The sequence below is a fragment of the Lacipirellulaceae bacterium genome (assembly GCA_040218535.1).
Lineage (GTDB): Bacteria > Planctomycetota > Planctomycetia > Pirellulales > Lacipirellulaceae > Adhaeretor.
The window spans coordinates 344799-402469 of record JAVJRG010000010.1 but is presented as its reverse complement, the minus strand read 5'-3'; the positions used below and the strand labels follow the sequence as shown (position 1 = coordinate 402469).

At 54.7% G+C, this 57671-nt stretch carries 35 protein-coding genes and 1 tRNA gene (2 of these 36 cut by a window edge); 13 read left to right on the top strand and 23 right to left on the bottom strand.

What is annotated here, in order from left to right; translation table 11 throughout:
• From RIB44_13640 to RIB44_13625, 4 genes are all read left to right on the top strand, one after another.
• Window positions 1–246, top strand: partial view of a sterol desaturase family protein gene (locus tag RIB44_13640; GenBank protein MEQ8617611.1) — the 3' end only. Its footprint begins 903 nt before the window's first position; only the last 246 of its 1149 coding nucleotides appear in the window; its start codon lies off the left edge, out of view; it ends in the stop codon at window positions 244–246.
• Window positions 247–484: 238 nt separating this feature from the next.
• Entirely contained in the window at window positions 485–1996 is a 1512-nt protein-coding gene (locus RIB44_13635; protein ID MEQ8617610.1) for an alpha-L-fucosidase, read from the top strand.
• Between the two features lie 115 nt (window positions 1997–2111).
• Window positions 2112–3473: a Gfo/Idh/MocA family oxidoreductase gene (locus RIB44_13630; GenBank protein ID MEQ8617609.1), complete on the top strand. Its 1362-nt coding sequence runs from the start codon at window positions 2112–2114 to the stop codon at window positions 3471–3473.
• 53 nt (window positions 3474–3526) lie between these two features.
• On the top strand, window positions 3527–5029 hold the full coding sequence (locus RIB44_13625) for an alpha-L-fucosidase (GenBank protein MEQ8617608.1): 1503 nt from the start codon (window positions 3527–3529) through the stop codon (window positions 5027–5029).
• A 54-nt stretch (window positions 5030–5083) separates the two neighbouring features.
• Here RIB44_13625 and RIB44_13620 read toward each other — a convergent pair whose 3' ends face one another.
• The 7 genes from RIB44_13620 to RIB44_13590 form a co-directional block, all read right to left on the bottom strand.
• Window positions 5084–5542: a hypothetical protein gene (locus RIB44_13620; protein MEQ8617607.1), complete on the bottom strand. Its 459-nt coding sequence runs from the start codon at window positions 5540–5542 to the stop codon at window positions 5084–5086.
• Window positions 5543–5635: 93 nt separating this feature from the next.
• Window positions 5636–6706, bottom strand: a complete 1071-nt coding sequence (locus RIB44_13615; GenBank protein ID MEQ8617606.1) for a DUF1559 domain-containing protein — start codon at window positions 6704–6706, stop codon at window positions 5636–5638.
• Between the two features lie 190 nt (window positions 6707–6896).
• The gene (locus tag RIB44_13610; protein MEQ8617605.1) at window positions 6897–7961 is read right to left on the bottom strand and encodes a PEP-CTERM sorting domain-containing protein; all 1065 of its coding nucleotides are present in this window, start codon (window positions 7959–7961) and stop codon (window positions 6897–6899) included.
• Between the two features lie 78 nt (window positions 7962–8039).
• Window positions 8040–9125, bottom strand: coding sequence for a LamG-like jellyroll fold domain-containing protein (locus RIB44_13605; GenBank protein MEQ8617604.1), 1086 nt, complete (start codon window positions 9123–9125; stop codon window positions 8040–8042).
• A gap of 58 nt (window positions 9126–9183) precedes the next feature.
• Window positions 9184–10263, bottom strand: coding sequence for a LamG-like jellyroll fold domain-containing protein (locus RIB44_13600; GenBank protein ID MEQ8617603.1), 1080 nt, complete (start codon window positions 10261–10263; stop codon window positions 9184–9186).
• 171 nt (window positions 10264–10434) lie between these two features.
• Window positions 10435–11298: a LamG domain-containing protein gene (locus RIB44_13595; protein MEQ8617602.1), complete on the bottom strand. Its 864-nt coding sequence runs from the start codon at window positions 11296–11298 to the stop codon at window positions 10435–10437.
• A gap of 74 nt (window positions 11299–11372) precedes the next feature.
• Window positions 11373–12167, bottom strand: coding sequence for a PEP-CTERM sorting domain-containing protein (locus tag RIB44_13590; protein ID MEQ8617601.1), 795 nt, complete (start codon window positions 12165–12167; stop codon window positions 11373–11375).
• A 707-nt stretch (window positions 12168–12874) separates the two neighbouring features.
• Here RIB44_13590 and RIB44_13585 point away from each other — a divergent pair.
• The 4 genes from RIB44_13585 to RIB44_13570 all read left to right on the top strand — a co-directional run bounded on the left by RIB44_13585 (window position 12875) and on the right by RIB44_13570 (window position 28725).
• Window positions 12875–16294, top strand: coding sequence for a S8 family serine peptidase (locus RIB44_13585; protein ID MEQ8617600.1), 3420 nt, complete (start codon window positions 12875–12877; stop codon window positions 16292–16294).
• A 149-nt stretch (window positions 16295–16443) separates the two neighbouring features.
• On the top strand, window positions 16444–22767 hold the full coding sequence (locus RIB44_13580; protein MEQ8617599.1) for a carbohydrate-binding protein: 6324 nt from the start codon (window positions 16444–16446) through the stop codon (window positions 22765–22767).
• Window positions 22768–22895: 128 nt separating this feature from the next.
• Window positions 22896–26723: a M12 family metallo-peptidase gene (locus RIB44_13575; protein ID MEQ8617598.1), complete on the top strand. Its 3828-nt coding sequence runs from the start codon at window positions 22896–22898 to the stop codon at window positions 26721–26723.
• A 73-nt stretch (window positions 26724–26796) separates the two neighbouring features.
• Window positions 26797–28725 (top strand): glycoside hydrolase family 97 N-terminal domain-containing protein, encoded by a 1929-nt coding sequence (locus RIB44_13570; protein ID MEQ8617597.1) that lies wholly within the window; start codon window positions 26797–26799, stop codon window positions 28723–28725.
• Window positions 28726–28875: 150 nt separating this feature from the next.
• Here RIB44_13570 and RIB44_13565 read toward each other — a convergent pair whose 3' ends face one another.
• The 3 genes from RIB44_13565 to RIB44_13555 form a co-directional block, all read right to left on the bottom strand.
• Window positions 28876–30684, bottom strand: a complete 1809-nt coding sequence (locus RIB44_13565; protein MEQ8617596.1) for a glycoside hydrolase family 97 catalytic domain-containing protein — start codon at window positions 30682–30684, stop codon at window positions 28876–28878.
• Window positions 30685–30988: 304 nt separating this feature from the next.
• A complete protein-coding gene (locus RIB44_13560; protein MEQ8617595.1) occupies window positions 30989–32743 on the bottom strand; it encodes a hypothetical protein in 1755 nt (584 codons plus the stop codon).
• Window positions 32740–33327 (bottom strand): sigma-70 family RNA polymerase sigma factor, encoded by a 588-nt coding sequence (locus RIB44_13555; GenBank protein ID MEQ8617594.1) that lies wholly within the window; start codon window positions 33325–33327, stop codon window positions 32740–32742. The genes RIB44_13560 and RIB44_13555 overlap by 4 nt, the downstream gene beginning before the upstream one ends.
• A 495-nt stretch (window positions 33328–33822) precedes the next feature.
• Between RIB44_13555 and RIB44_13550 the strand changes: the two genes are divergently transcribed.
• Window positions 33823–36084, top strand: coding sequence for a PSD1 and planctomycete cytochrome C domain-containing protein (locus tag RIB44_13550; protein MEQ8617593.1), 2262 nt, complete (start codon window positions 33823–33825; stop codon window positions 36082–36084).
• Between the two features lie 43 nt (window positions 36085–36127).
• Complete coding sequence (locus RIB44_13545; protein ID MEQ8617592.1) at window positions 36128–37591, top strand: DUF1501 domain-containing protein; 1464 nt, start codon at window positions 36128–36130, stop codon at window positions 37589–37591.
• A 109-nt stretch (window positions 37592–37700) separates the two neighbouring features.
• Here RIB44_13545 and RIB44_13540 read toward each other — a convergent pair whose 3' ends face one another.
• The 5 genes from RIB44_13540 to RIB44_13520 all read right to left on the bottom strand — a co-directional run bounded on the left by RIB44_13540 (window position 37701) and on the right by RIB44_13520 (window position 42839).
• Entirely contained in the window at window positions 37701–39011 is a 1311-nt protein-coding gene (locus RIB44_13540; GenBank protein MEQ8617591.1) for a Gfo/Idh/MocA family oxidoreductase, read from the bottom strand.
• Window positions 39012–39151: 140 nt separating this feature from the next.
• Window positions 39152–39224: transfer RNA gene (locus RIB44_13535), tRNA-Glu, on the bottom strand.
• Between the two features lie 63 nt (window positions 39225–39287).
• Window positions 39288–40229, bottom strand: coding sequence for an ABC transporter ATP-binding protein (locus tag RIB44_13530; protein MEQ8617590.1), 942 nt, complete (start codon window positions 40227–40229; stop codon window positions 39288–39290).
• 43 nt (window positions 40230–40272) lie between these two features.
• Window positions 40273–42522 carry a hypothetical protein gene (locus RIB44_13525; GenBank protein ID MEQ8617589.1) on the bottom strand — a complete coding sequence of 750 codons (2250 nt, stop codon included), beginning with the start codon at window positions 42520–42522 and terminating at the stop codon, window positions 40273–40275.
• Window positions 42519–42839 (bottom strand): MazG nucleotide pyrophosphohydrolase domain-containing protein, encoded by a 321-nt coding sequence (locus tag RIB44_13520; GenBank protein ID MEQ8617588.1) that lies wholly within the window; start codon window positions 42837–42839, stop codon window positions 42519–42521. Before RIB44_13520 ends, RIB44_13525 begins: the two co-directional genes overlap by 4 nt.
• 123 nt (window positions 42840–42962) lie before the next feature.
• Here RIB44_13520 and RIB44_13515 point away from each other — a divergent pair, with 123 nt between their 5' ends.
• A complete protein-coding gene (locus RIB44_13515) occupies window positions 42963–43328 on the top strand; it encodes a Rieske (2Fe-2S) protein (GenBank protein ID MEQ8617587.1) in 366 nt (121 codons plus the stop codon).
• Window positions 43329–43373: 45 nt separating this feature from the next.
• Here RIB44_13515 and RIB44_13510 read toward each other — a convergent pair whose 3' ends face one another.
• The 3 genes from RIB44_13510 to RIB44_13500 all read right to left on the bottom strand — a co-directional run bounded on the left by RIB44_13510 (window position 43374) and on the right by RIB44_13500 (window position 46748).
• Entirely contained in the window at window positions 43374–44324 is a 951-nt protein-coding gene (locus RIB44_13510) for a DUF6263 family protein (GenBank protein MEQ8617586.1), read from the bottom strand.
• Window positions 44325–44487: 163 nt separating this feature from the next.
• The gene (locus tag RIB44_13505; protein MEQ8617585.1) at window positions 44488–45177 is read right to left on the bottom strand and encodes a metal-dependent hydrolase; all 690 of its coding nucleotides are present in this window, start codon (window positions 45175–45177) and stop codon (window positions 44488–44490) included.
• A gap of 161 nt (window positions 45178–45338) precedes the next feature.
• Entirely contained in the window at window positions 45339–46748 is a 1410-nt protein-coding gene (locus RIB44_13500) for a glucose-6-phosphate isomerase (protein MEQ8617584.1), read from the bottom strand.
• Window positions 46749–46971: 223 nt separating this feature from the next.
• On the opposite strand from RIB44_13500, the gene RIB44_13495 reads away from it, so the two are divergent.
• Window positions 46972–48192 carry a 2,3-bisphosphoglycerate-independent phosphoglycerate mutase gene (locus RIB44_13495; GenBank protein MEQ8617583.1) on the top strand — a complete coding sequence of 407 codons (1221 nt, stop codon included), beginning with the start codon at window positions 46972–46974 and terminating at the stop codon, window positions 48190–48192.
• Window positions 48193–48228: 36 nt separating this feature from the next.
• On the opposite strand, the gene RIB44_13490 is transcribed toward RIB44_13495, so the two are convergent.
• The 5 genes from RIB44_13490 to RIB44_13470 form a co-directional block, all read right to left on the bottom strand.
• Window positions 48229–49395, bottom strand: coding sequence for a c-type cytochrome domain-containing protein (locus RIB44_13490; GenBank protein MEQ8617582.1), 1167 nt, complete (start codon window positions 49393–49395; stop codon window positions 48229–48231).
• Window positions 49396–49629: 234 nt separating this feature from the next.
• Window positions 49630–50268, bottom strand: coding sequence for a hypothetical protein (locus RIB44_13485; GenBank protein ID MEQ8617581.1), 639 nt, complete (start codon window positions 50266–50268; stop codon window positions 49630–49632).
• 252 nt (window positions 50269–50520) lie between these two features.
• A complete protein-coding gene (locus RIB44_13480; protein ID MEQ8617580.1) occupies window positions 50521–50679 on the bottom strand; it encodes a hypothetical protein in 159 nt (52 codons plus the stop codon).
• Window positions 50680–50812: 133 nt separating this feature from the next.
• Complete coding sequence (locus tag RIB44_13475; GenBank protein MEQ8617579.1) at window positions 50813–52066, bottom strand: radical SAM/SPASM domain-containing protein; 1254 nt, start codon at window positions 52064–52066, stop codon at window positions 50813–50815.
• Between the two features lie 170 nt (window positions 52067–52236).
• Window positions 52237–52668: a hypothetical protein gene (locus RIB44_13470; GenBank protein ID MEQ8617578.1), complete on the bottom strand. Its 432-nt coding sequence runs from the start codon at window positions 52666–52668 to the stop codon at window positions 52237–52239.
• 617 nt (window positions 52669–53285) lie between these two features.
• On the opposite strand from RIB44_13470, the gene RIB44_13465 reads away from it, so the two are divergent.
• On the top strand, window positions 53286–57671 hold the 5' portion of the coding sequence (locus RIB44_13465) for a G8 domain-containing protein (protein ID MEQ8617577.1). The gene runs 336 nt beyond the window's last position; only the first 4386 of its 4722 coding nucleotides appear in the window; its start codon is at window positions 53286–53288; its stop codon lies off the right edge, out of view.

Genomic DNA, 57671 nt, shown 5'->3' with positions numbered 1-57671 from the left:
GTGCTAGCCACGCCCCGTTTTCACCATTGGCACCACGGTATCGAGAAGGAAGCGATCAATATCAACTACGCGGTGCACTTCCCGTTGCTCGATCGCTTGTTCGGTACCTACCACATGCCAGGCGACGAGTGGCCCGAAGGCTACGGCATTGCCGGCCACCCTGTGCCGCTGGGTTACTGGAAGCAGTTTTGGTACCCGTTCAAGCGGGAGAAAAAAGAGGAAGAGTCGATTGAGGTATCCGAGTAGACTATTGCCCTGGCGAGACAGCTTCATAAGTCAAGGCGGAATGCCCCAAATCGAAAGAAGCTTTTTTCAGGTAGCCAAGCGATTCATTCAGAAATACCACAACGAGCAGGTTTTTCTCGTGAGAACACCCGATTATTCGACGTACTCTCGTTAGGTACTTAGGCGATCGCTCTACTTGGCATTTGCCTCGGTTATCATCCACTGAGATCAATAACTTACGTTCATATAAAGGTTCTGAATGTTTTCGAAATCATTACTTAGCAAATCCCGGATTTTAGCTTTGGGCTTTAGTGCTCTTTTCATTCTCGATTCGGCCTCTCCGGCAATCTCACAAGAAGCGAACACGCAGCCCTACGAAGCGAGTTGGGAGTCGCTAGACGCCCGCCCTATCCCTCAGTGGTGGACTGATGCCAAGTTCGGCATCTTCATTCACTGGGGACCTTACTCGGTACCGGCGTTTTCCAAGGTGGGGGCTTACTCCGAGTGGTACTGGGCGACTCTCCGCGAATCGGGGCGTGTGAAGCAGGGGCATAAAGAAACGAAAGCGTTTCACGATGCGATCTACGGTACGGATTTCACCTATCCTGATTTCGTTCCCATGTTTACCTGCGAAATGTTTGATCCCGATCAGTGGGCCGAAACCTTTGAGAAGTCAAGGGCGAAGTACGTCGTGCTGACCTCGAAGCACCACGATGGTTACACCCTATGGCCAAGTGACGAGGCGACGAAAAGCTGGGGCCGTCCCTGGAGCTCGACCAACTCGGGTCCCGAACGCGATTTGCTGGGAGATCTGACTGACAGCGTGCGCAAGACAGACGTGAAGATGGGCATCTATTACTCGCTGTACGAATGGTACAACCCGCTCTACGTTGCGGATCCCGATTTGTATGTCGAGAAGCACATGGTGCCGCAGTTCAAGGATGTTGTTGAGAAGTACTCGCCCGCGGTGATATTCTCCGACGGGGAGTGGGATCACACGGACGAGACTTGGCAGTCGAAGGAGTTGCTCGCGTGGCTCTACAACGATTCGCCTTGCAAGGAGGAAGTCGTCATCAACGACCGCTGGGGCAAGGAACTACGTCACAAACATGGCGGCTACTACACCACAGAGTATGGTGCCGGTCTGCCCAACGCCGAGAACCCGTGGGAGGAAAACCGCGGGATGGCTCACTCATTCGGGTACAGTCGCACTGAGAACCTCGAAGACTATAACTCGACGCAGCAACTCCTCTACATGCTGATCGATATTGTCAGCCGTGGCGGGAACTTTCTCCTCGATATCGGTCCGACTGCCGATGGGCGTATCCCGGTGATCATGCAGGAACGACTGTTGGAAATGGGCGACTGGCTCGAAGTCAACGGCGAAGCGATCTACGGCACCAAAACCTGGACCGAGTCGTGCCAATGGTCCGCAGGAAATCAGCGTGAGATGAAGCATGGCAATTACCGTGTGAAGTACGACGTGATGAAGTTCACCGTCGATCCCGACGAAGGGGATGGCGTGAAGGAAATCTTCTTCACCCGCAAGGGCGATTCGCTCTATTGCATCTGCCCGATCTATCCCCAAGGCAAACTCATCGTGAAGAATGTGAAAGCAGCGGAAGGCTCAAACGTTTCGCTATTGGGCTACGACGGCAAGGTGGAATGGAAGCAGAACGGCGAGAATCTGGAAATCATGGTTCCCGCCCTGACGCCTTCCAACGCTCCTTGCGAATATGCTTGGACGTTCAAGATTGAGAGCGTCAACTGACGCTTGCCGTAGTTTAAGGCCATCCCGACGTGTCGGGACACGGATTGTAATTCGATAAATCCTGGTCCTCTCTGGCTAATACCAATCGATACGCTTTGCAAGAAAGTTCTTTGTTATGCCAAATCGTCGTCAGTTTCTTCAGACCTCTGCCGCCCTCGCCACGCCCTACGTTTTCTCTTCCTCGAAGTCCTTTGCCGATCAAGTAAAAAGCGAAGGCAAGTTTCGTTTGGGTCTGATTGGGGCAGGCCACATGGGCGTCAATCACATGCGGTTCGCGAAGGACATGTGCGAAGTCGTCGCGCTGGCCGACGTTGATGAAGCCCGGCAGCTTCGAGCGCAGGAGAAGCTCAAAGGCTACCAAGTCAGCGACGGTAAAGCGGCTCTTCACAACGACTATCGCCCGATTCTTGATGACAAGACGATCGACGTTGTGTACATTGCCACGCCCGACCACTGGCACGCCAAGGCGGCTATTGAAGCCATGCGTGCCGGCAAAGACGTCTATTGCGAGAAGCCGCTCACACTAACCATTGAAGAAGGACAATTGCTACGGAAAGTGCAACTGGAAACGAAGCGTGTGGTTCAAGTCGGCACGATGCAGCGTAGTTATCGCGATCTCTTTGTGAAGGCAATCGCGCTGGTCCAGCAGGGCAGGCTCGGCAAGCTGACTCGCGTGCAAGCCGCCATCGGTGGCGCGCCAGCTTGCGACCCCTTACCTGCTGTTGAACCACCGGCAGGGTTGGATTGGGATCGCTGGCTCGGACCTGCGCCCCTGGTCGAATACAGGTCCAATGGAATAGGCGAAGTCCCGCGTAGCAACTGCCACGGTAATTTTCGCTGGTGGTATCAGTACTCTGGCGGCAAGCTAACCGACTGGGGAGCGCACCACGTGGACATTGCTCGTTGGGCGCTGGACGTGAATGGGCAGACTGATCACCCGGTCTCGATCGGCGGCACCGCTAAGCATCCGGTGCCTTTTGATGAGAACGGTATGCCGACCGAAGATGATCGATTCAATACGCCCACCGCGTTTAACTTTACTGCGAAGCTACCCAGCGGCACCGAGATCATCATCCGCAACGACACGGACAATGGGGTTTTGCTCGAAGGTGACAAGGGTCGAATCTTTGTGAATCGTGGCAAGTTGGTCGGCGCTCCGGTGGATGCCCTCAAAGACGACCCGCTTCCTGAAGACGCCATTCAACAGGCGTACCGCGGGATGCCGATGCCGTACAATCGCCACCAATTGCACTGGGCCAATTTCTTCCAGTGTATCCGCGAACGAACCGAGCCGATCTCCGACGTCGCCAGCCACATGCGAGCGCTCGACTTGTGTCATCTGGCCGGCGTTTCCGCCCGACTGGGCCGTGAGTTAAAGCTTGATTGGAATTCCACCGACGGAAAAATCCTTGGTGATGAACAAGCCCAGTCGATGCTTAGCCGCGAAAAGCGTGCTGGTTACAAGATCGATGCCTAGCGTCTGTGTCCGGATAGGTAGCAGTGCTCCCACTCCTAGAAGAAAGTTCACTCATGTCGAAGTCGATAAGGCTCATTGCCTTACTCTTTTTCTTTTTGCTTAGCAGTAGTGCCCCGGCCAAAGAGAAGTTCGAACCGACCGTCGAGTCTTTGAGAAAGTATCAGTGCCCTGAGTGGTTTCGTGATGCCAAGTTCGGCATTTACTTGCACTGGGGAGCGTACTCGGTAGCCGAACAGGGCGAGTGGTACGCGCGAAACCTTTATCTCGAGGACCGACCGGAATACGCTCACCATTTGAAAACCTACGGACACCCCTCGGAGTTTGGCTACGCTGACTTTATTCCGCGATGGAAGGCTGAGAGGTTCGATCCAGGCGCACTGGTCGCCTTGTTCAAGCAGTCGGGGGCGAAGTACTTTTCGCCGTGTGCTGTCCACCACGATAACTTTGATCTGTGGGACTCGAAGCATCATCCGTGGAATGCTGTGAAGATGGGACCGCAGAAAGACCTGATCGGCCTGTGGCGAGAGGCAACGCTTGAAGCGGGGTTGCGATTTGGCGTGACGACGCATCTTTCGCGGAGTTACAGTTGGCTCAACACCGCGAACCAAGCGGATTCCCGCGGCGAGTTGAAAGGCGTGCCCTACGATGGTGCCCAAGGTAAGGCGAAAGGACTCTATCCGGCGAACGAAGGGCAATCGACGCATCCCCGGGCACCGCTGAAAGCGCCGAAAGCATGGCGCGAACTTTGGGCGAAGCGGGTGAAGCAACTCGTTGAGGATTACGAGCCGGATCTTCTGTATTTCGACTGTGCTGTCCCATTCCGTGGCGAGGATCGTGGCCATACGGGAATGGACGTGATTGCTCACTTCTACAACCAGCGGCCCGAAGGCGTGATGTGCATCAAGCAGCGGCCCTGGCAAGGTTTGTACGCCGACGGGATCGCGACCCTCGATTACGAACGGGGCAAGGCGGCCAGCATTTTGCCCGAGCCGTGGCAGACCGATGACTCGATTGGCTCGTGGGGTTACAACCCGAAGGTGCCGTACATGGAGCCGGGGATGGTGGTCGACAAGCTCGTGGACATCGTCTCGAAGAACGGCAATCTGCTGCTCAACATCCCGATCAAAGCAGATGGCACACTTGACCAGAAGGCGACCGACCTGCTGATCGAAGTCGGCAAGTGGCTGGAGATCAATGGCGAAGGCATCTACGGCACGCGACCCTGGAACGCCACAATAACTTTTACTGGCGGAGAAGGTCACGGCACGATCCGGCCGCACGACAAGAAGTCGCGACTCACTTCCAAAGACATTCGCTACACAACCAAGGGCGACACGCTGTACGCCTTCGTAATGGCCCCGCCTAAACCTGGCGAGTATGCCGAGCTGACCTTCGTGACTGAGCTCTTCGAGCCCGCCGGCGTGATCAGAAGCGTTGAGCTTCTAGGCCATGAAGGGGATCTCAATTGGGAAGCCCACGGCGACGGGCTGCGGGTTTGGTTTCCTGAGAAGTTGCCCAACGAGTATGCGTTGGGGCTGCGGATCGGGTTTGAATGATGGGCAATGTCACATTGTCGCAGCGTTGGTCCGTAATCCAGACTGGATGGCAAGCTACTTCACTGGGAGATCAAAATTAATCTCTGTTGTTGAATCGTCCACTGTCGCTGTCAACGGAGTCTCGCTTTCGTAGCTGTATTCGATTGGGACGATATATTTAAGCTTCGCAGGTTTTTGAGATGTATTGACACCATCGACAGCGTAACCGTTAATCGTCTCTTGGTTTCGTCCCGAAGAAGCTTCTTGCTTTATTTTGGGCTCTTCAATAGCAGTGATCGTTACTTTGTATGTTCCTGGTGCGATACCATCGCCATGTTCAAAGCTACTTAACTGATAGGTGCCGTCTGATTGGATGCTGCCTCGAGCTGACCTTCCACCGCCACTAGGTAGAAAAACTATCTTGCCGTTCGGTACAACTTTCTCTTCGAATGTGACTTTGCCAGTTACAGGGATTAAGGTACGACCTTCTTTGCAACCAACGATCAGCAGTGGCAGCGCAAGGTAAACAAACATCCGGTAGAAATTTATCGCTCTGTCCAACGAATCAACTCCATTCAGAAACATGACTATGTCGTGAACCCACTCTGGTCACCCAGGGGCAAGCCATCAATAGTCTTGAACAACCTCACCCCGATCTCGCGTTCCTAGGGCTAGATAAGTTGCCGTGTCGATATCATCTGAGATGAACTCCACATGGCCATCGACGAAGTTGAAGTTAGCACCTCCAGCGTGATCGCTTCCAAAAGGAGCGTTGTTCTCAAGCCATCCTTGTTCCCAATTCGATTCGAAGCGGATATCAGAATTTAGCGGTTCGGATACTCCTCTAGTACAACGTCCTGTAGAGTGTCCACTACTAGGGCCATACACAATCTCCGTCATCTCGGCATTGATCGCTGCAGCTCCTCCGAAATACCACGGCGTCGCACCATGAGATGGCTGACGTTGATCTGCGTTCTTTCCGAAGCGGGCAGGATGTGCGCTTTCGCCGATGGCGAACGTACTCGATGTGCCATCGGTCACGCGCGACATATCAAACCCTTGCTCAGCCATCAAGAAGACGCCATCTGAGAAAGTATCGCCTCGATCGCACGACGAGCTGGAGCGGCATCTTGGCTGCCATTCATCTGCTGGGATTCCAGCTGCGAAGAGAAAACTCCCACCATTGCAGGCGTAATAATCTTTACGTTCGGGAACTTCGGTCCATTCTTCCCCGCCTAGACTGGGGCAAATGTAGATTGGCAGTCGCGTTTCGCCTAACCCTAGATCACTAATAACAAACATTGCTTGGGCTCTCGCGCCGCTGGCAATCCTCCGCTGCATTTCTGATTTTAGGCGATCGTCAATTACTCCTGTTTCCAAATAGGGTAGTATGAGCAGGGACCAGCCAATGCCCCGCGCACCGGTTCCGGTGGAAACATGGTCAGGCAGTATTGTTAATGAGCCTGGAGGCAGATTGCCAATAGCCGACTCGTAGTTTAATACGCCAAGCCCCAACTGTTTCAAGTTATTGACGCATTGCGAGCGACGTGCCGCTTCGCGGGCGGCTTGAACTGCGGGCAGAAGCAATCCAACGAGCACGCCGATAATGGCGATCACGACCAAAAGTTCTACGAGTGTGAAGCCACGACTCGTACGACGGTGTTTACCGTGGTGATTGGCGACTGCTGGAATGTGCATTGTTAGCTCGCTCCTTGACCAACGCCTCGCTGACAAGCTTGCCTCTTCTCGTGAAAGGCTGGTCGAAATTTAGATCCTTGATAAGTAATCCTGCCGCTTGGTGACAAAAAAACACCAAGCGGCAGGTTCGTCTACTAATCGTACGTCCTCTGCGAATACTATACACTTGGAATCCGCGGAAAACGCCAAACTACTTGTTGCGGCGAGTCGCACCCAAGCCGATCATGCCGAGTAGGCAAAGTGCGATGGCACTAGGCTCGGGAACAGCACCAACGCTTGCCGTTGACGCACCGCTGCCGTAGTTGGTTTCCCAGTTGGGAATGCCTGCTGGATTCTCACGTTGCAAACGCAGGAATTCAGCCCCGTCGAAGGCGCCACCACCAATTACATCCTCAACCTCGCCATTAATGGTAGCCAAATTAAGAGGCTCTCCCGTTCGAGGGTTAATGTCGGTCTGAGTGATGGTGTAATCGAAGTCAAGATTGCCCGCGTTCAGACCAATCAGGGTGATGTTTCCGATGGAAACCTCATCACCTGGATTCAAGAGACGAGATCCCGTCTGATTCGTCTGGGACAGTGCAGTATCCGAAGGATTCGCATCCTCCCATCCAGCTTCGGCAATGCCTGCAAAGCTAACGTCAAGAGAAGCAGCCGTATCCGAGAAGATCGAATAACCGGTCAAATTGACGGCGGTGTTCGACTCGTTCTCGATGGAGGCATTCCCCGAGCTATCAATGTTCAGCACCAGATTATTATGTTCCTTGTTATCCGGTGTGAAGGTGATTGCGCCTGCATTGATCGTTCCGCCACCGGTGCTAGGCGTGCCGTAGGTGAACGCCAACCCTTCCTCGACGTCGACGAGGAAATCGGCGGAGAGACGTGCCGCCTCATCCCAAGCATTGCCAATCGAGACACCAGCAGCTGTGATCGTTGAGGTGCCAAGGGTTTTCAACTCGCTAAGGTTGCTGTCCGAAAGCGGGTTCGGTGCGGAGCCCGATTCAAACCAACTGGTGTTGTCGAGCTGTCCAGGATTGAATTGATCCTCGAAGCTATTCCACTCAGCAAGGCTCAAGGCGTCCATGGTGGAAGAGATTTGGTAACTGTCGATCTCGACATCGCCGCCGTTAGCAACAAGCCGGATCTCGCCAGTGACGCGATTAACTTCCAGCTCAACCGTCTGGGCAAAGGTTGCCGACGCGCTGAGAGCGAGCATCGCTCCACAGGCAGTCAGCGTTAGTAAATGACGAATATTCATGGTCTTGATGACCCCCTAATAAAAAGTTTGATCTTTGGTGAAGGGTAAATCACCGGCTTGGTGCCGGCCCTATTGGGATTAGGAACGACGCCGCGAGCGACCGAGTCCAAACAGCCCCGCCAAGCCCATGAGCATCAAGGATGAAGGTTCAGGAACGAAGCCGAGAGAAGCAAGTACCGCGGCCGGAGCATTGGCACGCCACTCGGCGAAATCGTCAAGGTTCACGACTCCGTTGGCATCGAGGTCCCCTTCGTCGCGTCCGGAAACGGTTGAGTTCATCGCATCGCGAATCGTGGCGTAGTCGCCTGCGTCCACGGTACCATTACGATCTACGTCACCCGGCAGGAAGTCGGCAACGGCAGAGCCATTCGCCGGCGTCGAGGTCGTGCCATTTCCGAGGCCGTTATTGTAGATCGTCGTGACTTGCCCCGAGGTTAGCGTCACGTTGTAGATCGCAAAGTCATCAAGTGCACCACGAAAATAGCGGTTATTACCGCCGGTGGGATCTTGTCCGATATCAAACATTCCGCCATTGAGAATGCCGAAAGCGTCATTGGACTGGGTACCTTGTGACACTCCATTGATGAATATTTCATGATCACTCGAAATTCCATCCCATGCTAGAACAGCATGGTACCAGCCATCGTTGGGGCCACCGTCTGGTACGATCGTGAAATCAGCCGAAGTATTGGCCCCACCACTTGCTCGACCGTCAATCTTGTTCTGGTCGCGGTAAGCAAGACCCCAGTTTTGGTTCATTCCGCTGTTGTCTTCGACAGACCGCCCCATGAAGAGACCTTTATAGTTGTCTCCTGTCTGAGAGGTTGCAGGTAGGAACCAGCCAGAAATTGAAAAGTTGGTTGCACTGGCAAGGGCTGTGTCTACCGTAACCAAAAAGCTACGCCCCGCCTCCGAAGCACCATCCAAATAAGCCGCTCCACCGATTTGGCCAGGGCCGTAGGTGAGCCCCGCTCCACCGGCGTCTTGCCACGTAGCGTCCGAGACGGCACCACCGGTAGTGTCAGTCGATGAAAGAATCGAATAGTCGTCAATGCCTTCGTCAAAGGTCCAGTGCGCGAGAGGCGTTTGGGCAACAGCGGTTGAAACACCTAGTGCAACAATCGCCAACGATGCAAACGCACGCGTTAGAGAGAAAATTTTCACGGTATATCTCCGAAGAATAGTTATCGAAAAATGAGTAGAAGTGGCTTAGAGGTTCGATCTAACCTCGTCGTCGAGTGACACCCAATCCGATCGTGCTAAGCAAAAGCAAAACAGCCGATGCAGGTTCTGGCACGCTCGAAGAACCGGGCAGGTTCTCAGAGTCGTACTCGGTCTTCCACTCGCGGTAGTCAACGAAATCGACAGCACCATCACCGTTGAGGTCACCCTCGGCGCGGGTTGGAGGAGTACCGCCAAAATCACGGAACAGGTTCGCGCGGATAACTTCGAAGTCGATGAGATCCGTATCCATGTCGAGGTCCGTATCGCCCTTCTTCGGCGGAGTGACCCCGGCGGCATCGATACCGGCCAGGCCGTTCGTGTTAAGTTCCATGACTTCAGCAGCTGTCAGGGCTTGGCCCCAAACGGCGAGATCGTCCATCGTGCCGGTGAATTCGCGGCTACCGCAGCAGGCGTCGTCGCCGATGCGCCAAGTGCCGCTGTCGGTGATGGTGCCGATAGGAGCATCAATGCGCTGTAGCTCCGTACCGTTCAGGAAGAGAGCTCGCTCACCCATGCCGTCGCCTTGATCGGTACCGTCCCAGGTGTAAACAACGTGGTCCCAACGATCTTGGTTGTTGCCCATGATGTTGTCATCCTCGGGACCAGGAGCACCATCCAGACGCCAATCAATGTGACGAGGGCTGTTATTGTTCTCGAGAGCAATACCCCAGTTCTCGCTGCCACCACCAAAGCTGGAGAGCAGGTCACGAACCATGAAGAGGCCGTTATATGTGCTGTTGTTGTTGCTGTCGACGTTCTGGTTGAACCAAAGTGAGATGGTAAGGCCGTCAGCACCGTCCATGAGCGGAAGTTCAACACGGTAATGTTCATTGCCATTGCCGCCGTTTTCGTCATTCGTTTGCGAACCACCATTGATCAGGCCGGTAGCCAGGACGTTGTCGCCAGCAGGACCAAACCAAGTGGCGTCGCCGCCGCCAACTACGTCGTTGGGCGTCGTGGCTCCGACGGAGTCAAAGCGGAAGTGAGCAATATCTGGCACGGGTACCTGTGCCTGGGCTGTGGTTGCGCTGAGGATTAGCAGCGCGGCTGCCGTTCCAAAAAAGCTAGTACGTTTCATATCGAAAATCCTTTGGCCAAATGCCTAAAAACAAAACGTCGAAAGAATTTGAATGTTCGTGAGTGATTCGTTCTCTGCTGCCCGGCTTGGAAAAGCCTAAAAACTAAATTTGAGTGCCGCTTACCCGACCGCAGCACGATGCTACGGTCGGGCGAGTGCGACTTGTCGTTACTACTTACGCTTGCGAACCATGACCAAGCTGGCGGCAAAAGCCAAGCCGGTCAGGGCGAAGGTCGAAGGCTCAGGAGCATTGACCCCAATCGCCTCAGATGCATTCAGGCCAGCAAGACCGCCTGAATAAAGCTTCGCAACTTGCGACGCATTGAGCGGGCGATTGTAGAAGGCAATATCATCCATCGTGCCGGTGAATTCGCGGTTGCCGCAGCAAGTATCGTTGCCGATGTCCCACGAGTTACCGTTGGTGATCGTACCCGTTTGAGCACCTTCGCTGTGGATAAGCACACCATCTTGATAGAGTTGGCGAGCCCCATTTACACCATCCCAGACGAAGACGACATGACGCCATTGATCAGTGGCATTGCCGATAATGTTGTCCGTTTCCGTGCCGGAGGCACCATCAACACGCCAGTCGATATGGCGAGGGGTATTGTTGTTCTCTAAAGCGATACCCCAGTTCTCGCTGCCGCCACCAAAGCTGGAAAGCAGGTTGCGCGTCATGACAAGGCCGTTGTAGGTCGAGTTGTTATTGGTATCGACATTGGTGTTGAACCACATCGAGAGTGCCATGGCGGACGCACCATCAAGGCCGGAGAGGTTCGAGGTGGTGTAATGTTCTTCGCCATTACCACCATTCTCGTCGTTCGTTTGAGAGGCACCAGCACCGATGAAACCACCGACGGCGATATTTGCCCCAGCGTCGCCATTCCAGGTGCCTGTGGCACCGCCGACGGAGTCGGTTGCATTGCCACCGTCGACAAGATCGTCGAAGGCGTAGTGATGAACCAGACCGGCGTTAGCCGAGCTGGCGAAGAGGCAGGCTGCTACACATGCAGCAGCAAAACTGAAAATCTTCATTAGAACCCTCCAAAAAAGTTATGTATTCCTATTCGAATACGATAAGTGAAGAGAAGTAAACTCCATCAAGACGATTAGGAACGACGACGTACCATGCCACCGCTCGCAAGGGCCAAGCCAATCAGAGCGAGCGTTGTTGGTTCAGGGATCGTCTCCACAGTCAGACGCACGTCGTCAATAAGTGAACGAGTGCTGTTCGACCCCGGATTCATCTGCAAGGTGAGATCAATCGTGCTGTAGGCGCCGGTCGAAACGTAAACCTCGGAAACGTCAGTCGAGCCATCACGCGCTGTGCCAGTTCGGGTCTGCGTGGCGTAGGTGATGGTCTGCTCTGAGCCGAGACCCGCGTCTAGAGTTAGTGTGACGGTCGAGTTTGCAGAACCAGTACCACTACCGCTGTCACTGCCTAATAGATAGTTCAAATTGATGATGTCGCCCGCAACACCGCTAAAATTGATCGTATCAGCGATCAAATCGACAATGGTGTTACCGTTGCCGTTGGTAAATGCCTGACCGGAACCGGTGTTGGCAGGTTCGAAGCTGGCAGCGTCGAAACCGAAGTTGCCGTCGAGACCAAAAGCGTTGTTGCCACCACTGTAAGCGAGGCGACGCATGGTCCAACCTTCAATGTCAAGCGTTCCACCCGTGTTTGGCGAACCAATTAGGTAGCGATCACGGGGAATGTTCTCGTTGGGAACTGCAGTGCCGACGCCAGAGACAGAACCGCCCCCCTCATAGTTGAAATCGCCGTTACCGGCGGTGATGCCGCCATCGATCAGGCTGATCGTGACAGCACTGGCATCGGCCATGAAAGCTGTCAGCGCCAGGAGTGCGCAAGCAGTGATAAGAAACTTTCCATGAAACCTCATTAGAACCCTCCGATTAGAATAAGAAAATCAAATGTTGAACAAGTCAAAAGCGAGTATGCAGCAGTGCCTCAGCTTGCTGGGCGCGAATACAGCATGCGGAATCGCTATGGAAAAGTAATTGCAATCGCACCCCTCGCCTGAAGAGCGCAAACCTCAAAAATTTGCTCCGATCCTGCTGATAATACCTAAAAAAAAATGAAAAGCCAGAGAATTGCATATTGTCGTCGGTCTGCCCGGGCTTGCGTGCTTCGGCCAGAAAAGCCGAATTTGAAGCACCGACGACTGATTTGCTTGTTCCTAACACGGAAAGCCACTGCTGGGCAAAGCCAGTAAGCATTGCTCAGTCCGTAGACTTTCCGTGTAGGATTATGTCCACTCTGCTTTGCAGTTAACCGTCAATTATCTGCCGATGACCATGAATCGGCGCAAGCCGCTATCAGATAGACACTTACGAACGGTCGTTTTTTTGAGATTTCGAGTGAGTGATCTTTGACAGCGGCATACCTCGGGCGGGCGGCGCCTAGATTCCGGCCCGATTTTGGGTGAATTGAGCTCCACAAGAACATTATCTATAGATACCTGCGATTCGTCGTAGGAATTCTGGCGTCCAGTCCGGAACCTGAGACGCTACCCCAGTGAATCTGCGGAGCCTCATTTGAAAGCTCCTACCAACAGAATCACACTCCCCTCCGAGATCACTGAACGGCATGGATAACCGACGTCCTCACCGCCCGCTGGCAGGCCAAGTGGGCCCTTTTACTCTCCTCCAACGCTTCCCACTGCTTCGCCGGCTCCAAAGGCGAGGGCAGTCGCGGCCCAGGCGACTAGTCATCTCGGGTGTTGAACATCTGGAAGCTCGCTTGCCGTTGGCGGCTGACTTTCTTTCGTTTGGTATCGCTGATGCTTCGGGGGACGACTCCTCGTTGACGGTCTTCGAGTCCTCGGCAATCACACTCGATTATGATCTCGATGTCGTCAGTGGCGACCTTCTGGGAGTCGATCTCTACGCTCGAGAGGACGATGCGTTCTATAAACTGGGAGAGTTTTCGGGAGCCACCGCCAGTAACGAGCTAATCAATCTCGACGGCTACTCGACATTGGCGGGAACTCAAGAGATTTTCGCCGTTGCTACGACTTCGGATGGGATTTCGACGATTTCGCCTTCGCTGATTCTTGAGGTCCTGCCCGTGGCCACCGTGACGGGTGACTTCCAGGCGGAGACGTTCCTGTTTAGCAACACGCTCTCTCCTGGTTCGATTTACCACGGTGGTGGCGGTACTGATACGCTGTTTTTTGGGTTTGATACCTCGGCTGTGGCCAGTCTCAACGGTGCCGCCGTGGGCTCCCACGTTGCGAACAGCATGGTCACATCACAGGCGATTTATGACGGCACGGCATTCGACTATCTCCGCTTGAACGATGGTCGCGAAATCTACTTCCAAGGAATCGAACGTTTGCAATTTAGTGGGCCGAGCGGCACGACGGTCACGGAGTTGCAAACGCGCACGAACGACCCACGCTTTACTTCGCAATGGGATCTAACGATCGGCGATGTCACCGATGCGTGGCGCTTTACGCGCGGGTCCGATGATGTTTTGCTCGTTTCGCTCGACACAGGCATCACGCAGACCAATCCGGCGAACTATCCGGATCTTTCCTCGAACCGGTTGAGCTTTTTTGGCAATGCCAACGGCTCAGACCACGGTTACCAGGCGGTCTCGGTGATGGCTTCGACCCCCAACGACGGCCAAGGAATCGCAGGACTCAACTGGGAGAGCCCGGTCCTGGTGCTCGACGTCTACGGGCCGGAAAACGTGGGCATCAACACGGCGATCCAGGCGGGGCTCGACCATCTGAATAGCATCTCGGCGACGCGCGTCGTCTACCAAGGTGGCATCCAGGGTGAGTACTGGCTGAACATCCTTGAAGAGTCGCGAGTTGCTAACAATGCGGACAAGGCCTTGTTCGCCATTGCCGCGGGAAATGGCAGCCAAGACATTGCGATCACTTCACACCCGGATGGTCTCTCCGGCGGGATGGCCCGGTTGGAAGGCACCTACGACAACGTGATGGCGATTGGCGCCTTGCAATATAACAGCACGACCGTTCACGGTCAGCGCAACGCCAGCAGCGTTTTTCTGGCAGGCTATTCCAATTTTGGGCCAAACTTGACATTTGCCGTACCGACCAATGTGCCCTCGACGCGACCTGATGGCAGTGCTGGTACCTTTGGGGGTACCTCGGCGGCTAATCCCGTCATGGCGGGTTACGCCTCATTGATTTGGAGTGTGAACCCAGAACTCGAAGCGGGTGAAGTGCGGCAGTTGTTGGCGGATACCGTGACCGATGTCGGAGCGGCAGGACGGGACAACACCTTCGGACACGGCATCCCCAACGTTAGCGCTGCGGTTCGCGAAGCTTGGGCGCACGCCCAACATCACGCGATTGCCACGATCGCGGCGAACCCCTTCGCCGATGTCGAGCCCGAAGAAATCCCAGTCGACCTCAATGCCACCGAGTACCACTACGACCTGGGAACGCTCTCTTCGCCACTGGAAGCAGGGTTCGATCTCCTCACCACCACCAGCTCGCCATTTGCCTCCTGGACTGGTTCGGTCCAAAGCACTGATCGAGATCATGCGAACTCCCTAGAGCGAGACTTTTTTCACAGTTCTCAAGCCGCAAAGCTTGAACATCGCATCTCCAACGGCATTTGGGATGTGACAATCAGCACAGGAGATGCCGATTCCGCCCGCGATAACCTGTCGGTTGCAGCAGAAGGTCTCCTGCAAATCGACGATCTCGACACGGCCCTCGGCGAGTTTGCGGAGCAAACTTTCCGCGTGAGGGTCGAGGATGGGCAACTTTCACTGACCTTCTCCGATTTAGGGGGCGACACCGATGAGTGGGTACTGAATCGGCTGTCTCTCGAGAAGGTTTCTGATCTCCCCGGTTATGCTGGCGACTTCGACACGAACAGCATGGTTGAAGGAGCGGATCTCAATCTATGGGCCGATCAATACGGAACCGACGGGGCTGCCGATGCCAACCTCGATCGTTCCGTTTCTGGCTTCGACTTTCTCGCCTGGCAGCAGACGCTTGGTGCCGGCGTGATCACGCGGACGACGCTGATCGACGGCTCGCTAGGGAACGGCTCGTTTGAGGATCAAACGGATGCCGTAGGCTTGTTGGTCGATCCGCTCAAGCATCGTGTTTATACCAACAACACGGCGACGGCTTCGATTGATGGGTGGACCGCGACCGTCAGCAATGGCATTGGTGGTTGGGATGGCGAGCTGGCTTATGTGGCTTCCGACGGCAACGCTTACGCCTTGGCAAATGACAGTGCCGTGGTCACCTTCACCTCGGACGCATTCACTTCTCACAGTGTCGCCGAAGGAGACTCCGTCAATGTTTCGGTTGATGTCGGTAGCAGTAACGGCGTCGCACACGATTACCAGGCTCAGATCGTTCTCGGAGCGAACACCTACGATCTAGGGACCATCTCCGATGGGACACTTGTCTCTGGCGGAGCGGGTGAGACGCTCAATACCATTAGCTTTAGCCACACGGCCACGGCGGCAGACGCCGGCCACCATCCTCAGTTAATTCTCACCATTGAGAACCAAGGAGGTTCCTCGAAGGCCTACTTAGATAATGTGCATTTTGAAGCCGTAAGCGTGGCTGGGGTTCCTGGGGGCTCCAGTAGTCAATCGAGTTCTGTGGTAGCCGCAAGTACCGCGAATGAGCCGGTCGCCGTTGAAGCCATTGAGTTTCCGGCAGCCCGAGTCGCTTTACCCTTAGAGCAACCCGTTTACTTCGACCAAGGCGTTGCTGGGGAGACATTCTTAGCGGCCCCACGATTCTCAACTTCAGTAAGCCTCACGATGCTTGCTTCGGAGGGGACGCCTGCCGTCGAAATCGCCGCAGAAGACGTTCTTTCAATAGAAAAGGGCTACAAACGATACGAATGGCCACTCCAGCTGCGGTTTTCCGAACAAGAATGGCTCGATTTGGCCCAATCCCGTGGCGAAACGGGGATTTTGACTAGAATGGAAGCACCGCATGAATCCGGCAGTGCCGCGGACGTTTACCAACTGCTGGATGAAGTGTTCGACCTACTCTAACGATCTGTCCGAAAGTCTTGGGGCGCTTTCGAATCAGGCGGGATTAGCAATCTGGGCAGCAATGTCGACCGTACCTTCAGCAAACGATACGGACGGCTGAGATACCGGCGGCAGCCCAACCTACCTCTCACTTTCGGAACAGACGAGAGATGAAATTACAGCATCGGTTTAGACTTGCCACGCAGCAGCTCACGAAGGCGCCGCGTCGCAAAAAGAAACAGCGAGTGCAAGAGCGCAGGCTTCGCCTTGAGACGCTCGAACAGCGTCAACTGCTCACGACTTTCTACGTCGATGGGGATAACGGCAGCGACAGTAACAACGGTACGGCCCTTGGCAGTGCGTTTGCAACCATCCAAGCGGGGGCCGACGCCGCTCAAGCTGGTGACACCGTGCTGATTCGCGGCGGGACTTACCGCGAGGAGGTCGACCTGCCACGCTCAGGGAACTCGTCCAATCCGATCACGTTCAGTGCTTACAACAGCGAAGACGTGGTCATCTCGGGTGGCGACCTCATCACGGGGACGTGGACGCAACATAGTGGTGACATCTGGTACGCCACGGCTCCGGGCAATGCCAGTAACATCAGTGACGGCGATGCCAATACGGTGTTCGTCAATGGCGAGCTGAAACATATCGGTCGCCAAGGGGGTGAGAACGACCCTCTGGACATTGACGACTGGGGGCAGTTGCCCAATGGTCGCTTGGCGAACAATGCGAGCTCGTTCCAGGTCGACGACCTCGGCGGTTTCGGCAATGACTTTTGGAACGGCGCGCGGATCAAATTCCACACGCACGACTACATCATCGTCGAACGCACCATCACGGACTTCTCCTCCAATGGTACGATCACCTATGACACGCCCGTCGGAGTCATCTCACAAAAGCAAACCAACGGCTACTACATTTTCGATGCGCTGCAAACCGTCGATCAGGCGGGCGAGTGGTACAAGGACGATAGCAACGGTCGGCTCTACTATCACTTCGGTGATATGGGCCCCGGCTACAACCCGAACACCGACGCCAATCTCGAATTTGAGTTCAAACAGCGCGGCTATGGATTCGACGCCCGGGGTCGCGACCATATCCACGTCAAGGACATTGAATTCCGTGGTGTGAGTATCGAAACCGACAGTAACACCGACAACAATCTTTACGAAGGCAACCGCTTCTACGCGTACGATCGCGGTAACTTTGGGCGTTTCATTCTAAACGGTGACTTCAACGTTCTTCGTGACAATGAATTCAGCGATGTTTGGGGCTCCTTTGTCACCGTAGGCGGTTTTCGCAACGAGATCGTCAACAACTATATTCATGACATTGGTTACTTCGGCACTTCAAGAACGATTAGTGCCTCGGGTGCCGATCAGCTCCTGTTCAGCCACAACACCGTCAGCAAATTCGCCCGCAGCGTATTTGATGGTTATCCCACACGCAGCGAGATTGCTTACAACATCTTTGAAGATGGCGGCAAACTCTCCTGGGACACGGGCGTTTTTGATTCGGACGGTGGCAACGGTAACACGAGCTACTCGATCGTTCACCACAACGTCTTTCGCGACACGGCCGCGCGGGGGATTTTTGAAGCCTTCTATGGAAAAAACAACAACCTAGTCATTCATCACAATCTGTTTCACGACTTTACGAATACGACGATCAATCGGCCAGTATTCAGAGCTTCGGGATTGGACTTCCGGCAAGCGTATCACAACACGTTCATCACAAGCGAGTCGTCGGCGCCCTCAGGAAACCTTGATTCGCGCGAGGCGATTCAAACTCGCTACAACAATAATCTGCAGATCAATGTGGATCGGATGGAAGCGATTGGCGTTGATGTGCGCGGTAACTACAACTACTCGACTTCCGATTTCACGAATTTCTTTGGCGACGACTACACCCTTGCTGCTAGCTCTGGAGCGATCGATGCGGGGATCATAATCCCCAGCATTAACGATGGCTACGTTGGTGCTGCCCCCGATGCCGGGGCTTTTGAGTTCGGTGCGACGCCCTGGACCGCGGGTCACAACTTCACGACGGAGCCGAATCCCGCATTCGCCTGGGAACCATTGCCTGGTACGAATCTGTACCGCAATGGTCAGTTTCTTGAAGGAATCGGTGACTGGACGACCGTCTCTGGTTCACCCAATTCGTCGGATCGTAATTCCTGGAATCTGGCTTCCTCAGGCACTTCACTCACGGGGACCTTCCGCACTCAGAGCGTCGAATTCACACCGGGGGCTGCCATGGAAAGGACTTTCACAGGCCTTACCCCCAACACGACTTACACGGTCGGTGTCACCGCGAGAGTGGTCAATCGCCTTGTGGACGGCAACCAGTTTGATGGAGTGTCCGGCAGCGTGAGCACGGGAACTCATCGCAATGAAGGCCTCGTTACGGGCCTTGGTGCGGGCGAGTGGGTGCGCTACGACGATGTCGATTTCGGTGACCCTGGACAGTACGACATCATTGACCTTCTGCATATTGAAGACCCGCTCGACGGATTTGGAGAAGCCGTCGATGGTGTTGGCGTTCAGGTCCGAATTGATAGCTCGACCGGCCCCATCATTGCTGACTTCAGCGAATTAAACAGCGGCACCACACTTGACCGTTGGCGAGTGACACGAGTGAATCTCGCCGAGGTCTCGGGTGTGCATGACATTTATGTTTCTGTCACAGGCGCAAATGCAGCGAATATCGGTCTCGGTGCGTTCCGATTGTTCAATGAAGCGCCGCCCACGGACGATCTCCTCACGATGCGGGCTTCATCGATTGGGGGAGAGACCGTTGGCATTCAATTTGGCAACAAAGATTGGGAGTCAGGCTACGACGAACTGACTTTCACGACAGGCCCCTCGGCGGCAACCGCGACCATTACCTTCGAGAATCAAGGGCGCCTCAACACCTATCTTGATCGGTTCTACCTCATTGAAGGGGATGGAGTCCGAGGGGCTGCTGTGCGCGACGTTACCGGCACAGCAACGGCAGAGCTTTCACTAAGCGAGAACACCAGTGCCGCTGCCCCCGGCGTACTGAATGGAAACCTTAGCGATAATAACGAGACGGGCGACCTTGCGGAGAGTTGGATCCAGGTCGACCTCGGTGAGCAGATTCCACTGCACAGCATTAAACTGAGCCCGCCTACTTCGCAGCCGGATCGGATGAGCAACTTCCGTGTGTCGGTCTGGGATGCGGACCCGCGTTCAGGAGGCACCGAGCTTTGGAATCAAGATTATTTCACCAGCGGACAATCGCCCCAAGCTGGACAAAGCCTTTCGATCCATCCGGATTCGTTCAGCAATGACGGCAGCACGAGCTTGAAGAGTATCACCGGTCGGTTCGTGAGGGTTCAGCTTCTTGGCCAGAATAACGCGGGCAACGATCAACTCGCACTGGGTGAAATCAAGGTCTACGGCTACGGCGAGACGAATCTGGCGATTACCGACGGTGTCGTCTCGCAATCGAGTACCGATGGCAGCTTCGTCGCGGAGAATGCAAACGATGGTGACGCCGCGACGCTCTCCTCAACGCAAGCTGGGCTGAACAACTGGTGGCAAGTTCGCTTTGCCCAAGGCTTCAGCATCGGGGAGATTGAGATCGTCAACCGCGACGATTCCCAGTTCACCGACTTGAGCAACTTCACCGTTTCCGTTTGGGACGACGATCCAAGCAGCGGAGGCACCAAGCTCTGGGAGAACACTTACTTCACCAACGGCAGCGTGGGACAGGGTGAGTCGCTGGTGATTGATGGCGGAGAAATCGGCACTTCGTTGGCCATCAACGGCAGCGGTACCCCAAACTCCAACACGATGCGGCTGGCATCTGCCCACGAGGGGCGTGTTGTACGTATTCAACAAAATGGTCCGACCAGTCGCAAACTTTCGCTCGCCGAAGTACGGGTGAAATCGAGCGACGCAGCGCCTTCACCACTTAACCTAGCCCAAACGGGCACCGCGTCGCAGTCGGGCGACTTCTATGGCGACGTCGCCGCAGCTGGATTTGCAAGCGACGCCAACGACGGAGTGGTTCTCCCCATCGTCAATTTCACCTCGGCGTTGCAAGTGCATCCGATCTGGTGGCAAGTCGATTTGGAACGGACCGCACAAATCGATCAAATAGCCGTCTTCAACCGAACTGACGCCGCCTCGCGAATCGATGACGTGGTTGTTTCCGTCTGGGACGACGATCCTGACAACGGCGGCTCACAGTTGTGGAGCCGTCAGTTCAACTACTCCGATTTCGAGCCAACTTACTCCACGATCGAAATCGGTCCCGGTGGGGCGCTGCTCATCAATGGCTCGACCACGTCCGGCGGTACACGCCTGGATGCCGTCCAAGGGGCTCGTTACGTGCGGCTTACGCAGACGAAGAACCAAATCTTGTCTCTCGCCGAGGTGCAAGTCTGGTCGAACGACGCGGACCAAGGCGAGAATGTCACCGTCAACACGAGTGCCACACAGTTCGATTACGACTTCGGCACACCGCTCTCGCCTGTGCAGAGCGGAAGGACACGAATTTCGCCGCTGACCACCGGCGACATTTTCTGGGACGAAGCGGTGAATGCCGCGGATTCAGGCACCGGCACAGGTGACCTTGATCGTGACTTTGTGCATAGCGCCAACGAACGCACGTTGCGACACAATCTACAGAACGGGCTGTGGGAAGTTACGCTTCGGATGGGAGAAGATAGCAATGCACACGAGAATATGCGGGTCGTGGCTGAGAACGGTTGGTTGGAAGTTGGCAACACTGTCGACATTGATAGCGATGGCTCGGTCTTCACCGTGGTTACAGGGCAAGCCGTAGTGACCGATGGCCAATTGGAGCTTACCTTCAGTGATGTCGGTGGCGCCGATCCCAACTGGGTGGTTAATAGTCTCTCGCTCAATCGTCTCGGCGATGCGCCCGCCATCGTTGATACGAGCCTGACGGCCTACGACTACGATTTGGGTGCGAAGGACTCGACCGTGGGTCCTGGCTTCGAGCTGATTTCTCCCGAAACCTATCGCGACATCGAGTGGACCGGCACCGTATCCTCTGGCAGCACAGCCACGGGCGGAAGTATCGCGGGCGACTTTGTTAGTGCCAGCAGCTCCGCGACTCTGGAGCATGTGATCGCCAACGGAATCTGGGACGTGACGATCACTAGTGGCGATGGGGACAACGCTCACGATAATCTTTCCATCGTGGCCGAAGGCGAAGTAAAAATCGCCGACCTCGATAGCACTGCCGGTCAATTCGTTGAGGAAGTCTTCCGCGTTCAGGTGACCGATGGTTCGCTTAGCCTTCAGTTCGCCGACAATGGCGGGGCCACGCCAGATTGGGTTATCAATCGAATCTCCCTCGAGAAGGTGAACGATCTGCCGCTGTTCCCTGGTGATTTTAATGCCGATCAGGAAGTCAACGGCGCGGACCTCGCCGATTGGCAAGCGCAATACGGCACTGACGGTGCTGCCGACGTAGACCTCGATCGCCAAGTTGCTGGTTTCGATTTCCTTTCTTGGCAGCGTAACAAGGGGGCAGGCGAGATTGTCGTCACCACGCTGATTGACAACACCGCGGGCAACGGCTCGTTCGAGGACTGGACGGGCTCGACAGGATTAGTCAACAACGCCACCCAAGTGCTTACGAATAGTTCCGCCCCAGCGACGCTTCCCGGCTGGACCGCGCAACTTACCACGGGTGTTGGCGGCTGGGCCAGGACCTCCGCGTTCGTTCCCTCAGACGGTACCGCCTATGCCCTCGCTAACGACAATGCATTAGTGACACTTACTTCGGAAGTGTTCGCCCATTCCGTCGCCGAGAACGATACCTTTACGCTCTCATTTGATGTGGGCAGCAGTAATGGAATCGCTCACGACTTCGCCGCGGAGATCATCCTCGGTGGCAATACCTACAACTTGGGGACGGTTAGCGACGGAACGCTGGTCTCTAGCGGCGGGGGCTCACTCAACACGCTGAATTTCAGCTACACCGCGACTGCTGCCGATGCTGGTATGAGTCCGCAGTTGGTCCTTACCATGGACAACGCGGGGGGCTCTTCGCTAGCGTTTCTGGACAATGTGCAGTTCCAAGTTGAAACCATTACGGGACCACCGGCCACCGCTGCGAGCAGCTCGTCAAGCAATGCAGCGGTTGTTGCTGCCGTGCAGTCCGAGCCTTCGCCAGCGCCTCCCCTCGAGCAACCTTACTTCGACGAGCCCGACTTGCCCGTGTTGAGCCGCTTCCAAACGCTGGCCACTGAAGGCACCGCTATCGGTGAGCTTCCGAAGAAGGAAAGAATCTCATTGGAAGAAGCTCACGTGGACTCTTACTTCACGACGCTGACGAATCAAAGCCAAGATGTCGACTCGCTATCCGTGAAAACGAGAGTCGGTAGAAGCATGACCCTAAAGCGATCTGCAACAGAGCCCGGTGAGAGGCCAACCGAATTCCAATCGACGGACAGAGCTTTTGAACACTTATCTGAATTGATTTAGAAGAGATATCAGGGTCTTTTTGCCGCAACACCTAACGCAGCAATGAGATAAGAGGCCACACACGACTTATCACCCTAGAACAACCAAGCCCTTGTTCAACGAAACAAGGTCGAGAGAACTGAGAAGAAATGGCCACAAACCGCAAACGCCGACAGGAAGATTTACAGCTTCGCTTCGAGCCCTTAGAGGAACGCCGCCTGCTTGCTGCCGACGCTACCACGGCAGACCTCAGTAGCTCGGACCAGGCAAGCGTCAGCTTCGCGTCTGACTTTCTTGCGTGGCAGCAAAGTCAAGCTCCAAGAACGCCAGCATTGTCGTCCGAGAACGTTGTGGGTGCGTCGTACGCCGACCTTGTTCTTCCAACAGGCTTGCCGGAAAGCTTTGCTGTTGAGATCGAATATGCCGGAGAAACCCTCACGCTTGAACTTAATAAGAATTCGATCTTTGGTGAGAACACGAAGTTTCTTGTCGATGATGGTAGCGGCAACTTAGAGCAAGTCGATCACGGCATCGATCGTTCTTATCTTGGTACGGTTGCAGAGGATCCTCGACTTGCGGTCAGTGCGTGGCTGGGAGAAACAGGACTGCACGCAACAATCATACGACCCAACCAACCGTCGATCACTGTCGAGCCTTACTCTGCGAGTACAACGACCGGCCAGCATCGCATTTCCGTCGAGGCGGAAGCACCTGCTTCCTACGATAACCACGACCACAATGGTGACGGCATCCCCGATCATGCCCCCGAAGACCACACCGACGAGACTGGTGGCGGCCACCCCCCGGGCTGTACTTGCTCTTCCTGTTGTGGAATCGCAGGCGATGAGACGGAGGTGAGCGCTTTGACTCCCTCAGCCGCTGCTGGTGATGGCGGCCCCTTCTCAGAAGGTGACCCTAACGTCTCCGCAACAACCCTAGCTCCAACACGAACTATCGAGATTCGCGAATTCGAAGTCGGCGTGGAAATTGGCTCAGCCGCACTGCTGAACAACTACAGCGGTTCGACGACTCAACAGAAAGTCGATAACGCGATGTCGGTCGCTCAGGGCATTCCTGGTAACCTTGATGCTCGTTTCTTGCGTGCCGCCGGTATCAAGCATCGCTTGGGGACCGTCATCATTCGCACGGGCAGCGATCCGTTTAATGTCGCGAACGGTAACGATAGCGCTGGACTGTCTGCCTTCCGCAACTATTGGAATAACAACCCGCAAGAGGTTGGTAACACCCACGACTTGGCGGTCTATCACGTACGCGCTGCACCTTCGGGGCTGGCGTACGTGAACAGCGTGGGGGGGAGCTTTCGTTACGCCCTGAGCGCCAGCAACGGCCCAACAAGTTGGGCCGATGGAACGCTTGCCCATGAATTTGGGCACTCGTGGAACTTGGGGCATGTCCCTAGTGGTACCACTCACTCGGCCGACTTTTACGAATCGCGTCCGCGCCCGAACGGTAATGCCGCAGGGGCTCCCGCCGACCAAGACAGCCGCGGTATCAGCATTATGTCCGGTGCCGGCTCTCGTAATATTGGGAGACTTTCAACCGGTGAGGCGAACCGAGTACTCGATGCCAAACAGAATAAGCTCCAGTTTGGCGATACGGTTGCCAACGAGCCCGAAGTCGCCCCATTTGGCTGGGTTGACTCAGTGGTTGCCAACGGCAGTCCGGTTACTATTGATGTGATTGCCAACGATCATGACGCGAACAACGATGTCCTAGATGCTCAGCTTCGTGACACGGTCAGCTTCCTCGGCGGTACAATCAGTCTGTCTCAAAACACGGGACCCGGCGGTCGTAATGAGATCATCTATACGCCGCCGGCAAGTGTCAGCGGTGACGACTTTTTCCACTACACGGTAGTCGATTCGACCGGAAGAACCGACTGGGGAGCCGTCTACGTGCGCTCGACAAGCATCACCGTGGATACCTCCCAAACCTTCTACTCCTACGACCCGGGGACACCATCTTCACCGGTGTTCAGCAGCAACGATGTTCAAGCGGTACGCATTACCCACGAGACAACCGGTGACATTACTTGGAGCATTGGAGTCCTTTCGGAAGATCGTCCCAACTCCGGTCAGAACGCTTACAACCGCGACTTCGTGCGAGGTTTCCAAGACACGACTTGGAGCCACAAAATTGCCTCAGGTATCTGGCGCGTGACGCTTAATATGAGCGATCCTGAGTTTAGTTTCGACAATATGTTCGTCGATGCTGAAGGCGAGCGGAAAGTTTCCGATATCGATCGGCCACAGGGAGTGAATACCACGTTCAATTTCGAAGTGACCGTGAACGATGGATTCCTAGACCTCACCTTTGGCGACGATGATGTTACAGACAAACGTTGGGCTGTGAATCGCATTAACCTGGAACGTATCGGGGATGCCGACTATGTGGTCGACCTCAATGCCGACGCCTACACCTATGATTTTGGTACTTCAACGTCACCAGTGTTCATCGGTGCCACTCCCCCTGCTGAACGCATCACACCGGATACCTTCGGCGACATCAATTGGAGTGATACGGTCTTCGCGGAAGATCGAGCTGTGGGCAATGATTTCAATCGCGACCTTGTCTGGGGAACCAACGACACCACTTGGTCTCATGAGATTCGTGACGGCGTTTGGCGGGTGAAGTTCAACATGAGCGACGCGAACCGCAACCTGGATAACATGTTCGTCACGGCCGAAGGAACACATGGGATCTCGGATATCGATCACCCAATCGGAGTGAATAACACGCTCGAGTTCGATGTTCCCGTGACCGATGGCACACTCGACCTCGAGTTTGGTGACGCAGACACTTCTAACAAGTTGTGGGCCGTTAATCGCGTTGTGCTGACGCGTCTGGGTGACGTACCTGTTTCGATCGGCCCAGGCGACTTTGATGAGAATGGCCAGATTGATAGTGACGACCTCGCGCAGTGGCAGGACGACTATGGCGTCAATGGTGATTCCGATGCCAACAGCGATGGTCAGTCCAACGGTTTCGATCTGCTGATGTGGCAGCGGAACTACGGGGCCGGGATCTCGACAACCACGACAGTTCTCGATTCCGCGACAGGTAACGGATCGTTCGAAAACCAAACCGGTGCCGTCGGATTGCTTGTCGATGAGACAAAACATCGCGTCTACACGAACAACTCAGCGCCGGCGAACATCCCTGGTTGGACAGCGGTTGTCGGCAGTGGCGTCGGTGGTTGGGATGGTGACCTGACGTATGTGGCTTCTGACGGCGATGCCTACGCGCTGGCCAATGATAGTGCGCTGGTTACGCTCACATCCGATATTCTCAGCTATAGCGTCGTCGAGGGAGACACGCTGACAGTAACCGTGGATGTTGGCAGCAGCAACGGAGTGGCTCACGATTACACCGCTGAGTTGATCTTGGGTAGCAACACTTATGATCTAGGTACCATCAGCGATGGGTCGATCGTCTCCGGTGGCGTCGGCGAGCAACTCAACACACGCTCGTTCAGCTACACCGCTTCAGTCACGGACGCGGGGACGAATCCGCAACTGGTGCTCACCATCGACAATCAGGGAGGTTCTTCACAGGCTTTCTTGGACAATGTTCGCCTTGTCGTTACGGGCGAGCCCGCGGGAATCAACGATCCTGGTGCTACCGTCGCGGCTCTGCAGTTGCCGCCGCTGGAGCAGCCCTACATCGAAGGCGATCTCTACGTTCCTGAGTCTCCATCGCTCGATAACAGTCTGGTTACACTCGCCGTCCATGCTGCCAGCATTGCTCCCACGGCTCAACCAGAAAGTGAATCTTTCGTTCCGTCTTCCACGGAAGCAGTAATTACAAACAGCGATTTCCTACCTGAAGTTGCAGCAGGTGACTCGGCCTTCGATTACGCTCTTGCGGAAATCAGCGAGGAGGTACCGAACGAAGCGTTGACCGATGAGCCAGAGAACTTTGCAGAGGCGCTCGATTTGGCTTTCCAATCCCTTTAAAATTGCTGCAGTTTTCCACCCCGCCCCCCAAACCCTCCGTTCAGGCCTGGCGTCCTCGCGCTGGGTTCCTTCCGTGAAAAACTTCTTCGTTGTTTTCGGTGCTATCCTAGCAACCGTCGTTGCTTCGGCTTGTCATGCTATCGAAGTTACTTCACCCAATGGCCGCATTGTTGCAACCTTTGAGGTGAAGGATACCGAATCCACAAAACAATGTGCCGTCTATCGCGTGAGCTACGATGGCAAGCCGTTGATTACCGATTCGCGATTGCGTTTCCAAATCAAAACTGACGACAGCTCGAGCAAAATCGAGTTCGGCGACAACCTCGTAGTCCTTTCGGAGGAGAAAAGTGAGCAAGACGCCACGTGGCGACCTGTCTATGGCGAACGAAGCACGATCCGAGATCAGTACCGACAGGTCATTGTGATATGTCAAGATTCGACCGATCCCGAGCTTTCACTCCGAGTGACGTTGCGGGTTTACGATTCGGGGGTCGCCTTCCTCATGAGTGTTGTAGGCAATGACACGCAAGAATATGTCACCATCGTACAAGAACTCACAGAGTTCACATTCCTTGACGACCACACGGCTTGGTGTACGACGAACGCGCAGGGAATCTACGAACCTCGTCCCCTCAGCAAGCTTGGCGAGCAAGTCGAACGACCTTTAACGATCAGAACGACCGATGATCAGCCTGTTTACGTAGCGGTTGGAGAAGCAGAGCTGTTCGACTTTTCTCGCATGAAGCTGCGTCGATCCAAGAAGAATCCACTGTGTATCGTCAGCCAGCTGCATAGCCCGGCGAAGCATATTCTCCAAGCGGACACGCCTTGGCGAGTGATCATGATTGCCGACAGCCCGGGCGAACTACTTGAGAACAACGACATTTTCCTCAATCTCAACAGGCCCTGTAAGATTGAAGACACTTCTTGGATTAGGCCCGGCAAAGTCATTCGCGAAATCACGCTCACAGACGAGGGAGCCGAGGCGTGTATCGACTTTGCGGTGAAGTACAACCTGCAATTTGTCGAGTTCGACGCTGGCTGGTACGGGCACGAATATGACGATGCCTCGGACGCGACAACAATCACCGTCGATCCTAAGCGTTCCGCAGGGCCGCTCGATCTTAGACGACACATCAAAGTCGCGAACGAGAAGGGGTTGGGCGTCATTCTCTACGTGAATCGGCGAGCACTCGAAAAGCAACTTGATGAGATCCTCCCACTTTACAAATCGTGGGGCGTGGCGGGGGTGAAGTACGGATTCGTGAATGTCGGATCGCAGAAGTGGACGCGCTGGTTGCACGAGGCGATTCGCAAGGCGGCTGAGCATGAACTAATGGTCGATGTCCATGATGAATACCGCCCCACCGGCTTTAGTCGTACGTATCCCAACCTGATGACCGTCGAGGGCATCGGTGGTGATGAGACCGCACCCACCAATAAACAAACCTTGATGCAGCTATTCACTCGATGCCTAGCAGGTGCTTCGGACAACAAGATTTGCTACTTCGATGCACGTGTCGAAGAAAAACAAAATCACGCTGCCCAGCTAGCCAAGGCGGTCATGATGTACGACCCGTGGCAGTTTCTTTTCTGGTACGACAGCCCGGCTGAATCCTTGAAGAAGAAGCGAGGCGAGCAAGGTTATAACGTCATCGTTGAGACACCAGAGCTAGAGTTCTGGAAGCACATGCCGACGGTGTGGGACGACAGCCGAGTCCTGCACGGAGAGATTGGTGAGTACGCAACCATCGCGCGGCGCTCGGGGCTCGACTGGTACGTTGTGTCCTTAAATTCCGACGATCCGCAAGACCTCAAAGCCGATCTGGATTTTCTTGAGCCGAATCAGAAGTACATCGCCCACGTCTATTCGCACGATCCTTCGCTCCAAACGCGTACTCATGTAAGAATCGAACGCCTCGAAGTCGATCAAGAGAGCACTCTACCCATCAAGCTGATCGCCAATAGTGGCCAAGCAGTACGGATTGTGCCAGCGAAGTAGCAAATGGGAAGTCGCGCAGGGGTCGAGAACGATCAGCCCTAGCCCCCAGCGCAAGCTGTGCGGTTCTCCGTTCCGCGTATTGACGATTCCAACCCCACAGCTTGCGCTGGGGGCTAGGGACGCATTGTTCATTGCGTCAGTGCGATGTCGTTACTTGTCTTCTTCAAGTCGCTTTATCTTCAAACAATGACCGCCGCCTGGGGCAAGCCTAGCAGTAATCGTTTTCGAACCGGTGATGTCCCAAGTTTCTGATGAGAATTGGTACGTCTCGCGATTGGTTTCATAGTGAGAGTCAGGAGCGTCCCTGTAAACCACCACAGCGTATTTCCCGGGCGGTAAAAAGTCGATTTCGATCTTTGTCTCCAGCGGTTCCTCATTCGTGGCTGTTGCCACTAACCATGTATCACCCGTGCGGCGCATCGTGGTGATGTACTGTCCGATTTCTCCGGCTAGCGTCTTGCTCTCATCCCAAGGCATCTTCTGCGCGGCAATGAACTCGAACAAGGGAGCCTTCTCTCGATAGGCGTCGGGAGAGTCCGGCAAGACATTCAGCCCTGTGAAGACAATCAACGAGCGGGCTGCTTCACCAACAACCGTTGAGCGAACGTCCTCGAATATTCGCGGTCGCTGCGCCATCGAATTCTCCAGATCAAACATTCCATTGGCCATATCGAGGGGACCTGCCAAGCCGTTCACAAAGCAAGCGGTTACGAACGTCTTTGGTGTGAAAGCACGAAGTGAGTCGCTCTGTGCGTGGCAGAATTCCCGGGTCAAGCAATTTGGATAGGTTCGCATATCGCCCGACGGGGGAATTGGGCCGTCGTGGAAGTCGACTACCAATTCGTTCTTCGCGCAAAGTTCGATGATGCGTCGTGTCCGCTCAACTTTGTCTTTGCCGCCTCCGCTCATGAAGCCGTACTTAATCCCCTTTGCGCCCCACTCGTGATAATTCTTCAGCACAGCATCAAGGTCGTACTTCCGCCCAGCAACGTCGTTCAAGTAAAGCAGCACGCCGACATTGTGGGCGTTGGCGTAGTCGAGTAGTTCGCGGACGTCATTGACCTTGCCCGTTTCGGTGGGGTTGGACTCTTTCTCAAACTCCGGCCCGTACCAGTTGGCGTCGAGCAACAGATAGGGAACGCCGGTCTCCTCAGCGAAATCGACGAAGCGTTTCCAAGAAGGCAAGTCTAGGCCGTAGGTAAATCCATCTTTCGTCTTATGCCCCCAGGCACGCCAATCCCAGAAACAAACCCCCGGCTTGATCCATGTTGGATCTTCGACCTGACAAGGCGGGTTGAGATTCATCAGGAGATCGCTGTCGAGCAAATCGCCTGGGGTATCCCCAACCATCAACACTCGCCAGGGTGTCTTGAAGCCCGGCTTGACTTCGTACTTGGATGTCTTGACTCGGATTGAGTTCGATCCCGTCTCGCTATGCAACTTCATCCAGGGAGCGTCGTAGAGGGCCGCTTCGTGGATCGCGACATAGCAGTCGTCCGCACACTTCGCGAGCAGCGGGGCTTGGCGGTCACCGCCCGTGTCGCTGAGCTTTTCAGGGCCGATGTTCGGGTTTTCGCCGTTGTAGCTGTAGCAGGTGGCGTCGGTGGCGAAGTTGAAGGTGGTGAGATCCTTTAGAATGGTGTGCTTTACGAGTTCTCCATCGATGTCGGCTGGCAGCTCATAACGGACAGCGATCCCGTCATCGTAGATACGCACCACGATTGAGTATTGGTCCGTTTTAAACCTACATTCCACGAACTTGTCCTGCACTTGATTCCGTTTGCCCCAAACGGGCTTCCATGAGTTCTCATGCTCGCTTGACGAAACCTGAACGATTTCTTGGTTGTCATGGCTCCCCTCAAGTTCGATGCCCAATCGGATATCTTTAAGAAGCGGTTCGCCGTCACGGTAAACAAGCAGTCGGATTATTCCATCGTCTTCAACAAGTGATGCTTGCATTCTGATGTTGTGTGAAAAGAATTCTCCCTTGGCGAGACACATGGACTGGCGTGCTAGGCAAGCTAAGCAGACAAGAGCAATCGAGAGAGCGATTCGAGTACACGTTTTCATTGAATTTGGCCTATAGGTTTAGCAGCGCACTACGTGCGACCTGGTGGAAGGAATTCCGGGTGACGAGAATCGATAGCGTAATCGTATCGACTCTTCGCTGGGAGAGTTTGCCCAAAGAAAACAAGCACGAAGCACAGACGAGTGAGTTCTTTGCCGTGTTTATTCACTCGCTTGCGCTTCGTGCTTGTCTGTACTATTTTGCGGCAGTCGCCTGTGGCGACGCTTCGCGAATGATCTCCAACCTCGCGCCAGAGAACACCGCGTGGTCGTCGTCTTCCAGGCCACACATGGTGGTAGCAAGCGTCAAATGGGTTACGTCTGCCGGGATAGGAACATCAAACGCAACGTAGCCACGCCCGCGTTGAATCGGCCGCGGGGCTTTCTTCTCTCGCAGGTCGAAGGAGTAGACACCCGCCTTACGCTGGATCGGGTAATGCTCGCCGTTGACGTAAGCATCTTGCACTTTTGAACGGTTACTGAGGATAACCACAAACCGCACGCCTCCTAGTATGTGTTCACTATCGACAAAACGATCGTTTACGCCAGCACGATCGACTTTGAGTCGCATTGGTATCTTGCCCAAGTGACCAGCGTCCCGGATTTCTTGCAGGTCGAAAGTGATCATTTCATTGGTGCACATGCCGATGCCGTCCTCAACTTTTGTCAGATAGGCATCTTCGCGGTCATAAAGTTCGCCGAGCGTGCGGATGGCTTCCGCATGGGTCGAGCGATAGGTGTCGTTGGATGGAAGGCCACGGACTCGGGGGCCACCGCCACCAACATTGATCAGGTTAAACCGCGGTCCTGCGTCGAAGAGAGGGAAATCAACATCAAGTCCCCCATCGCGTACGGCCGCGACGCCCAAATCGATTGTTTCCCCAGCAGCCTGATAGGCGTCGGTCTGCATCGCCTGAGTAAGCGAAGCGGTTGTACCATCGTCAAAGAGATTTCCTAGAAGGATCACATCATCGGTGAAGTGGTCACTGGAGCGACTCGGCATCCGACGCGTAAAGATCGAGGGGTCGGCTGGTTGCAGAATCGTCTTGATACCCGTGATTGCGTCTAGCTCCACCAGTTGATTGTGTTTCGGTTCCAACGCTTGCCGGACGGAGACCTCTCGGAGCGCTTCAACTTGCATCGTAGCCGTGAAGTTGTGGCAGTGCGTCGTTTGATCGGCGGTGACCAAGCCAAACTGCCCTGCGCGAAGCTGTATGACTCCCGAGGGCGTGTCCACAACAAAATTGGATGGAGTCTCGTCATCTTTTGAGACGCATAACTTGCCGGAATAAAGCTTGCAGGATGAGCCGGAACGAATTTCGAGTACCCCAGGGCCCTCAAGAATTGTGTGAGCGCCGTCACGGAAGGCAATCTCAACAAGTCCTGCATCCAGACGAACTTCTTGCCCGACCTTTAAGTTGCGCGTCGGCAGGGTGTCAGGACTCTCTGAAGCCTGCCAACTAACATCAGCGGTTGCAACCACCCGTGCAGTGACTCCCGGTGAACTTGGATAGTTCCACTTCACGGAAGTGAATTCCGGCTGTTTGTACATGACCGAGGCCGCAACAATACCGAGACCGCAGCCAAGCCCCATGCCAACCAATAGCAGGGCAGCCGCATACGGCAATGCTTTAGGAAGGGAAGGGAAACGCAGGAGACGCTGCCGGGAGGGCGTCTCATCAGCGACCGCCAAATTTTCGCGAGACACTGCGTTCGCTGTCGATTTGGGAAACTCTTCTGCGGCACGACGGCACATTTCCAGTGCCTGCCCATGTTCCACGAGACTAACGTGCATTTGAGTCGCTTCGAGATAGGCTAACCTCAAGTTGGGGTCTGCCTGTAGTGCTTGTTCGAGCTCCCGAACCTCGTCGCCGGTAAGCGGCTCGTCCAGGCTTTTTTGAATCAAGCGACGTAATTTATTATCTGCGTTGAAATAATGAAACTTGCTCATGCTTTTGAATCCTCTCTTAGCAGTGTGTGCTCGATGCATCCATGAAGTGCCTCACGAACGCGTCTTAATGAGTTACAGATACTGCTTGGAGATCTGCCCAGGATTTCCGACATCTGCCTTGAACCAAGGCCGTGAGAATAACGACTTTCTATCAGTTTTCGATCAGCCTCGGGGAGCTTCTGCAAACACTGCTTCAGAGCGGCTCGTCGAGTCTCGACGAAATCATTGTCCTGCCCTGAGAGGTCGTCTGCCAGTTGCTCCATCAAGTCTTGATTAAAATACATCCGGCTACGCCGCCGGTATTTTGTAAAGTTCAATACTTCGTATCGCGCAACTGTCACCGCCCACCGGAAAAAGTCGGTGTCGGGATCAAACTGCTCGAACTTCTGCCAAAGGATGACTGCCGTCTGCTGCAACACATCTTGTGAGTCGGCCGTGTCACGCAGCATTGCGAAAATGTAACCGTAGACCCGGTGCTGATGCGCACTGAGCAAATCCTCAAAAAGCTCTTCGGGAGATTGGTCCAAGCGACGACGACTATCGTCGGTACTCTCGCTGCCATCCTGTTCTTCGCTTCTGGACATTCGGGTCTCGCGTCTTTGAAAGCTCCTCGAATAAGGAACCTCTGCCCATAGGGGCAATCTCAAAAGAACACGGTCCGTGCCGCCTAATGCCCACAGCTACGAACCTCCTGCCGTATCACGTCCAAAATGCACGTGAGCTGACACTCTCTTAACGTGTGGGTTTGCACCGGGTTTACCCAGAAAGCACCTAAAACCTCGGATTTTAGCATTTTGACGAGTTTTTCCGTTGAGATGGAGTCCCTCCGGCGGAATTATATTCCAACTATGCGAACCTAGCCCCGACCCTATATTTGGGCGATTAGGCCACAAGCTTCCTGGAGATCGAGTAAAAAACCTGCTTTTTGCAACGTTATGAGATAGGAAAGCCATGTCTCTCCTGCCTTTCGCCCCTAGATACTCCAAGCGATCTGAGTCGCCATGCTGTTGAGATTTCGAACTCTTCTTGTCTGCCTCTTGGCCTGCACGGCCTCTGTGTCCTCAGAGAGCGTGCATGCAATGGATGTTTCGGCTGAGGAAGAGGTCAACTTCAATATGGAGATTCGGCCCATTCTCAGTAAGTGCATTGCTTGCCACGGGCCTGACGAGGAGCATCGCGAATCGGGGCTTTCATTTGCCACCCGTGAGGATGTGATTCGGGAACTCGACAGCGGTGTCCGAGCGATCGTCCCAGGAAAGCCAGATGAAAGTGAGGCACTAATCCGCGTCCTTGAAGCCGATGACGACTATCGCATGCCCCCAGCGGATGTTAGCGAGCGGCTTAGGGAGGACGAGGTTGAATTGCTTCGACGGTGGATTGAGTCGGGTGCGAATTACGAGAAGCACTGGTCGCTGGTCCCACCCTCCGCTCCGAAGATTCCCAAGGTGGAGAATCCTGGTTGGGTCCGTAATGAAATCGATGCCTTTGTGCTCGCCCGACTTGAGAAGGAAGGCCTTGAGCCAGAGCCTGAAGCCGATCGCTATCGACTGATTCGCCGCGTTTCGTTGGACCTCACCGGATTGCCGCCAACCGTTGAAGAAACAGATGTTTTTATCAATGACAAGGAGCCGGGGGCTTACGAGCGTTTGGTCGATCGGCTACTGGAATCGCCTCGCTACGGGGAGAAGTGGGCCCGCATGTGGCTCGACTTAGCTCGCTACGCCGATTCACAAGGTTACGCCAACGATAATTTGCGGACCATCTGGCCGTACCGTGACTGGGTGATCCAAGCTTTCAATCGCGACCTGCCCTATGATCAGTTCACGATTGAACAGCTAGCCGGGGATATGCTTCCGGAACCGACAAGAGAGCAGCTCACGGCGACGGCCTTCCATCGTAACACGATGACCAACGACGAAGGCGGGACCGACGACGAGGAGTTCCGCCACGCGGCCGTTGTTGATCGCACGAATACGACAATGCAAGTTTGGATGGCGATGACCCTGGGCTGTGCCCAATGCCACACTCACAAATACGATCCGCTGACCCACGAAGAATACTACCAGTTCTTCGCATTCTTCAATCAGACAGCGGATTCTGACAAGTCCGACAATCGGCCCTTCATTACGTTTCCCACCGAAGAGCAGACCGCTCGCCTGAAGGAAATCGAGAAGCTGAGACGTGAAGAGAAAAACGGGGGCGTACAGAATAGGCTCAAAGAGGAACAAACACTTCTGAAGGAACAGGTCAGTACGACGCCGGTCATGAAGGAATTGCCAGCAGGCAACAGGCGGAAGACGCAGATCGCGATTCGTGGCAGTTTTCTTGACAAGGGAGACGAGGTCACGGCAGGGGTTCCGGCGGCGTTTCACGATTGGGATGAGCAACAACCGAAGAACCGACTAGGGTTGGCACATTGGCTGGTATCTCCTGAGAACCCTCTCACAGCTCGGGTTGCCGTGAACCGTCACTGGGAAAAGCTTTTCGGCATCGGCATCGTCGAAACGAGCGAAGACTTTGGCATGCAGGGAGAAATGCCTTCGCATCCCGAACTGTTGGACTGGCTAGCGCTAGAGTTCATCGAGCGCGGTTGGTCCATGAAAGAGTTGTGCCGCTTGGTCGTGACCTCCGCAACCTATCGTCAGTCCTCGCGGATAGCTCCAGAAAAACTAGAACTGGATCCACGTAATCGACTTCTGGCTCGAGGACCGCGACATCGGCTCTCCGCCGAACAGATTCGCGATTACACGCTCGCCGCCACGGGCTTGTTGAGCGACAAGATGTTCGGCCCCCCGGTTCGGCCCCCGCAACCGAAGATTGGTTTAGCCGCTGCTTTCGGGACGAGCTTCGACTGGGAGGCGAGCGAGGGAGAAAACCGTCACCGTCGTGGGCTCTACACGCGGTGGCGCCGGCTAGCCCCTTACCCTTCGATGATCGCGCTGGATGCGCCAGATCGAACTGTCTGCACGGTACGCCGGATTTCCACCAATACTCCGGTTGGAGCTTTCGTCACTTTGAACGATCCGGCATTCGTGGAGGCGGCACAAGCGATCGCTGCCGAGGCTGCCCAATGGAGTCATCTAGAATCCGCCCAGCGACTGGAGCGCGTGTTCCGCCAGATCCTTGTTCGACCACCGACTGCAGAAGAGGCAGAGCGATTAGCCGAGCTCTATCAGACACAACTTTCGCACTTCCAGGCCGATCAAGAAAACGCAAAGCGGCTGGCGACTTCGGAAAGCCTAGAAACAACCTTCCCCGAGGACCGAGTCGCCGAAGTTGCAGCTTGGACGGTTGTCGCCAACGTCTTGCTTAACCTGGATGAAGTGCTTACTCAGAATTGATCGTACGTCGCCCTACCGGGCCATGAACTCATTCGACTCTACCATGAACTTCCACCAACAATATCTTGAAGCGGTTACACGCCGGCACTTCCTTCGCAATTGCCAAGTAGGCTTGGGGGGGCTTGCCTTGGGGAGCCTGCTCGCGAACGACCGGGCCGACGCAACGGCGTCGCCTCAGCCAAAGCTGGCAATCGACGATTCGCCCCGAACGCACCTTGCTCCGAAGGCAAAGCGAGTCATCTACATCCATCTGGCCGGCTCGCCCTCGCAACTGGACATGTTCGACTACAAGCCCAAGCTTGTTGAGATGAGTGGCCAAGATTGCCCGAGCAGTTTGACGGAAGGGCAACGTTTTGCCTTCATCAAGGGGACGCCGAAGTTGCTGGGCACGATGCACAACTTTAAGCAGCATGGTGAGGCGGGCGGCTGGTACTCGAATCTGGTTCCCCATCTTGCTTCCATTGCTGACGATCTTACCGTTGTCCGCTCGATGCACACGGAGCAGTTTAACCACGCCCCTGCACAACTGGCGTTGCTCACAGGCAACGCCCGGTTTGGCTATCCGTCTTTCGGCGCCTGGGCCACGTATGGTCTAGGGACCGAGAATCAGAACCTTCCGGGCTTCGTCGTATTGCTCTCAGGGGGCAAGGCACCCAGTTCGGGTAAGAATGCTTGGGGCAGCGGCTTCCTGCCGAGTGTTTATCAAGGCGTTCAGTGCCGAAGTGTGGGCGATCCGATTCTGTTTGTTTCCAACCCCAAGGGAATGTCGCGTCAGGTCCGCCGACAGAGTCTCGATGCATTGGCAGACTTGAATCAAATGCAACAGGAGCAATTCGGCGACCCGGAGACGCTCACGCGCATTGAGCAGTACGAGCTTGCTTATCGGATGCAAGTGACGGTCCCCGAAGTGATGGATCTCTCCAAGGAATCGGATCACACCCTTAAGGCTTACGGCGCGAAACCGGGGGTCGCCTCGATCGCCAACAATTGTTTGCTGGCTCGCCGCCTTGTCGAACAGGGCGTTCGCTTCGTCCAACTGTTTGACTACGGCTGGGACATGCACGGCACCGGCGCTGGCAACAGCATCGATCAAGGACTCCCGCGGAAGTGCGGCGAGATGGATCGCCCCGTTGCCGCGTTAATCAACGACCTCAAGCAACGGGGCCTGCTGGACGATACCCTCGTGATCTGGGGCGGCGAGTTCGGCCGTACCTCGATGAATGAGGCTCGCAACGGATCGAAATTCCTGGGGCGTGATCATCACCCCCATGCGTTTACCATGCTCTTCGCCGGCGGTGGAATGAAGCCAGGGACGGTCCACGGAACAACCGATGATTTCGGCTACTTTGTTCAGGACGGTAAGGTGCCGGTCCATGATCTGCAGGCAACGCTATTGCACCTGCTTGGGTTCGATCCGCACTGTCTAAGTTATCCGTTCCAAGGTTTGAACGCCCGACTGATCGGCCCTGCAAACGATCCCAAAGTGCGGCACGAAATCCTGCTCTGAAGCCCTTGCTAATTACTAGCCCGTTCAGGAACGCAGAATCGGGCAAGGATTTTCGTAAGGAAGGCGAGAGCGGACTTGGCTGCTAAAGTTACCAAAAAACTCACGCAACTTAACTTTCCAGAGACCAGGGCTCACGCATAGATGGCGTTAACAAAGCGTTGACTTCCTGGTCGTCGGATTGCTCAGTTGTTGGGTCCCAGTTGAACGAGCGACCAAGCCGGAGGGCCAGGTTGTTGAGATGGCAAATCGTGGCGGTACGGTGGCCGGCTTCCACGGGGGCGATTACGGGGCTGCCGGTTTTAACGGCCTCCAGAAACTCGCGACGATGTTTTACGTAGTGAGGTTTTTTGGGGACTCTTATGTCCTCAAGCAAAGCAGCCGGTTCGGCGGTGAGTTCGGCCCCGTGAACACTGACAAACAGTTTTCCCTCAGTGCCTTCAAACCAAACTCCTCGGGGGCCTTCATTGCTTCCGATCATACGCAACCCGCTGGCGAAACGGTTCTCGAATTCAAAGTCGAGAAACGCGTCGTAGAGCCCCGGCGCGGGCGTTTCGCCAGTCGCTTCAATTCGGGTTGGTCCGGTGTCATCAAGGCCAAGAATCATTTGAGCCAGGTCGATGACGTGGCAACCGCGGTCAGTCATCTCGCCCCCGCCGTAGGAGCTAATAAAACGCCACCAGAAATGGCATCGTTTTTCTGTGTAAGGAACCTCTGGGGTGTGCCCTAGCCAGAAGTTGTAATCGAAGCCCTCCGGTGGATCTGAAGCCGGTGGTACTCCTTTGAAATTCTTGACCGTTTGCAAATGCTGCTCATCGGTCGGTAGCTGAATCCGTACGGTTTCGATTTCTCCGAAACGTCCTTCAGCGATTAGTTTTTTGGCAATCGCCGCGCCAGGGTTCGAACGCTCGTGAGAGCCTGTTTGTAGGATGACCTTGTTTTCTTGCACCGCATCGCAAAGCGCGCGGCCTTCTCCCACGGAGTTGGTCAGTGGTTTCTCGCAGTAAATCCCTTTGCCTGCACGTGCCGCAGCAATGGCAACCAAACCGTGCCAATGATCTGGCGTAGCGACCACCACTGCGTCGAGCGATTCGTTTGTGAGGAGTTCGCGGTAGTCGTGATAAGTTTCATAGTCTTTGGACTGGAGAATATTTTCAACCGCGGCAAACCGATTGCGATCGACATCGCAAACGGAAACGATTTGCACGTCCGGCTGTTTGGCAAACCACTGCAAATGAAACTGCCCCATGCCTCCTACACCGATGAAGCCCAACTGAATGCGTTCGCTGGGTGCAGGAGTCGGTCCGGCTTGTGCGTACAACAGTTGCGTAGCAACTGAAGTACCCCCGGACGCAAGGGCAGCCTGTGTGACAAACCGACGCCGCGAAATGGAAACGTCCGATGACTTTGAGAAATTCGACATCACGACATGCCTTGCTGGTGGTTGCGCTGGGACCTCGAATTTAACAAACCAGCAGGACCGAACAAGCCAAGAGAAGGAGGCCGATGCGCAGCAGTTTCGCGCAATCTTGCAGCAAAACCGTTGCGAGCAGGAAAGCCAAGTACCCCGTAGGGGAGTCGAACCCCTGTCTCCGCCGTGAGAGGGCGGTGTCCTGGGCCACTAGACGAACGGGGCGTGGCGTCGGATTGAGTATTCTACGAAGCAGCGGGCGGGTTGTCTATTGGACCGCTCAGAGCATTAACTCGTGATGCCCTTCGTCAGCGTCATGAACGCGGTTTCGAGGTCGATCGATTCTTCGGTGAGCCGTGTAAGTCCGTGGCCTTTGTCGAGAAGAAGTTTGGCAAGGACGCTTACGTCATGCTCGCCGGGGATGAGCGTGACACGGAGATCGTCGGGGAGAACTTCGACCTGTTCGACGATCTCATGCTCCTGAAGTTGACTAGCGGCAGCCTCGCGTTGGTCGGAGTTGGCACCATCAACGACGTTGATGCGAAGAACCGTCTGTTGGCGGACTTTCTTCATGACGTCGGCTACCGAATCGTTGACTTGCAACTCGCCCTTTTCGATGATGCCGATCTTATTACAGATGTCGGCGAGTTCTGGCAGAATGTGACTGCTGACCATGATTGTTTTGCCCATGTTGCGAAGTTCTTTGAGCAATCCGCGGATCTCGATACGGGCACGCGGGTCGAGTCCAGAAGCAGGCTCGTCGAGCAGCAAGACTTGCGGGTCGTGCAACAAGACGCGTGCAAGTCCCAGGCGTTGGGTCATGCCGCGCGAAAGGCTGGTGACGAGCGCTTCACGCTTGTAGCCGAGGTCGACCAGTTCGAGAACTTCATCGCAAATCTTACGGCGTGCCGGTCCTTTGATGCGATAGGCGGCGGCGAAGAACTCGAGGTACTCAATCACCTTCATGTTGTCGTACACGCCAAAGAAGTCCGGCATGTAGCCAATGATGCGACGGATTTCTTTTGGCTTGGTGTAGATTGAGTAGCCACCGACGTACGCTTCGCCCCAAGTAGGATTGAGCAATGTGGCCAGGATGCGCATGGTTGTGGTCTTCCCTGCGCCATTAGGCCCAATAAAGCCGAACACATCGCCGGCTTCGAGCTTCAAGTCGATTTTATGAATAGCGAACAGATCGCCGTATTTTTTCGTGAGGTCGCGGACTTCGATCATTGAAGAGTTTTCAGTTTACAGTGTTCAGTTTTCAATACGCAGCTTACGGCCCCAGGACTTCGAGCTTTTTCAATGGGATGACAAATCGATAATAAGTCCAGTTAAGGTCTTTATCGCTACGAAGAGGCGAATCCTTGTCGAACCACTGGCTGCTTTGCTGCTGTTTGACGCGAGCTACCAGGATTGCCTGGTCCCCTTGTAGCAGGTGGCTGAGGTCGACGAAGTGTTGATAGCGGCTCACCATGTTGGCGTAGGACATGCCGCCGGCAGCCTCGTAGAACATCATCGTTCTAAGCATTTTTGGAATGTCGTCATTGTAACCAGGATACACGGTCGTACCGTTCTTGGTCGTTTCTCTAGATCCGCCTGTTAGCACCGTTTGGATCGACTTTGGCTCGACGGAGGAGTCGATCTTCGCGGTCTCTCCAGCGGCGACCGATTTCAGTCGGTACGCCCACGTGTTGTGGAGAAGTAAACACTCTTTCCAATTCACACCCGAAGTGTTCTCAAGGCGTCCTGTCAGCATACCGTCGTCGTCGATTTGTAAGCGAGCATTAATTGGGCCGTCGTTGGAGTCGTCCACGGTTCCAATCCAACGGGCCGTGATGGTTTTCGTCGACCATTCCTGGACGGGCAAGCCGACCATTGCATCCATCGTAGGAGGGATGAGGTAGCCGCGATCAAACATCGTGGTTTGCATCCCGCCGGCTTGCATTCCGCCTAACCCAACGCCTGGCATGCCGAGCCAGGCAGTCATTGGTGGTTTCGAGACGGTCGCCTTTTGGGTGGCAAAGTAAGGCTTTAGCGTCAGTTCGTATTTTTTGGCGCGGGGACTGAAGAAGTTGGTCCAAACCGTGCCACGAGTTTCGCCGGTGGAGACATCCACGTCGATGATCTCCACCTGGTTCACGCGGAGTTGGTCCCCTTTGAGGTAATAAGCCAACCAATAGGCACCTAATGAAACCAAGGCGACCGTTAGCGGAAACGTTACCCAAGTGAGCTCCATTCGCTTGAAGACGCGTTTGACGAAGAAGTAGTCGCCGGGACCGATCAGCGCGATGTAGAGGAGCACCAGCAGAGCAACGATACCGAAGGGCACCGGGGTTACCCCCTCGAATTTATTGTCGAGGGCGGCGCGGAGCTGATTCACAAAATCCGGCATGGCCGTGTAGGCATAGTCATTCACCTGCTGCTGGTCGTCAGGGTCGATAATGGGCCAGCCAAGTGCCGTGCGAAGAAGTTCCGTCCGCCCTTCCCAGCCAGAGAGAGGAGCTGCGTCTGGATCAAGTCCCACGAAGGTTACTTCTCCCAACCCAACACGCGTACGAACCGCGAGTGGTAATTCACCGGGCTCATTACCAGCCGACGCGAGGACGGTGCCTTTGACGCTCGCAAAACGCGGGATGCGGAGATCAATGCGTCCGCGATTGATTGATTCATTGACATTGGCGAAACGCTCGATTTTCGAAGAGTCGCGCAACGGGGCCATACCAGCGAATTCTCCTGGTGAGAACCTTGCAAGCGGGCCTTCCTTGCCGAGTAGTTCCTCCGCTTCCGCGCCGCAGAAGATGACGAGGCGACCGCCCAGCTCAACCCAACGATTCAATGCGTCCAGTCGAGACGAGTTTGCTGACATAGCGCGGTAAAAGGTCGGGTCCGACGTAGTGAGGACCACCGAATCGACGCCTTCATAGCCCTGCCAATCGAGCGGTAAACTAGCTGCGTCCTCGACTCCAGCGAAGCGAGTCGCGTAGTCTTCGATGTCGTTGTTTTGGTTGCGGACGATTTCTGCCATCCCGGACTGGTTGCCAATTCCTACGATCAGGCGATTGGTCGAAGCGTGACCGGTCCGTATGATGCCGGGGGCCTTCTCATAGCCGCTGATGTATTTCCGGCTGGCGAGCAGTTTGCCTTCAGTAGAAACGAGATCCAACTTAATGCCAGCACCCGTTTGCCCAGGGCGGACCAACAGTCGCGCCTTCGTGAGGTTGCCAGGCGAGACGGAGACAAGACGCTCCGGTGGAGTCACGTAGGAGACCGGCACACCGTCGGAGTCCGGCATCGTGACAGTCAGCAAGGCCGTTGCTTTTTCGGCTCCGGCAATCGTGGCTTCAAGTTGTGTCCAACAGCCGGCTTTGTAAGAGCCCTCGAAGCCGAGCTGCAAATCAGCGATTTGCGTTGGCTTGGGCTCTTGTGCTTTGCCGGTAGGGGCGGCGAAGACGACAAGCGATAGGCAGAGCGTTAGCCAGAGACTGAATTTTGTGCGAAAGTTTCGGTGCTGAGAACGCGTCACGGCTTCTCCGAGTCGTCGCAGGTGCAGGCGAGGAGTCCGCAGCCGGGGCAGCCGCTGCCGTACTTCTCAGCGATGGCTGCGGTAAGGTCTACGCCGGCGACGTTGGCGATTGTTGTCAGCCAGGCAAAGACATCGGCAAACTCGGCAGCTAGCTCTTCAGGTGTCCCTTCTCGCAGTGCTGAAGCCAGTTCGCCAACTTCCTCCATCAGCCACATGAACGTCCCATCAACTCCCCGCGCCACGTCCTTGTCGTGGTACATGTTGCGAATGAGTTGCTGGAAATCGCGCAATGAGATTTCAGTTTTAGGGTTGGGCATAAAGAAGAGTTTTCAACTGTCAGTGTTCAGTTTTCAGTGCTGATAACTGCGTCTACTAGAATAGCTTCGCATGAAGTGAATCACCAGTGTTTCCGATTGTCCAACACTGGTAAGATAGAGGGTATGAGCGAAGAATTTGTGACCGTGACGACGACCGATGCCTTGCCCGTTGGGCAGGGGGGAACTTTTCATGTGGGAGAGCGGCTGATCGCTGTGTTCAATCATCAGGGTGAATACTTTGCGATCGACGACCTCTGCCCCCACATGGGAGCGTCACTCGGGGCGGGTCAGCTCGACGAAAACGGTTGCGTCATGTGCCCCTGGCACGCTTGGTCTTTCAACGTGACGGATGGACGTTGGATGGACAATCCGCGGTTGAAGATCGACCGGTTTGAAGTGCGCGTTCAAGGCGATGACGTGCAAGTGCGACCTGTCAAAATCTTAGAGGAAACTAGCGAAGAAAACTCACCGGGCGAGCAAAACCACTAAGAGCCGTGCTCGCCGGCTAATTCTGGTACTTTTCAGCCCGCGACGCTACTTTTCTTTCTTCTCAACACGCTTCAAGTCGATCGTCTGCTTGATGACTTGATTGATATTTTGTCCACCGGCGGTGATCGTCAGCTCCATGTTTTGCTTGATCATGGACTGAGCAAGATGCCCGGCTTCGCGATCAAAGAGGATTTCACCTGAAGAGCCTTGCTTGTCGATGACGACTTGCGTGCCGCGGGCACCTTCGCCGTCGCCGAAGTCGAGCTTCAAGTTCGGCTTGAAGACTTCGTACTCTTTGCCTTCCAGTTCCTTCGAGCCTGCATAAGTGTAGGTGGTTTCGATGGTTTGTTTACCAAACATGGGGTTCTTGGTTTCGACCTTGTTACTCCAATTTTGGCCTTCTTTGATTTCCCCTTCGGGGAAGTAGAGAGAGCCTTGACGAATGAGTTGCTCAAAACCTTTCTTCGAGGCCAACTCGCCCATCATGGCTGCGCCTGGGGCGGCTTGCATCTTCTTGAGTAATTCGTCAGGAACGTCCACGGTCAAGATTTTACCCTGAGGTGTCATCGTGACCGTGAAGGGTTGCGAGGTTAACGCTTCGACCAGAGGTGCTAACTGAGCCCCAAAGCCTTCGGGCTTTTCCTTGGCTGCCGTGTCGACGGAGATGTTCTGACCGCCGGGGCCTTGGATGTCCATCTTCATGCGGTTGATGTTTTGTTTGACGACCGCATTGCCCTCATCGTTCATTCCTTCCACGTCCCAGGTGGTATCGATGAACGTGCTGATGCTCGTGTCCATCTTGCCGGCCTGGCCCATGTTCATGGACATATTCATCTTCTGAGTCATCTCGTAATGATGCTGGTCGCCAGCTTCGAATTTCCACGCAAGCGGAGCTGCAGCAGTCGCAGTGGCTTGTGCGCGAACGAATGATGGTGAGTTGACGCAGGCGACGAGGGCAAGTGAGAGAATAGTTCTCAGGGGAGAGAGACGAAGCATGAAAAGGTCCTTGGATTGTTGGGATTACAGTCGTTGCGAGCATGGAGTGCCCGCACGATCAATACGCATTATGGAGCGTTCTTGGTCGCCGGGAAAGCGTAAAAAATGGCCCGCAACCATCAAATGCAGCTGCAAGCGGAGACGAAAGCTGGGTCGGCGTCAGCTAGAAACTGGTTGATTGCCCTGGCTCGAGCACGATTGGCTCAGCGGCGGTCTGTTCGCGGACTGTTTCTGACCAAGCCTGTGCATCTTGCTCGATGGGAGGCCATGTATTGTAGTGACAAGGAATGACTTTCTTCGCGCCGAGGAACTTGACCGCTTCGAGCGAATCGTTCGGCCCCATCGTGAACTGATCGCCGATTGGTATGACTGCTAAGTCGATGCCGCCCAGGCCGATCAACTTCATGTCAAGAAACAGGCTTGTGTCGCCTGCAAAGTAGATCCGTTTGCCATCGAGTTCGAGGAGAAAGCCTCCAGCGATTCCGCCATACGATCCGTCTGGGAGGCTTGAACTGTGATGAGCGAGTGTCATCGTCACGCGACCAAAGGATTGATCGCAGCCACCGCCGGTGTTGAGTGGCACAACGTTTTCTTCCGCAATGCCCTGCCCTTTGAGCCACTCGCAAATCTCAAAGTTGGCGATGACCGTGGCCTCCGTACGCTTGGCAATCGAGACGGCGTCAGCGACGTGATCAAAGTGGCCATGCGTGAGTAAAACGAAGTCCGCTTCGGCTTCGTCGGCTTTGATAGGTGCGACTGGCGAGTCGTTAAGGAAAGGGTCGACGAGCAGAGTGTACTCACCGGAAACGATCTTGAACGTGGAGTGGCCGAGCCAAGTGATTTCGAGGGACATGATTGGACCGGATAACAGGATTCGCGAGATTTACAGGACGTTGTTTTTTAGAATTGGCAGTGGTAGTTCAAGAAGAGGAGATCGAACCAGCGCAAAACTGTAGCATGGTTAACAATAAATAATCTTGTTGATCCAGTTCTTTCCGGTTATCCGGTCAAATATTAGCTGCGCAGGATCGCGTTCATGTTCTTTTTGTAAGCCTCGACCCCTGGTTGCCCATATGGATTGATCCCAATTAGGCGACCCTCAGCGACCGTCGCAAGCATGAGCATTTGGAAAACCTGCCCCATGGTGTGCTCGTCGATTCGTGGTAAGTGGAGATTTGCGGTGGGACGTCCGTCTTCGCGATAGGCTTGATTGGTGCCTTTCGTGGCTGCATCGAGAACATCGATCAGCGACTTTTCTGATAGCTCATTGAGCCCGTCCTGATTGTTTTTGCTATCGCCGATTTCGACCGGTTCGCGGCGGAACTCGTCGACGATCACGTTCGTGACCAGCTTGTCACGTTTGCCTTCCTGATGCTGTTGGCCGCGGCTGTGTAGGTCGCGTGTGTTGACGACGGTCAACGGCATGGCACCTCGTTCCTGTTTGCCGAGGCTTTCGGAGAGGAGCTGGTCGTACCATAGGCCAAGCGACTCCAACTGCTTGCCCCACGTGGAAAGTAAGCGAATGTCGCAGCCGCGCATCGTTTCCATCAGGTGACAGACACCGACATACTGCAGGACCAAGTTGTCCTCGACCCGATTGTTACGGAAGTGCTCGTTCATTGCTTCGGCTCCTTCGAGAAGCTTCACAATGTCGAGTCCCATGATCGCGGCGGGAAGGAGACCAACGGCTGACAGGACGGAGAAGCGACCACCGACACCGTCGGGGACTTCATAGACATCGGGACAGCCGATGGCTGCCGCCAAGTCGAACAGCTTGCCACTTTTGCCGGTGACAGGGACGACGCGTTGAGCGACTTCCGCCAGATCGTCATCACATGATTCAGTGAGTTTTTCGAGCAGGATGCGAAAAGTAGCTGCCGTCTCCAGCGTGCCGCCACTCTTGCTGATAACGACAATGCCCCACTGGTCAGCCACCCCGCCCCCTTCATCGGGATGCAGCAAGTCGAACAGTCCGCGTAAGGCATCATTGTCGACATTGTTTCCCTCGAAGGTGATCCGAGGATGGCCGCCGCGGCGGTCTCGGGGGAGTTCGTTATGGTAGGGGTGACAGCAGGCTTCCATGAGGGCACGGGCACCCATGTAGGAGCCGCCGATCCCGAGCGACACGACTCGATCAACTTGGTCGGAGAGTCGTTCGGCCGTCGCCTGAATTCTTCCCACCTCACTCTCAGGGCCTGTGGTGCGAAACTCCGAGAGAAGACGCCCCGGAAGCTCGTGAAAACCTGCATCAAGCGGTTTCTTCTCTTCGGGCTCGACGCCGTCGGCCCAGAGCTGTGAATCAGCCAGCACCTCGTCGCGAACGTCATCAAGTCTTTGAGCGATTCCGGCTAGGTCGTCGGGCGTGATGCCGTGCTCAGGGATCATCACGCCTGAGGGGTCGTAGGAGATCAGGTTGTTGGGCATATCTCGAATTCCTAGAAGGTGCGTATTTCGGCTGTTGTGAGAGAGAATGTTTGAATCACAGTCCTTCATCGTCTCCATTCCTTGTGGAGCCGCAAGAGCCTACAGGTGACGATTCGCGTTCGAGTCGATAGAATCTCGGTTCAAGCGTCGGCGAGACACAACACGCCGACTGTTCCCTCCAACAAAACTGCCCCCTGCCCCCTAATTACTGCCCACTTTTACTATGGATCTACACGCACTCACTCGGCAGCTCTTCACCAAGAACGACTCGAAAATCGTCATGTATGTCGGCGATGGCCTTGGCGGTTTACCCCAGCAGCCTGGGGGGATGACTGAGCTGGAAACCGCCCAGACGCCGAATCTTGATAGGTTAGCCTTGGAGGGCGTTTGCGGTGGTAGCATCCCGGTAACCCACGGAATCTCGCCGGGTAGCGGTCCCGGTCACTTGGGGCTGTTCGGCTATGACCCGCTGCAGTATCTGATCGGTCGAGGTGCCTTAGAAGCGACGGGCATCGGCTTCGAGTTGAAAGAGGGAGACGTCGCGATTCGTGCGAACTTTTGCACGATTGATGACGCGGGCAACATCACCGACCGCCGGGCTGGTCGGCTGCCGACCGAAGAGAGCGCTCCGCTAGCGATCAAATTGCGTAAAGTGTCGATTCCCAACGTCGAAGTCTTTGTCGAACCCGTGAAGGAACACCGCTTTGTCGTTGTGCTGCGTGGTACCGGCGTGAATGAGGGCAAACTGCATGGCAACGTAGCCGATACCGATCCGCAAGCGACAGGCGTGCCGCCGCTTTCTGCAGAGGCAAACGATCCGGATAGCAAGCTCACCGCTGACATCTGCGACGAGTTTGTGAAGCAAGCCCGCGAGCTCCTAGCCGGCCAACCGAAGGCCAATTGCTGCACGCTGCGTGGCGTTGCAGCAAAGCCCAGTTTACCGAGCTACGAAGAAGTCTACGGCTTACGTGCCGGAGCCATCGCTGTTTATCCGATGTACAAAGGACTGGCTCAGCTGGTTGGGATGGACATCCTGGGAGATGCCAAGACGCTCGACGAACAGATGCAAGTCTTAAAAGACAATTGGGACGCTTACGACTTCTTCTTCATCCACTTCAAATACACCGACAGCACCGGCGAGGATGGCAACTTTGAGGAGAAAGTGAAACGCACGGAGCAGTTCGACGCGGCAGTGCCAAAAATTATGGAGCTGGGACCGGATGTCTTCATCGCCACCGGCGACCACAGCACGCCTGCGATGCTGGCCAGCCACAGTTGGCACCCCGTGCCGACCTTGCTGTGGGCAAAGAACTGCCGTACTGATCCGTGCGAGAGCTTCGGCGAAGCGGAGTGCCTACGTGGCGGCTTGGGGCAGTTCGAGGCAAAGCATCTGATGACGCTAGCGCTCGCGAACGCCGGACGACTGGGCAAGTTTGGTGCTTAGACTCTAAGCTCGTTTTGGCGTGAGTAGGGATGTTCTCTACTTTTTGTCATCCTTCTTAGCGGCTTCTTCCCTTTTCTCGGCGGGAGGTGCCTGCAACGCCTTCAGCTCCTCATTCAATTCCTTCAATCGCTTGGCAGCACGCTCGTTGGCTTCCTTGGCTCTAGCGGCGGCCTTGGCCGTTTCATCGGCCTGCTTTTTGGCCTCCTCGGCTTCTTTTTTCGCCGAAGCAAGCTGCTTTTCGATGCGTTTTTTGGCGACGACAGGGTGGTTCCAGCCAAGGTTGACCGAGAGACCTGGAATCGCCTTCTCGAGAGCCATCGCGCCATCGTAGCTGACTTTGGTGTCCCAGACGTAGAGCTTCCGCAGACGCTTGAGGCCTGCTATGTGCAGCAAGCCCGCATCGCTAACCTGCGTGCCGTAGAGGTTCAAGTAAGTTAGACGATTCAGACCTGAGAGATGTTTAATGGCCGCATCGTCGACCGCCGATTTCTCAAGGTGAAGCTGAGAGATGTTGGGCAACTTGGCAAGTGCGGCCAGCGAATCACCATTGACCTGTGCTCCCGCAAGATTCAGCCAAACAATTTGCTCGCTCGCCTGAGTCAGCATCTGCAAGTTTTCCTGAGTTGCCGCTCCTGGGTCTTGGGCGAAGCTGACCTGCAATAACGCGCTTTTGCCAAACAAGGGCATGACGCTTGCGCCAGTCGCAGAAATCCTCTTGATCGCTTCTGCAGAGGCGGGTTTCACATCCTTCAGCTCTTCGGAGTCCTCAGGAACAGTATCATTCGACGACTTCTCTTCGGCTGCCGGCTTTGTTTCGGCAGGTTTGCCTGACGGTACAGTCGCTGAGGTGAACGAAGCTCCTTGTGCGATCCATTTACGAATGAGTTCGATGTCTTCTTTCTCGAGCGGACCAGCGTCCTTAGGCATCAGCTTCTTGTGATCTTCAGGAAGTATGAGTCGCTCGTAGAGTTCGCTTTCGTCGGGCTTTCCGGCGACGATGAGTTCGTCTTCGTGAAACGCTTGGATTTGTTCCGCAGAATCAAGTCGAAGCTTCTTGATCGCCTTCTCAGGACCGTGGCAATAGACGCAGTTCGTGTCCAGGATTGGAAGGATCTGCGTCTCGAAATTGACGGGCTTATCTTCCGCAAAAGACGCGGGAGTAATGGCCGAGAGAAGTAATGCGGTGAGAGCGAATCGTTTCATAGTTCTCTTTGGAAGGTTGTAGGTTTTCAGATCTATCGGGAACAATAAGTTTCACGCCAACTGCTGAATGTACGTCCGATTATAACTCCCCAGTTTACCATTAACACCCGCTGGCTAGCTCCGATTTCGTTGCGTGATTCACCCGCAATATTCAGAGAAAATATAAAAAAGTGCCGTCTGATGTAGTCAGACGGCACGCTTGAGAAGATTGATGATCGAAGCTGGTACAGCTTACTACTTTCTCCGGCGTATCAAGGCCATCGGAGCTGTGGAAAGTGCGAGAAGTACCAGCGAGATAGGTTCCGGAATCAGGCTGGCGCGGACTGTCGTGCTAACCGTTGCACTTATAGCTCGGCTGGAACTGTCAAACACATTGGCTCCCGAGGTCCCAAACCACTCAGGAATGTCACCGGCGTCAAAGGAGCCTGTGGCGAGTTCCACTCCCCCACTAAAGGAGCCGAGATCGGGATTTCCGAGGATAGGGTCTAAGTTGGGGGCATCGACATAAGAACTTGGGAAGCTTCCTCCTACGACACCCACATCCAGAGTTGGGTCGGAAAGATCATCTCCTTGAACGATGTTCAGTCGTAAACCAAACACGGCAGAATTCTCGACTTCAAATCCTGCGGGAGTGAGAAACCCGGTAGCGGGTTCGAAGTTGAGACTGTCTGCAACAAAGTCAAGACTGAGCCCAGCAATGCCGCTTTCGTCCGCTTTTGCAACAACCGTCCACGTGCCGCCGGAATTGATGTCAGTCGGATCGTTGAAGGTAAGATTCAGGCTTAGGTCAACTTCCGCGGCATCCGTTGTTGATCCGCCGTAAAGTAGCCATAGTCCTGCGATTAGACTCAAGACTGTCCTTTTAAATTTCATTAGCGCACCTCTATTTGTTTGGAGAAAAAGAAAGAAAGAAAAAGCAGCGCAGTAGCATGAGTTTAAGAGCCCCTGTAACCAATGTTCTCAGATCTTACCATTGAACCTATGATTTACGAGCTGCTAGTGAACTTAGGCCGGAAGATGGCAACTTTGTTACGTAATTTGAGTTCCAGGCAAGAAAAAAGCGTTGCCGGTCTGGACCGGCAACGCCATTCAACTCATTGGGGCTTCAAATAAACTTGGAGCTGCTTACTTTTTCTCTGCAACAACTGGGGCGAGTTTCACGCCAGCGAGCTGTAAAAAACGGGCCTGCATCGCTTCAGCTAAGCGGGCACGACGGATACGTTCGTCACTGGTCCACCGCTGGCGGATTTCGCGTGCGACCTTCTTCACCTGATTAATCGGCATGGGGAGTCTCCTCTCGGGAACGATCTTCTCTGATCTGTTAGTTAGCTGCTGTTGTGCCAACCGCGATCTATACGCAATTGGCCACAGGAAGTTCAGCGAATTCGCCTGCCAGTTGTTACTGTTTTTGGCAACTTTATTCTGTTGCCGTGGAGTTTTTCTGGGAAACTGCCGCAGCTTCCAGCGGATTCTGTGGGGAATCGTAGGCTCCGAAATCATTGAAAAAGTGCCTCTTGGCGAAGCGGTACGCCCAGCTTTTCTCGGGCACGGCCTTTATCTTATTGTGTTGCGAGGGACGCGGTGACATCGCTAGCAATTCTGCCGCGGCCGTCTTGCGAATGGTCGTGTCCTCGGCTTCGTGCAACACGTTTAATTGGTGCAGAAGATCGGGCCTTTCCAGCACGATGCAGCCACGGGTCTGGCTGGCCGCTAATTCGCGAAAGTCCTTCAAGTACTGTGAATTGTTGAACGTCTCCGCGAGCGGTTGCGAATCGTAAATGCTTTCCTTAGCGAATTGCACAATGGGGCAAGGCTCGATCGCTCCCCAAGGCGAGATGTGATGGGTGAAACCCGTGGCAGCCGGGCAAAGTGCTTGTCCCTCGCCATCGTAGTAAGCGTCGACAATCGCAATCGGTTTTTTCACACGCATCTCGACGACGAACTTACGGATGCGAAGTTGCTCTTCCGGCGAAAGGGCTAAGGCTTCGTTTGGCTCGGGACCCATCGGGCGGTAGGTGTGGTACCACATGTAGAGAACTCCCAGTTCAATCAGGCGGTCTACCCATGCTTCGTTTACCAGGTCATCTAGGTTCGTTTTGCAGACGCTCGTGCAGACGCCAGTCACGATGTTATGCTTCACGCAGTTGTGAATGCCCTGCATCGTCTTGTTGAGCACTTCCGCTCCGCCGCGGCGCTCATCGCTGACAATTTCTGTTCCTTCGACCGAGATGAGCGGCGTGACGTTGCCGCACTTGCGAAGTTCAGCGGCTACGTCGTCGGTGATGAAGTGCCCGTTTGTGAACACTTGGAAGTAGCACTTCGGATGCTGGCGGAAGATTTTCAAAATGTCGGGATGCATAAACGGTTCGCCACCGACGATGCCGAAGAAGTAGTTCCCTTGTTCGTTCGCTTCAGTGATAACTTTCGAGAGCGCATCGATCTCAATGCGTTCCTGTTTGGCAGCCACATCCACCCAGCACCCTTGGCAGCGCAAATTGCAACTATTGATGATTGAGATATAAAGAAAAGGTGGAAAGAACTCTCCCCGCTTCAAACGCTGCTTATGTTTCTGGATCGCGCGCGCGCCCTTGAAGGCAAAGTTCCAACCCAGCTTCCAGAGCAGCCGCTTATCGGTTTCAGTGAGCAGGCGTTTGGCGTAGCGGAGATACATGGGCTCGGAGAATTGTCTTGGGTAGAGTGATGATCCACTTGCGTTTGTGATTTATCAGTGAAGCTTGGTCCGCGGGCAGAATACGTCTGATAGTATCTAATCGATTGTAGCGATTTCTCTAAATCCGGGTGATTTTTCTCACACCAGCATCCTTAATGAATGGTTTTCTACTAATGCTTCGGCAAGTCAGAAAGCCGCTTTCCTTTGAGAACAGTCAGGATATCTCTTCGAAAACGAAAGTATCCCACAGAGATTGTGATTAGGCAAAACGAGGCAATCCAAGTTGGATGAATACCGGCAGCGATCATCCTAGGGGTATCCAGAAGGGGATCGCCAGACAGTGCGGCAAGTGCTAGGTAGGTTCCGTTTGCAAGGATGCAGAAGTCTGCAATAAACCAAGTCCACCAACGGCCAATCGCAAACGCCAACAGGGCCGGTAAGCCAACTCCCACTAGCGGACCTGACCAAAGGGTTAGCGCAGGATTTGGATCTGGGTTATGGATGCTGTAAGGAAGCCGCCAAGGTGCGAGGTCGCATTTCAGGAGCGTGCTGCCGCCGATCCAGCCGCCCAGGAGATGGCCAGTTTCGTGTGAAACTGCCATCACACACCAAGACACCATCACGAGTGACAGGAGTTTGGGGAGTCGAGCGCACAATTTTCCTCCAGTTTTCTCAATCAAGATAAAAATCTTCCCTCGCTAGCTGGAGCTGACAGAGTAACTTTGTGCTCCATCGGACCTATCTGCTTGATTGGCTTAGGTTTCCGTTGCTGTAACAGAGTTACCCATTTTAGCCCTAATGGGTGGTTTGATTCACCAATTGCCGCAAATACCCAGGTCCAGTCTTTACCCGGGCGGAAAACTCTGCTTAATTACCCAAGTTGACTTGGCCGATTATCCTAATTAGCCACTTGGTCAGCGAGGCCTCACGGAACAGGCATCTCCAAGAAAAGTAGCACCGCCACAACTGTATTCAGCAAGGCCCAGGGGGACACGCTAGGCCGGTGGCACGAGGCAAGACGGGACACCCAGATTAACTGGGGCACACGGTGCCATAGCGGCACAACACTCAATGCGGCAACTCTGCGCGCATTGGGTGCGTTTTCGTAACCAAAAAAGTAGACAGACTTCGCACTGGGCACATGCACTTCCGGCGAAATGAACAGCTCTTCTCCTCGCAAGTTCTTGTCATTAGCTAGTCGCATTCAAGGTGGATTTCGATGGCACTCTATTCAGCACGCTGGCAGCAGTTCTTAGATCACCTCTACCGCAATCGGTCGAAGAGGGACCATTGTCGCGGCACAGTCATAAACCGCGGACTCCGTATCGAATCTCTCGAAGAGCGTCGTCTGCTGAGTGTTAGCCAAGTCTATCTCAATTCGAACACGTCGAAGCTGACTTTCGTTGGCTCGGATGTCGCCGATACAGCGGTTGTTTCTGAATCGATTCCAGGAATCATCGATGTAAGCTTCCACCACGATGGGCAGCTTTCGGAAGTAAGCTTCGATACGACATCGGTTAGCTCGATTGTTTTTTACGGCAACGGTGGCGACGACTCGTTCACTAATCTCACTAGCCTAAACGTGCTCGCATTTGGCAATGCCGGAAACGATTATTTGCAGAGCAGCACAGGAGTTGACGTCCTCAACGGAGACGAAGGGGACGACATTTTGCTAGGGGGCGGAGGAGATGATGTGCTTCGTGGCGGTGTGGGCAACGACATTCTTTTTGGTGAAGCGGGAGATGACTTCCTCTCGGGGAACGTCGGAGACGATTGGATCTCTGGCCAAGCGGGGAACGATCGCATCTACGGACATGCAGGCAACGATCGACTGGAGGGAGGCGACGGGGACGACGCGCTCTGGGGAGATACGGGGCATGACATCATCGAAGGTCACGCAGGGAACGACCAACTTGACGGTGCTCAAGGAGCAGACATTTTAATTGGTGACGCAGGAAACGATGTTCTCAACGGCGGTACGGAAGACGATTACCTGATTGGCGGTTCGGGAGAAGACTTGCTAGGGGGCGGGTCGGGGAATGACCAGCTAGAGGGCGGGGAGGGAGACGATCTCCTGAATGGACATGACGGTAACGATCGTCTTGTTGGAGGTGAAAACAACGATAGGCTCAACGGTGGCAATGGAGACGACGAATTGTCAGGAGGCACAGGTGATGACAGACTCTACGGTGATCAGGACGACGATCGTCTAACTGGAGAAGATGGTAATGACTATCTTCAAGGGGGCTTAGGGGATGACCATCTCATAGGAGGTGAGGGAGCTGATAACGCCTACGGCAACGATGGAAACGACATCCTCGAAGGCGGTTCTGGGAATGATACCTTAGAGGGAGGGGACGGCTCGGACCAAATTCACGGGGGACTCGGGGACGACCTTTTGCGGGGCTCTGCCGGCAATGACCTTTTGTTGGCAGACGCAGGAGCGGACCGACTCTACGGAGATGAGGATTCGGACATTCTGCTTGGCGCGGCAGGAGATGACTACATCAACGGCGGTACTGGTAGCGACTATCTCAGCGGGGGAACCGGTAGCGACTTTCTTCTTGGCGGCCAGGGAGATGATTCCCTTTATGGTGGGGCCGACGTCGACAGCCTGTTCGGTGGCTTTGGTAACGATACGCTGGCAGGCGGAGATCATGACGATAATCTACGCGGCGAAGAGGGTGCAGACACTTTGCTGGGTAATGAGGGCAACGATCAGCTGTATGGTGAAGATGGTGCTGATCGATTATTTGGCGGAACTGGAGACGACTACTTGAGTGGCGGCGACCAGGACGACGAGTTGGATGGTGGTTTAGGAGATGATTTCCTAACTGCTGGAGTGGGGAACGACAACTTAAATGGTCAAGACGGATCGGATGTTCTGTATGGGGCAGAAGGAAACGATGCTCTTCACGGGGGACCAGGTGATGACAAAATCTATGGCGAACATGGTGATGACTTGTTGATCGGAGATGACGGCAATGATCAGCTACGTGGAGAAGACGGTGCCGATCAATTGTTTGGCGGAACAGGTGACGACTACTTGAATGGAGGAAATCAAGATGACCAGTTGGATGGTGGATCGGGAAATGATTTCCTAACTGCTGGAGTGGGAAACGACAGTCTCTCGGGGCAGGAAGGAAATGATGCGCTCTACGGCTCTGAAGGAAACGACTCACTGTTTGGCGGGACTGGTGATGACCTACTCTTTGGCGAAGATGGCGACGACTTAATTCTTGGAGACGAGGGGGCCGACCTACTCAGTGGTGACCTGGGCAACGACCTAATGTCAGGCGGGCAAGGAGAAGACGAGTTACTAGGGAGCGCGGGTCAGGATGTCTTGATCGGCGGAGGCCAGATCGATCGATTAACCGGCGGGGCAGGCGAAGACCTGCTAGTTGGGACGGAAATAACGCACAATCACTCCGCTTTAAGTAATCTCCATGCGATCTGGGGCAGTACTGCCTCGTTCGCCCGCCGGATCAACGATATCCAGGATTCCGAAACACTGGCGTTGCAAATGAACGTTTCAGTGGTCGACGATCACGTCGTGGATCAAGTTTTCGGCGGCACAGAAAGCGACTGGATTCTTCTTCCGGGAATCCATGCTACCTACGATCCGTTCGGATCTTCGATTCCACATGACTCGCCTAATCACGATCACTCAAGTCATAGCCATACTCATGACGGCGGTCACAGCCACGGCGGTACGATCATCGACCATCCGCCGGTGGTCGAGGGATTCGCCCTCATCGATTCTCTCGACAACTTGGGAGATCTTAATGACGAGGACGTCCTGCATACAGTGATCCCACATGCCTCCGAGCCAAGCAAGCGACTTGAGCATCTCGCGCTCTTCGAACTCGTTCGGTATGACCAAGTCACCCATACCGTCGCTGAAAGTGGCGATTGGTCGGATCCAAGCACCTGGAAAGATGAGCAGATGCCGGGTGACGGCGCGCGTATTTTGGTTCCCGTTGGCATAGAACTCAATGTCGATCGGGCGATCTCTGCAGAGGTAACGACGATACGTGTTGATGGAACCCTGAGTTTCTCAGCGGATGGGAATAGCGAACTCCGCGCCGATACGATTGTCGTTTCAGAAATGGGGCGCTTCCAGATGGGAACTGCCGCTGAGCCTGTGCAGGAGCACGTGACAGCAAAGCTTGTGTTTACTGATAACGGTACAATCGATCGCAATTGGGATCCTTTCGGCATAAGTCGGGGCTTGATCACTCACGGTGCCGTTGAAATTCACGGCGCGGAAAGAACAGCACACGTTCGAGCAACTGGGGCACTCACGGCTGGAGCGACTTCGATAACGCTGCAAAGTGTGCCCGTCGGTTGGAAAGCTGGAGACCAGATCGTCATCGCAGGAAGTGTCAATGAAGAGTCGCAGAGCGAGCAACGGACCATCCTCTTGATCGTTGGCAATACGGTCTTTGTGGAACCTCTCGACTATGACCATGCCTTGCCGACCACCACTGGCGGCGTGCATGTGGCGAACCTTACTCGCAACATCGTATTGACATCGGAAGCAGAGGCTGCGGACCGCCGTGGCCATACGATGTTCATGCACAATCGTGATGTGAAAGTCAGCTACGCAACGTTTGACAAGCTCGGTCGAACGGACAAACTCGTCACAGTGAACGATGCGGTCGTTGACGCGAGTTGGAACCTGGAAGCTGGGACTGGCACCAATAATCGTGCCCGTTATGCGATACATTTCCACCGAAACGGGGTGCTGGCTGATTCGCCTGCCAGTCAGGTCCACGGAAGTGTCGTGACAGACAACGTCGGCTGGGGCTACGTCAATCACAGTAGCTACGTCGATTTCACTGACAACGTCGCTTATGACATCACCGGAGCCGGATTCACAACTGAAGTTGGCGATGAGATTGGCAGCTTTGTTGGAAACATCGCGATTAATATTGATGGAACGGATGAACGAGCCGACTCAAGAAGAAGAGAGCAAGACTTTGGACACGGTGGCGATGGTTTCTGGTTCCAAGGGTCAGCGATACGTGTCGTTGATAACGTCGCGGCCGATGCCCACGGAAGTGCCTTTTTCTACTATTCGGAAGGATTCGGTTTCCCGGGTGACCCGGCTGAATTTCCGGCCGAGGGGCTCGAATATCCCTACATCGCGGGAGAGGCCGACTCGATCATTACCGATCATGTACCCGTGCTTGAGTTCCGGGGCAACCAAGGCTACTCATCTTCCCGAGGCCTGACGGTTCGCTACCACTTGCGTAACGCGACTCATGACTTCCAGAGCGTCATCCAAGATTCTCAATTCTGGAACAATGAGACGGGAGTGCATCTTCCTTACTCGCAACAGGTCGTGTTGAGGAATCTCCACATTGCAAGAGAAGTGACGGAAGATTACTACGGCAACGGGGTGAGCGAGAACATCGTTACCCAGGGAATCACCTATGAAGATCTCCACATCACCGGTTACTACCGAGGAATTGATGTGGCTCGACGTGGAACTTCCATCGTCGACGGGGGCTATTTTGAGGCGATCGATGCGATCGTAATCGGCCCAAGTAGCAGATCCGGTCGAGAAGTGATTGTGCAAGGTAATCCGGAATTCGGTGAG

Excerpts from the sequence above, each read along its gene's own strand:
- RIB44_13635 (MEQ8617610.1), top strand. The coding sequence starts at position 485 with ATGTTTTCGAAATCATTACTTAGCAAATCCCGGATTTTAGCTTTGGGC.
- RIB44_13630 (MEQ8617609.1), top strand. The coding sequence starts at position 2,112 with ATGCCAAATCGTCGTCAGTTTCTTCAGACCTCTGCCGCCCTCGCCACG.
- RIB44_13625 (MEQ8617608.1), top strand. The coding sequence starts at position 3,527 with ATGTCGAAGTCGATAAGGCTCATTGCCTTACTCTTTTTCTTTTTGCTT.
- RIB44_13620 (MEQ8617607.1), bottom strand. The coding sequence starts at position 5,542 with ATGTTTGTTTACCTTGCGCTGCCACTGCTGATCGTTGGTTGCAAAGAA.
- RIB44_13615 (MEQ8617606.1), bottom strand. The coding sequence starts at position 6,706 with ATGCACATTCCAGCAGTCGCCAATCACCACGGTAAACACCGTCGTACG.
- RIB44_13610 (MEQ8617605.1), bottom strand. The coding sequence starts at position 7,961 with ATGAATATTCGTCATTTACTAACGCTGACTGCCTGTGGAGCGATGCTC.
- RIB44_13600 (MEQ8617603.1), bottom strand. The coding sequence starts at position 10,263 with ATGAAACGTACTAGCTTTTTTGGAACGGCAGCCGCGCTGCTAATCCTC.
- RIB44_13595 (MEQ8617602.1), bottom strand. The coding sequence starts at position 11,298 with ATGAAGATTTTCAGTTTTGCTGCTGCATGTGTAGCAGCCTGCCTCTTC.
- RIB44_13590 (MEQ8617601.1), bottom strand. The coding sequence starts at position 12,167 with ATGAGGTTTCATGGAAAGTTTCTTATCACTGCTTGCGCACTCCTGGCG.
- RIB44_13585 (MEQ8617600.1), top strand. The coding sequence starts at position 12,875 with ATGGATAACCGACGTCCTCACCGCCCGCTGGCAGGCCAAGTGGGCCCT.
- RIB44_13580 (MEQ8617599.1), top strand. The coding sequence starts at position 16,444 with ATGAAATTACAGCATCGGTTTAGACTTGCCACGCAGCAGCTCACGAAG.
- RIB44_13575 (MEQ8617598.1), top strand. The coding sequence starts at position 22,896 with ATGGCCACAAACCGCAAACGCCGACAGGAAGATTTACAGCTTCGCTTC.
- RIB44_13565 (MEQ8617596.1), bottom strand. The coding sequence starts at position 30,684 with ATGCAAGCATCACTTGTTGAAGACGATGGAATAATCCGACTGCTTGTT.
- RIB44_13560 (MEQ8617595.1), bottom strand. The coding sequence starts at position 32,743 with ATGAGCAAGTTTCATTATTTCAACGCAGATAATAAATTACGTCGCTTG.
- RIB44_13555 (MEQ8617594.1), bottom strand. The coding sequence starts at position 33,327 with ATGTCCAGAAGCGAAGAACAGGATGGCAGCGAGAGTACCGACGATAGT.
- RIB44_13550 (MEQ8617593.1), top strand. The coding sequence starts at position 33,823 with ATGGATGTTTCGGCTGAGGAAGAGGTCAACTTCAATATGGAGATTCGG.
- RIB44_13545 (MEQ8617592.1), top strand. The coding sequence starts at position 36,128 with ATGAACTTCCACCAACAATATCTTGAAGCGGTTACACGCCGGCACTTC.
- RIB44_13540 (MEQ8617591.1), bottom strand. The coding sequence starts at position 39,011 with ATGTCGAATTTCTCAAAGTCATCGGACGTTTCCATTTCGCGGCGTCGG.
- RIB44_13530 (MEQ8617590.1), bottom strand. The coding sequence starts at position 40,229 with ATGATCGAAGTCCGCGACCTCACGAAAAAATACGGCGATCTGTTCGCT.
- RIB44_13520 (MEQ8617588.1), bottom strand. The coding sequence starts at position 42,839 with ATGCCCAACCCTAAAACTGAAATCTCATTGCGCGATTTCCAGCAACTC.
- RIB44_13515 (MEQ8617587.1), top strand. The coding sequence starts at position 42,963 with ATGAGCGAAGAATTTGTGACCGTGACGACGACCGATGCCTTGCCCGTT.
- RIB44_13510 (MEQ8617586.1), bottom strand. The coding sequence starts at position 44,324 with ATGCTTCGTCTCTCTCCCCTGAGAACTATTCTCTCACTTGCCCTCGTC.
- RIB44_13505 (MEQ8617585.1), bottom strand. The coding sequence starts at position 45,177 with ATGTCCCTCGAAATCACTTGGCTCGGCCACTCCACGTTCAAGATCGTT.
- RIB44_13500 (MEQ8617584.1), bottom strand. The coding sequence starts at position 46,748 with ATGCCCAACAACCTGATCTCCTACGACCCCTCAGGCGTGATGATCCCT.
- RIB44_13495 (MEQ8617583.1), top strand. The coding sequence starts at position 46,972 with ATGGATCTACACGCACTCACTCGGCAGCTCTTCACCAAGAACGACTCG.
- RIB44_13490 (MEQ8617582.1), bottom strand. The coding sequence starts at position 49,395 with ATGAAACGATTCGCTCTCACCGCATTACTTCTCTCGGCCATTACTCCC.
- RIB44_13485 (MEQ8617581.1), bottom strand. The coding sequence starts at position 50,268 with ATGAAATTTAAAAGGACAGTCTTGAGTCTAATCGCAGGACTATGGCTA.
- RIB44_13480 (MEQ8617580.1), bottom strand. The coding sequence starts at position 50,679 with ATGCCGATTAATCAGGTGAAGAAGGTCGCACGCGAAATCCGCCAGCGG.
- RIB44_13475 (MEQ8617579.1), bottom strand. The coding sequence starts at position 52,066 with ATGTATCTCCGCTACGCCAAACGCCTGCTCACTGAAACCGATAAGCGG.
- RIB44_13470 (MEQ8617578.1), bottom strand. The coding sequence starts at position 52,668 with ATGGCAGTTTCACACGAAACTGGCCATCTCCTGGGCGGCTGGATCGGC.